The 53695-nt window shown below is 39.8% G+C and carries 42 protein-coding genes, 1 tRNA gene and 1 pseudogene; 20 read left to right on the top strand and 24 right to left on the bottom strand.

What is annotated here, in order from left to right; genetic code table 11:
* Together HWV58_RS24270 and HWV58_RS09090 are read right to left on the bottom strand one after the other, a co-directional pair.
* Positions 1-271 (bottom strand): hypothetical protein (locus HWV58_RS24270; protein WP_394354235.1); only part of this gene is annotated, 271 nt, incomplete at its 3' end.
* 2 nt (positions 272-273) lie between these two features.
* A pseudogene (locus HWV58_RS09090) lies at positions 274-513 on the bottom strand (magnesium chelatase domain-containing protein); the annotation flags it as partial.
* Between the two features lie 123 nt (positions 514-636).
* Between HWV58_RS09090 and HWV58_RS09085 the strand changes: the two are divergent.
* A complete protein-coding gene (locus tag HWV58_RS09085; RefSeq protein ID WP_175633798.1) occupies positions 637-1422 on the top strand; it encodes an energy transducer TonB in 786 nt (261 codons plus the stop codon).
* 190 nt (positions 1423-1612) lie between these two features.
* Here HWV58_RS09085 and ffh read toward each other — a convergent pair whose 3' ends face one another.
* On the bottom strand, positions 1613-2950 hold the full coding sequence (ffh, locus tag HWV58_RS09080; RefSeq protein ID WP_175633797.1) for a signal recognition particle protein: 1338 nt from the start codon (positions 2948-2950) through the stop codon (positions 1613-1615).
* A 191-nt stretch (positions 2951-3141) separates the two neighbouring features.
* Between ffh and HWV58_RS09075 the strand changes: the two genes are divergently transcribed.
* Positions 3142-5562 carry a DUF5916 domain-containing protein gene (locus HWV58_RS09075; RefSeq protein ID WP_175633796.1) on the top strand — a complete coding sequence of 807 codons (2421 nt, stop codon included), beginning with the start codon at positions 3142-3144 and terminating at the stop codon, positions 5560-5562.
* A 37-nt stretch (positions 5563-5599) separates the two neighbouring features.
* Here the strand turns inward: HWV58_RS09075 and HWV58_RS09070 are convergent, their stop codons facing one another.
* Positions 5600-6589, bottom strand: coding sequence for a helix-turn-helix domain-containing protein (locus tag HWV58_RS09070; RefSeq protein WP_175633795.1), 990 nt, complete (start codon positions 6587-6589; stop codon positions 5600-5602).
* Between the two features lie 96 nt (positions 6590-6685).
* Here HWV58_RS09070 and HWV58_RS09065 point away from each other — a divergent pair, with 96 nt between their 5' ends.
* Positions 6686-7420, top strand: a complete 735-nt coding sequence (locus HWV58_RS09065) for a siderophore-interacting protein (RefSeq protein WP_175633794.1) — start codon at positions 6686-6688, stop codon at positions 7418-7420.
* 61 nt (positions 7421-7481) lie between these two features.
* Here HWV58_RS09065 and HWV58_RS09060 read toward each other — a convergent pair whose 3' ends face one another.
* The 8 genes from HWV58_RS09060 to HWV58_RS09025 form a co-directional block, all read right to left on the bottom strand.
* Positions 7482-8483 (bottom strand): DUF3078 domain-containing protein, encoded by a 1002-nt coding sequence (locus HWV58_RS09060; protein ID WP_175633793.1) that lies wholly within the window; start codon positions 8481-8483, stop codon positions 7482-7484.
* A 94-nt stretch (positions 8484-8577) separates the two neighbouring features.
* Complete coding sequence (locus tag HWV58_RS09055) at positions 8578-8901, bottom strand: hypothetical protein (protein ID WP_235972688.1); 324 nt, start codon at positions 8899-8901, stop codon at positions 8578-8580.
* Positions 8898-9650, bottom strand: a complete 753-nt coding sequence (locus HWV58_RS09050) for a hypothetical protein (protein WP_175633792.1) — start codon at positions 9648-9650, stop codon at positions 8898-8900. Before HWV58_RS09050 ends, HWV58_RS09055 begins: the two co-directional genes overlap by 4 nt.
* Before the next feature lie 48 nt (positions 9651-9698).
* Complete coding sequence (locus HWV58_RS09045) at positions 9699-10541, bottom strand: glucosaminidase domain-containing protein (protein WP_175633791.1); 843 nt, start codon at positions 10539-10541, stop codon at positions 9699-9701.
* 137 nt (positions 10542-10678) lie between these two features.
* Positions 10679-11353 (bottom strand): glucosaminidase domain and LysM peptidoglycan-binding domain-containing protein, encoded by a 675-nt coding sequence (locus HWV58_RS09040; protein ID WP_175633790.1) that lies wholly within the window; start codon positions 11351-11353, stop codon positions 10679-10681.
* A 102-nt stretch (positions 11354-11455) separates the two neighbouring features.
* On the bottom strand, positions 11456-12091 hold the full coding sequence (locus HWV58_RS09035; protein WP_175633789.1) for an O-methyltransferase: 636 nt from the start codon (positions 12089-12091) through the stop codon (positions 11456-11458).
* A gap of 7 nt (positions 12092-12098) precedes the next feature.
* Positions 12099-12515: a Holliday junction resolvase RuvX gene (gene ruvX / locus HWV58_RS09030; protein ID WP_175633788.1), complete on the bottom strand. Its 417-nt coding sequence runs from the start codon at positions 12513-12515 to the stop codon at positions 12099-12101.
* 325 nt (positions 12516-12840) lie between these two features.
* A complete protein-coding gene (locus HWV58_RS09025) occupies positions 12841-15258 on the bottom strand; it encodes an outer membrane beta-barrel family protein (RefSeq protein ID WP_175633787.1) in 2418 nt (805 codons plus the stop codon).
* Positions 15259-15516: 258 nt separating this feature from the next.
* On the opposite strand from HWV58_RS09025, the gene HWV58_RS09020 reads away from it, so the two are divergent.
* Genes HWV58_RS09020 through HWV58_RS09010 form a run of 3 tightly spaced genes read left to right on the top strand, consistent with a single transcriptional unit; the run spans position 15517 to position 18674 of the window.
* On the top strand, positions 15517-16665 hold the full coding sequence (locus HWV58_RS09020) for a DNA polymerase III subunit (RefSeq protein WP_175633786.1): 1149 nt from the start codon (positions 15517-15519) through the stop codon (positions 16663-16665).
* Between the two features lies 1 nt (position 16666).
* Positions 16667-18211, top strand: a complete 1545-nt coding sequence (locus tag HWV58_RS09015; RefSeq protein ID WP_175633785.1) for a PSP1 domain-containing protein — start codon at positions 16667-16669, stop codon at positions 18209-18211.
* Positions 18180-18674, top strand: a complete 495-nt coding sequence (locus HWV58_RS09010) for a gliding motility lipoprotein GldH (RefSeq protein WP_175633784.1) — start codon at positions 18180-18182, stop codon at positions 18672-18674. Before HWV58_RS09015 ends, HWV58_RS09010 begins: the two co-directional genes overlap by 32 nt.
* Positions 18675-18752: 78 nt before the next feature.
* Here HWV58_RS09010 and HWV58_RS09005 read toward each other — a convergent pair whose 3' ends face one another.
* Together HWV58_RS09005 and HWV58_RS09000 are read right to left on the bottom strand one after the other, a co-directional pair.
* The gene (locus tag HWV58_RS09005; protein ID WP_175633783.1) at positions 18753-18971 is read right to left on the bottom strand and encodes a PLD nuclease N-terminal domain-containing protein; all 219 of its coding nucleotides are present in this window, start codon (positions 18969-18971) and stop codon (positions 18753-18755) included.
* A 128-nt stretch (positions 18972-19099) separates the two neighbouring features.
* On the bottom strand, positions 19100-20401 hold the full coding sequence (locus tag HWV58_RS09000; protein WP_175633782.1) for a UDP-N-acetylmuramoyl-tripeptide--D-alanyl-D-alanine ligase: 1302 nt from the start codon (positions 20399-20401) through the stop codon (positions 19100-19102).
* An 83-nt stretch (positions 20402-20484) separates the two neighbouring features.
* Between HWV58_RS09000 and HWV58_RS08995 the strand changes: the two genes are divergently transcribed.
* The 12 genes from HWV58_RS08995 (at position 20485) to HWV58_RS08940 (ending at position 41731) form a co-directional block, all read left to right on the top strand.
* The gene (locus HWV58_RS08995; protein ID WP_175633781.1) at positions 20485-22980 is read left to right on the top strand and encodes a M14 metallopeptidase family protein; all 2496 of its coding nucleotides are present in this window, start codon (positions 20485-20487) and stop codon (positions 22978-22980) included.
* Between the two features lie 184 nt (positions 22981-23164).
* Complete coding sequence (locus tag HWV58_RS08990; protein WP_175633780.1) at positions 23165-26377, top strand: SusC/RagA family TonB-linked outer membrane protein; 3213 nt, start codon at positions 23165-23167, stop codon at positions 26375-26377.
* 12 nt (positions 26378-26389) lie between these two features.
* Positions 26390-27883, top strand: a complete 1494-nt coding sequence (locus tag HWV58_RS08985) for a SusD/RagB family nutrient-binding outer membrane lipoprotein (RefSeq protein WP_175633779.1) — start codon at positions 26390-26392, stop codon at positions 27881-27883.
* Positions 27884-27907: 24 nt separating this feature from the next.
* Positions 27908-28396, top strand: coding sequence for a lipid-binding protein (locus HWV58_RS08980; protein ID WP_175633778.1), 489 nt, complete (start codon positions 27908-27910; stop codon positions 28394-28396).
* 512 nt (positions 28397-28908) lie between these two features.
* On the top strand, positions 28909-32010 hold the full coding sequence (locus HWV58_RS08975) for a SusC/RagA family TonB-linked outer membrane protein (protein ID WP_175633777.1): 3102 nt from the start codon (positions 28909-28911) through the stop codon (positions 32008-32010).
* A gap of 13 nt (positions 32011-32023) precedes the next feature.
* Positions 32024-33718, top strand: a complete 1695-nt coding sequence (locus tag HWV58_RS08970) for a SusD/RagB family nutrient-binding outer membrane lipoprotein (RefSeq protein ID WP_175633776.1) — start codon at positions 32024-32026, stop codon at positions 33716-33718.
* 11 nt (positions 33719-33729) lie between these two features.
* A complete protein-coding gene (locus HWV58_RS08965; protein WP_175633775.1) occupies positions 33730-34674 on the top strand; it encodes a BT_3987 domain-containing protein in 945 nt (314 codons plus the stop codon).
* A 119-nt stretch (positions 34675-34793) separates the two neighbouring features.
* Positions 34794-35480, top strand: a complete 687-nt coding sequence (locus tag HWV58_RS08960; RefSeq protein ID WP_175633774.1) for a hypothetical protein — start codon at positions 34794-34796, stop codon at positions 35478-35480.
* Positions 35481-35684: 204 nt separating this feature from the next.
* Positions 35685-36017, top strand: a complete 333-nt coding sequence (locus tag HWV58_RS08955; protein ID WP_175633773.1) for a hypothetical protein — start codon at positions 35685-35687, stop codon at positions 36015-36017.
* Positions 36001-36300: a hypothetical protein gene (locus HWV58_RS08950; protein ID WP_175633772.1), complete on the top strand. Its 300-nt coding sequence runs from the start codon at positions 36001-36003 to the stop codon at positions 36298-36300. Before HWV58_RS08955 ends, HWV58_RS08950 begins: the two co-directional genes overlap by 17 nt.
* 755 nt (positions 36301-37055) lie before the next feature.
* Entirely contained in the window at positions 37056-40223 is a 3168-nt protein-coding gene (locus HWV58_RS08945) for a SusC/RagA family TonB-linked outer membrane protein (protein ID WP_175633771.1), read from the top strand.
* Between the two features lie 17 nt (positions 40224-40240).
* Positions 40241-41731 (top strand): RagB/SusD family nutrient uptake outer membrane protein, encoded by a 1491-nt coding sequence (locus HWV58_RS08940; RefSeq protein WP_175633770.1) that lies wholly within the window; start codon positions 40241-40243, stop codon positions 41729-41731.
* A gap of 79 nt (positions 41732-41810) precedes the next feature.
* Here the strand turns inward: HWV58_RS08940 and HWV58_RS08935 are convergent, their stop codons facing one another.
* On the bottom strand, positions 41811-42218 hold the full coding sequence (locus tag HWV58_RS08935; protein ID WP_175633769.1) for a DoxX family protein: 408 nt from the start codon (positions 42216-42218) through the stop codon (positions 41811-41813).
* A gap of 1 nt (position 42219) precedes the next feature.
* Positions 42220-43119, bottom strand: coding sequence for a S66 peptidase family protein (locus HWV58_RS08930; protein WP_175633768.1), 900 nt, complete (start codon positions 43117-43119; stop codon positions 42220-42222).
* Positions 43120-43159: 40 nt separating this feature from the next.
* On the opposite strand from HWV58_RS08930, the gene metG reads away from it, so the two are divergent.
* A complete protein-coding gene (gene metG / locus HWV58_RS08925; RefSeq protein WP_175633767.1) occupies positions 43160-45268 on the top strand; it encodes a methionine--tRNA ligase in 2109 nt (702 codons plus the stop codon).
* 74 nt (positions 45269-45342) lie between these two features.
* Here the strand turns inward: metG and HWV58_RS08920 are convergent, their stop codons facing one another.
* The gene (locus HWV58_RS08920; RefSeq protein ID WP_175633766.1) at positions 45343-46065 is read right to left on the bottom strand and encodes an SDR family oxidoreductase; all 723 of its coding nucleotides are present in this window, start codon (positions 46063-46065) and stop codon (positions 45343-45345) included.
* 231 nt (positions 46066-46296) lie between these two features.
* On the opposite strand from HWV58_RS08920, the gene HWV58_RS08915 reads away from it, so the two are divergent.
* Positions 46297-46368 (top strand) — tRNA-Arg (locus tag HWV58_RS08915).
* A gap of 158 nt (positions 46369-46526) precedes the next feature.
* Here HWV58_RS08915 and HWV58_RS08910 read toward each other — a convergent pair.
* The 7 genes from HWV58_RS08910 to HWV58_RS08880 form a co-directional block, all read right to left on the bottom strand.
* On the bottom strand, positions 46527-46724 hold the full coding sequence (locus HWV58_RS08910; RefSeq protein WP_175633765.1) for a PTS sugar transporter subunit IIBC: 198 nt from the start codon (positions 46722-46724) through the stop codon (positions 46527-46529).
* Positions 46725-47243: 519 nt separating this feature from the next.
* Positions 47244-48677 (bottom strand): S1 family peptidase, encoded by a 1434-nt coding sequence (locus tag HWV58_RS08905; RefSeq protein WP_175633764.1) that lies wholly within the window; start codon positions 48675-48677, stop codon positions 47244-47246.
* 182 nt (positions 48678-48859) lie between these two features.
* On the bottom strand, positions 48860-49900 hold the full coding sequence (locus HWV58_RS08900; protein WP_175633763.1) for an RES family NAD+ phosphorylase: 1041 nt from the start codon (positions 49898-49900) through the stop codon (positions 48860-48862).
* 42 nt (positions 49901-49942) lie between these two features.
* Positions 49943-50881 carry a sce7725 family protein gene (locus HWV58_RS08895; RefSeq protein WP_175633762.1) on the bottom strand — a complete coding sequence of 313 codons (939 nt, stop codon included), beginning with the start codon at positions 50879-50881 and terminating at the stop codon, positions 49943-49945.
* Between the two features lie 9 nt (positions 50882-50890).
* Positions 50891-51775: a sce7726 family protein gene (locus tag HWV58_RS08890; protein WP_175633761.1), complete on the bottom strand. Its 885-nt coding sequence runs from the start codon at positions 51773-51775 to the stop codon at positions 50891-50893.
* A gap of 435 nt (positions 51776-52210) precedes the next feature.
* Positions 52211-52669, bottom strand: coding sequence for a hypothetical protein (locus tag HWV58_RS08885; RefSeq protein WP_175633760.1), 459 nt, complete (start codon positions 52667-52669; stop codon positions 52211-52213).
* 54 nt (positions 52670-52723) lie between these two features.
* Positions 52724-53569: a sugar phosphate isomerase/epimerase family protein gene (locus tag HWV58_RS08880; RefSeq protein WP_175633759.1), complete on the bottom strand. Its 846-nt coding sequence runs from the start codon at positions 53567-53569 to the stop codon at positions 52724-52726.
* Between the last annotated feature and the right edge of the window lie 126 nt (positions 53570-53695).

The raw sequence follows: 53695 nt of genomic DNA, 5'->3' as shown, positions 1-53695 counted from the left end.
TCATCCCCCTTTCTCCGTAGGACTTCCGCATCAACACATCCATCGACAGGTATTTCCTGACGGTATTCCTATGCATCCCTAGCGATTTTGCAATTGCGTTGTTGGACAACCCTTTAGCCTGTAGTTTTTTCATCTCATCAAATCGTTGTTTGATAACACCGTCTGTAGCGGCCAGCTTCTTCCCTTTAGGAAAGTCTTTTGGAACCACCAGTGGTTCATCAACTGTTTTAGGGGCCACTGCTCTGCTGAGTCTGGTGTACTCGCGCACCATTACTCGTAAGAAGAACCTTCTTTTTTAAGGTCGGCAGGCGCCAGGTTAACTATAATTTTTTGTTTAGGCATTCTAAAGCCCGAAACCGTAATGGCACTGGCCACACGCCGCAAGCTTTCTTTTACAGCATTATCGGGCAGGCCTACCATGTAGTATTTGGTACCGGCACTAATATTCACTTCAATGGTTATGGTAAGTGCATTTACGCCATAAACAGCACTCCCGTATGTTTTTACAAGCATTCAATTTTTTTTAATAAAATAAAGTGGGATGTAAATTTATTCGGGATGAATATTTATTGACTAATATAAGAATTGTTTTAATAAAGTAATTACCATACTTTAGTTAAAAACACTTTTTTTACCATGAAAAAAACATTGATTACTTTTTACTTATTAATCCTGACACTTTGCAGCTTAGCTCAAAAAAAGAACGAATTTGTTGGAGTTACCGGACATATTTTTTTAGATGGTAAAAACACTTTAAAAAATAGTTCAATTAGATTATTAGGTTTGAGGGATAGGAAGAGCGGTATAAATGAAGACGGTACTTATTATTTATTGGTTCCAAAAAACATGGATGTTTTTGTGATAGCAGATGAAAAATATGTTACAAAAATTAATGCCAAAGATAAAAATGTCGATGTTTTCTTTTTTTCTGGAGAGAAAGATTTAACTAAACAGTATCTAAATGAATGGAATAAGACAAAAACTTTTTTTGATAATGTATATAAAAGCCTACCACCAGAAGAAGATTCAAATATTATTGGATCGCCAAGAGTAGATATTGCCATTCCCAATACAGCTACCAAAAATACACCAGTAGATTTTGGGAATAAAGTTTTTGATTTTATTAGTCTAGATTCCCAGCCTGAGTATCCAAAAGGCTATACTGAATGGAATAATTACATTAAAACGAATCTAAAATATCCAAAAGAGTCTGAAGCAAAGAATATTAAGGGAACTGTAATTATGTCATTGATTGTCGAAAAAGACGGTAGCTTTTCTGATATTAAAGTTAAGAAGGGACTCGATATCTATTGTGATAATGAAGCCAAACGATTACTAACAAGTTCTGAGAAATGGAAGCCAGGTGTTTTTCAAGGGAGTAAAGTTAGAACTCAATTAGATATCGCAATCAAATTCAATTAGTCACTTTTTGGAATAAGAGTTCGTTAACTTTATTATATGGAACTGCTTTTTACCTGCGTTACTGGATTAAGCCTGGGGCAAGGCTTTAACTAAACAAGAATGAAAAGCATATAAAAAAATCCCAACCATTTCTGATCGGGATTTTTTTATGTGCTATATATTATTCTCGCTTTAAGCTTTCAGTTAAACCCTATCTTCCAAACGGCATTTTAGGCATACCTTTCATCATGGCTGCTGCTGCGGCCGGGTTCGAAAACTGCTTCATCATTTTGCGCATATCTTCAAACTGCTTAATCAGCTTGCTTACTTCTTCTACTTTGCTGCCCGAGCCTTTTGCAATGCGTAAACGGCGGCTTTGCTGGATGGCATCAGGATTTTCTTTTTCGAATGGAGTCATCGAGTTAATAATGGCTTCGATTGATTTAAACGCATCGTCCTGAATATCTACGTTCTTCATCATTTTACCTACACCTGGAATCATACCCATCAAGTCTTTCATGTTACCCATTTTCTTAATTTGCTGAATCTGGTTATAGAAGTCGTTGAAATCGAATTTATTTTTACGGATTTTTTTCTGGAGTTCTGCCGCCTCTTTCTCGTCGAACTGCATTTGGGCACGTTCAACAAGGGAAACCACATCACCCATACCCAAAATACGCGAAGCCATACGATCAGGATAGAAAACATCAAGTGCTTCCATTTTCTCACCTGTACCAATAAATTTGATCGGTTTGTTTACAACCGATTTAATTGAAAGGGCCGCACCACCGCGGGTATCACCATCTAATTTAGTTAAAACAACACCTGTAAAGTCTAAGCGGTCGTTAAATACTTTTGCTGTATTTACGGCATCCTGACCAGTCATGGCATCCACTACAAATAAAATCTCGTGTGGATTGGTTTTAGCTTTAACCTCCGATATTTCGTTCATCAACGATTCGTCGATCGCTAAACGGCCGGCGGTATCGATAATGATTACATTATTTCCATTTTGTTTACCATGGGCAATACCTTCTAAAGCAATACCCACCGGATCGTTTGAAGCACGGTTGGCATAAACAGAAACGCCCACTGTGGTACCTAAAACCTCTAACTGATCAACAGCGGCAGGACGGTACATGTCGCCGGCAACCAATAAAGGTTTTTTGCCTTTACCTTTTAAATGCAAGGCTAGTTTACCGGCAAATGTGGTTTTACCCGCACCGTTTAAACCTGCTATTAAAATAATGGTTGGGTTGGTTTTGGTATCTAATTCGGTAACCTCGCCGCCCATTAAGGCCGCAAGCTCATCGTTCATGATTTTGGTAAGCAACTGACCCGGCGAAACCGCTGTAAGTACATTTTGCCCCAAAGCTTTTTGCCTTACCTCATCAGTAAATGCTTTTGCTGTTTTATAGTTAACGTCGGCATCTAATAATGCTTTACGAATCTCTTTCATGGTTTCTGCCACGTTGATTTCCGTAATGCTGCCCTGTCCTTTTAATACTTTAAACGCTCTGTCTAGCTTGTCCTGTAAATTATCAAACATCTTTTTTTAAGCTAAAGGCTTAGTGCCGGATGGCAAAAAGCTACTTGTTTTTAATAAAAGGCAAATGTATCAAATTTTGATTGTAAATCTTAGCAACTCAAAGTCAAAACTTTATGGCCGGGCGATTATATTTCTGTTTTGATGCAACATTTTCCCGGAGAGTTAGTCTTATACCCGATTAACTTAAACGAATGAAGCGCTGCATCCTCCCGGTTTTACTATTGATATGTGCTTTTTGCAAGGCCCAGGATATTACCAAACAAAAGCATTTAGCCGCTAAAAGAACGCTTGAAAGCCCTAAAATTGATGGTGTTTTAGACGATGCCTGCTGGAGAGATGTTCCGGTTGCTACCGATTTTTTTCAGATCAGGCCTCACCCTGGGAAGGTAGAAACCGCTGATCGGCGTACCGAAATGAAGGTGCTTTACGATGATGTGGCCATTTACGTTTATGCACGCATGTACGATAGCCCGGATAGTGTTTCGCATGAGTTGGTTTCGAGGGATAATATTGGAAATGCCGATTTCATCTCCATTATTGTCGATCCCTTTTACGATAAAATGAATGGCAATGGCTTTTTTGTTACCGCTGCAGGTGTGCAGTTCGATGCCAAATACTCGCAAGTAGGTAATGAAGACGAAAACTGGAATGCAGTTTGGGAAAGTGCAGTTAAAATCGACGATAAAGGCTGGACCTGCGAAATGAAAATTCCTTACTCTGCCCTGCGCTTTTCAGGCAAGGATGTACAGAACTGGGGATTAAATTTCAGCCGCAGGATACAGCGCAGCAATACCCAAACCTTCTGGAATTTTGTTGACCCAAAGGTAAATGGTTTTATCAATCAGGAAGGGCTTTGGACAGGTATTAAAGACATTAAACCACCCTTGCGGCTTTCTTTTTCGCCATACCTGTCTGCCTACGTAAACCACTACCCTATAAATCAACCGGGGGTTAAAAACACAACTTCGCGTTTCAATGGCGGTATGGATGTGAAATATGGTATTAACAACAGTTTTACTCTGGATATGACTTTGGTGCCCGATTTTGGTCAGGTGCAATCAGATAACCGCATTCTTAATCTTACCCCTTTTGAGGTAAAGTTTAATGAAAACCGGCAGTTTTTTACCGAAGGAACCGAGTTATTTAACAAAGGCGATTTATTTTATTCAAAACGGATTGGCTCTATACCGGCCTATTACAATTACAGCGGGGTTGGAAACGATAAAATTGTGAAAGACCAAACCGAGGCCAAGGTTTTAAATGCTACCAAAATTTCGGGGCGTACGGCAAAGGGTTTGGGCATCGGTATTTTTAATGCCATTACCAACAGCATGCAGACGGAAGTGGAAGACGCACAGGGTAACCTTCGTGAGGTAGAAACACAGCCCTTAACCAATTACAACATCCTGGTTTTCGATCAATCTTTAAAAAACAACAGTTCGGCCACTTTTATCAATACCAATGTTTTGCGGCAAGGCTCTGCTTACGATGCGAATGTGAGCGCGCTCCTTTTCAATTTAAATAACAAAAACAATAAATATTTCGTAAACGGTGGTGCTAAAATGAGCTATTTGAGGGGCGAAGAAAGCAGTACCGGTTACAGCTATACACTGCGGTTTGGGAAACAGAGCGGTAACTTTACCTGGAGCTACAACCAGGTATATGCCGATAATAAATTCGATCCATCGGATATGGGTTTCTTTACCAACAATAACTTTTTGGATCAGCGCATTGGCGTTGGCTACAACATATACAAACCCAGCAAATGGTACAATCAATTTGAAAGCTGGCTAAATTTAAACTATTCGCGTAGGGCGATTCCAGCAGCTTATCAAAAAATTGGTTTTAACGGAGGGTATTGGGTTCAGTTTAAAAACCAGTGGTCGGCAGAGCTGGATGTAAGCTGGGACAGAAAAAGCAACGATTTTTACGAAGCAAGGAACGGGCAGGTTTACCACGCTCCCGAAAATTATGGTGTAAGTTTGTACATCAATCCCAACCGCGCCAAAGCGTATAATTTTGGCGGAAACATACGCTTTTTTGAACAACAGCTTTTTAAAGGTAAAATGTATAACTTTTACTTTTTTCAAAACTTAAGGCTTAACGATAAAGTTGCGTTTGGATTGGATTTAAACTTTAACCCGAATTACAACTATGTAAACTGGGTTACTACACAAGGCAATCAAGCTATTTTTTCAAGGTATGATCGCCGAACGGTAGAAAACTCGTTCGATGCCAAATATACTTTTACCAACCTGATGGGGATTACTGTGGTGTTGCGACACTACTGGAGCGACAGAAGGAATAAGGAATTTTACCTGCTTAAGCCAGATGGTAACTTAACCGATTATCAGGGCGCATCATTAACCGGAATGGACCGCAATTACAATGTTTTTAACATCGATTTAATTTATACCTGGCAGTTTGCACCCGGAAGTACACTTTCGCTTTCGTATAAAGATGCTGCCGAAACTTACGATACTTTTTATACACAGCGTTACAACAAGAACCTGAGCGGGATTTTAAATGCTCCTCAAAATAACAGTTTATCGATTAAGGTTTTGTACTATGTGGATTATTTGGATTTGAAGAAGAAACGTAAAAAAAGCTAAAAACTTATATTCGATGGGGTTAAACCCATCGCAAATATTACCGCGCTTTGCCGGGGCTTAAGCCAAATTTCCGGGTAAAGGCCTTGTTAAAATGCTGTACCGATGAGTAACCTAAATCCTCAGAGATATTTTTAATGTCGACCTGTTTATCGGCCAAAAGCTCTTTTGCTTTCATGAGTCTATAGTCGCTCAGGTAAGCAAAAACAGAGTTGCCAAATGTTTCCTTAAAGCCCTGTTTTAGTTTAAACTCGTTTATACCGGCTATTTTTGCCAGTTCGGTTAAAGAAGGTGGTTTGCAGGCATTTGCCAACAAGTATTCTCTCGCATAATAAATCCGTTCTTTATCGTAAGCCGATTTTAATGCCGGGCGCTCTGTTTTCTTAGCCGCCTCTTCAAAAGCCTGTGCCTGTAGCGCCAAAAGCTCCAAACATTTAGATTGAAGGAACAATAATTTTAATCCACCTGTGAAATGGCAGTTCATAATATCGTTGATACAGCTGTGCATGGCCAAACTGATGGGCAGATTTTCCGATGAAATTTCTACCGAACGGTTATTCATGATGTTTTCGGCAAAATTCCTTAATAACGTACTGCTTTCGCTCGTTAAATCAATAAAGCGCGACCGTTCGAAGTTTACTTCAAAGAATTTATGCGGGCCACCTACCGTAAACTCGGCCATTCCATCAAAATCAGGGCTGTAGATAATATTGTGTTGATTGGCTTTAATATCCAGGCGTTTGTTGGTGAGGTAATTTTCCATAATCCCCCCTCCCATAATCGAAAAATGTAGCTCAACCATATCAGGTTCATCAAAAGATTTGATGCGCAGGCGGCTCTTCTTTACCAGCATATCGCCGTAAACAATATAAATTCCCGAAAAAGCGATCTCCACAATCTCTGCATCGCCAAACGGAAAGCTATATTTATCCCTCCGCTCGGTTACAAGGGCCTGATTAAGTGCATTATTGTCGAGTTTGTTCCCTACAACATAATATCTCTCGTCGCCGTCATAAATATTTAGGGCCATAAAATCCTTTTGATATAAACTTTAATCCTTTTGGTATAAAAAGATCCGTTTGTTAGACAACTACTTTTGTTCAAAGTTACTAAACAAATTAATACGATGCCTAAGTTACCATCATGGCTGGTCAACACAATGGAAAAGGTGATCAGCAACAAAATATACGCTGTAGAGGTTGTAGAAACAAAAATGCTCAGCAGCAACCTGAAATGTATCACCTTTAAGGGCGATTTTTTCGACGCGAAATTTATGCCGGGCAACGAGGTGCTTTTTAGGGTAAATGCCAACGAGTACCGTCACTATACCTTATCGGCTTTCGATCATGAAAACGATACCTGCGAGGTTATTTTTTATTTAAACCAGCAAGGACCCGGATTTAATTTTGCCGCTAATATCCAAAAAGGCGATCATTTAAAGCTTATTGCCGACCGCGCAAGGGTAAAGTACAACGAAGCTTCCAATCAGCATTTCTTCTTTGGAGATGAAACCAGCATGGGGCTGTACGAGTCGCTGGGAAAAAAAGCATTAGATGAGGATGTAGAGTATTTCGGTGTATTGGAATTGCAGGAAGAAAATTTCGATTCGGTTGATCACATTAACCTGTTGATTGATGTGGTACCATCAGATTTGAGCGCGCCGGCACAAAATGCGATAACCTGGATGGATAATATGCATCCTATGTGCTGGGAAATGTGGCAAAATGCTACCTTCTATCTCACCGGGCGCGCAAAATCGGTACAACAGTTTAAAAAATACCTTAAACAACGGGGTGTACGCTTCAGCCAGATGATTACCATGCCTTACTGGGAAATTGGTAAAGTTGGCGGCGGAGCTTAAAAAAATGGGCTAAAAAAAAGACCACAGCGTAAACTGTGGTCTTTTTTTAATTTATATACCGCTACCTCGGAAAGGTAAAGGCAAAGCCCAGCGCCAGGGTTTGACTGGCTTGAATATTTACATCAGTATCTTTATCAAATAATACTACTCCGGTTAAGCTGGTGTTCATAAAACGGTTAATTTTTGCAGTAAGCGCAACATCCAAACGGTGGTCAATTCGCGACCAGCCAATGTTTTCATATGGAACAAACATCAGGTAACGGGCCTTAAGGTTGGTATTGGTAAAAATATCCTTATCAAAAGCACTTACTACCTGGAAAGCGAGTTCGTTGCGGAATTTCTTGCCTTTATCAACCCCGTAAACATTTGGTTTTTTATCGTAAACAGCTGTATCGAGCACAAAGGTCTGCCTTGCGGTACCGGTACCAATACGGGTAGAGAAATATTTTACAGGTTTGTACTCAAAACCGATCGATTCGGTCAAATAACCCGGGGCCATAAACCTCGAAATAAGCACTTGTTGCTCATCGCCGTTACCGTCTCTATAGTACCTGTAGCCGCTATCAAACTGCGATTCGAAACTCACCGATCCGAAGAAATACCAGCTTTTTGATAATTGGAATGATGCTTTATTATCCCAGAAGATACGATCGTTGGTTTTCTTTTGCAGCTGGTCTTTGTTTTTAATCTTGCCATATTGCAAAACCACCTCACTTACGTAGCTATAGCTGTTTTTATTGTATTCTGCTTTCCAGTTAAGCAAACCGCCTACTGCAATAGAGTTTGTACCCCCACCTTTCCAGTTATCACTAAACTGCGCCTGGTTAATGTTAATACCAATATTGGTTCTGGTTTTCCAGTAACTTATTTTGGCATTTACAACAAGCGGTTTAATTTTTACGGGTTCGAAATTTAGCGGCCCTTGTCTGCTCGGCAGCGGACTGCGTTTTAATTTTATGTTCAGGTCTTTGGTATTGATCGGAATCGTATCAATTTCCTGAGCATATAATTTTGTAGAGCAGAGACTTAGAATAAGGGCTATGGCAGCTAAAAAGTTCTTCATTACTTACAAAGAAAAACAAAATTTTTAGAGATAAAAAGCATTTAACAAAATGATTGTCAGCATGACAATTGCATTTGCCAGTAAAACAGCGCTTTCATATCTTTTTCAACCAACCGTACCAACTGCCATTTTTAAGGTATTGCAGATTGTGCTCGTGGTTGTATGCTTCTTTTTCAAAAATGATGTTCCGGTAGGCCAGATGGTGGTTCCGGTATTTCATCAGGTTTACGAAATAGTTGAGCAGGTAGCAGATATAAAAAGGCAGAATAAGTAATTCGAGTTGCTGGCGCAGGTGGATTTTTTCGTGGTTAATGATTGTTGCATCGTTTTTAAGCCCTGCCGATTTAACCAGTATGAATGGAAACAGGGCCATGCCGGCGGCCGGCAGCTTTTTAACGATGAAGATGGGCGCTTTCACAGCTTCTCGATGGTTATTTTAGGCAATGGAGGCAATTGCAATGCTTTTGGATTTATCCGGTAACTTTTGTAGGCATTGCGGATAAACATATTAAAGGCATAATCATCCGCATCGAGTACAAACTGGTATGTTGGCCGGTATTGCTGCATAAAATCGGTAAGCTCATCATCTTTAATACCCAATACCTGACGTACCAAATTGGCATTAAAACGGTAATCGATCAAATCTTCGCGGTAATCTTTTTCGAGGATTTTTTGCAAATGACGAGCATTTCTACCTTGCCTGCTCAAGAGGTTGTAAATGGCATCGATACCTAAGCCTACGCCACCATTACCTAAGTTTAACAGGTCTTTGCTGCTGCCCTTCATGGTTTGGTAGCGGTATTCCTGAACATTTTTTTCGTACAGTTGCTGTGGCGTAAGGCGTTTCTGCTGGATAACCACATCACGTAAACGGATACCCAGCGATTTAAGCTGGAAGTATGCTGCCGTTTGACCTTTAAATACTATTGTATCTACGCCGTAGCCCGATAAAGCGGCAACCAGGGTATCGCCCGGAATGGCAAAAGTACTAAACTCGCCTTTAGTGTTGTTATAGAGCCCGTCGCCTGTGCGGATGTTATAGATGTAAACTTTCGCCAGTCGCTGTTTGGTTTCTTTGTCAATAACAATGCCTTGCACAGGTTTGGTTTGTGCATAAAGTGCGGTACTGAAGCCGAAAGCCAGAATAAGGATAACAAAAAATTTCATCAGATTACAAAACTACAAATATCTGGCAGGCCGGGTTTGTACTTAACATTATTTAACCTTAAGCACCTGACCCAGTTTAATGCCATCGGCACTCATTTCGTTCAGCATTTTCAACTGATCGACGGTTAAGTTAAAACGTTTTGCAATATTATACAAAGTATCGCCTTTTACAACAGTATAAGTTCCGTCGGCTAAAATAGGCTTGGCACCTGCCGGAGGTGTTTCAACTGGTGTAAATTTGGCTTTCTCTTTGGGGATATTTTGGTTAATTTCTGAAAAAACACGGTCTTCGCGGGCAATCTTCTGCTTTTCGCTCTCTGCCTGGTCGTACTGGTAAAGCTGGTATTTTTCGATGGTGTTGATCAGTAAATCAGGATAGCGTGGGTTGGTGGCATAACCAGCCGTTTTTAATCCTTGCGCCCAGCTTTTATAGTCGTTTTTATCCAATTGAAAAAGGAAGCTGTACCGCTTGCGTTTCAGAAATTCTGAATGATCTCTGAAAGATTCGCGGGCATCTTTATACACCCTGAAGCAGTCGTTTTTCTGGTCATCATCGCGAAAATAGTTTTTGCCTTTCCATTCAGATGTACACTTAATGCCGAAGTGGTTGTTGGCATATTTGGCCAGGTCGCTGTTTCCGCTACCAGACTCCAAAATACCTTGCGCAAGCGTAATACTGGCCGGGATGCCGCTCTGGTTCATCTCTTCAACAGCTACCCCTTTAAACTCATCGATATAACTTAAGGTATTGTAGCTCTTGTAATTGTTGTTGTTCGCTTTATTGGCTTCTTTTTCGATTTGCTTATTGTTTTTCGAAAACTTTCTGGTGCCGCATGAGCTAAAAAAAACAAGGATTGCCGCAATAATGATGAGATGATTAGCTGAACGCATGGGGATGTTTATGGGTTAATTGTTTAAATTGGTTAACTAAAAACTGAAAATTGCAAACTGTATATGGTTAATTGTTTAAATCGGTTAATTGGTTAACTGTGGAATTACAAACTGACAATTGAAAATTGCAAACTGACTTAAAACTTAATTTTCTGCCCTGGTTTTAAGTTTACTTTCTTCATGCCGTTTTTCTGCATCAGCGCCTTAACCGTAGTGCCTTTCTTTTTGGCAATTACACTTAGGTTATCGCCTGTTCTAACCGTGTATGTTTTTGACCGGGCTGTACTTCTTTTCCTGCTGCGTACAGGACTGGCATAAACAGGTTCTTCGTAACCTTCCGGGCGTTCGTCATACTGGTACAGCTCATACTTTTTAATCAGGCCGATTACCTGCGAAGCCCAGCTTCTGCTGTGGGCGTAACCACAACGTCTGATCCCGTATGCCCAACCTTTATAATCGTACTGATCATATTTGGCAAAAAGGTTGTTAAAAGGCTCGCGCGTTTCCATAATTTCCACAAAATGGCTGTAAGATTCGTCGGCATTTAAATAATCGCGGTATGAAGAACGGATTTCGGCGTTATTGTTTGGACCTTTCACCCCAAAGTGGTTATTGAGGTGCTGTGCAATTCTGCTATTGCCCGATGCCGATTCGTGTATGGCAACTGCAAGAATTATACTTGCCGGGATTTTATGATCGCGCATTAAATCCTGTGCGTATTCTACATGCTCGGCAATATACTCGTCTGTATCTTGTGCTTTTACAGCAATTCCTGTTAAAAGGAACAGACAAAAAGTAAAGATTTTCTTCATTTCTTTAGTATTTCCGTCATTGCGAGGCACGAAGCAATCCTACTACTATCGATATTCAACCCAGCGCTTTAAGATTGCTTCGTGCCTCGCAATGACGATCTGTTATAACTTCCTGATCACAAACAAACCATCCCTAACGGGTAATATTAATTTTTCAACCCGCTTATCGTCAGCTATTTTATCATTAAAACTAGTAATATTTCTGGTGTCTTTGTCTTGTTTCTCCTGAAGTACTTTTCCACTCCATAGCACATTATCCACAATGATTATTCCACCGGGGCGTACACGGTCAAAAATCAGGTCGTAATAAGTACCGTTATTTTTCTTGTCGGCATCGATAAAAACAATGTCGAAAATTTCGTCTAAATCATTTATTGTAGAATTGGCATCGCCCAGGATGTACTTAATCTGGTGGTTAAATGCCGATTTTGCAAAATTGCCACGCACCATATCTTCCAGCTCCTCGTTAACATCCAAAGTATAAAGTATGCCATCTTTGGTTAGCCCTTCAGCCAGGCACAAAGTGGCGTAACCGGTAAAAGTGCCGATTTCTAAAATCCGTTTAGGCGAAACCATTTTGCTGAGCATACTCAAAACCCTGCCCTGGTAATGGCCGGAAAGCATGCGGGGCATTAACACTTTAAGATTGGTTTCGCGGTCTATGTGCTGTAAGAGCTCGCTCTCAGGCTCGCAGTAGGCAATTAGTAAATCTTGTAAATCGTCGTTTATCAGGCTCATTTGTTGGTTATAAACGGTTGGTTTCCATAAAATATTGTAGAATAATGGTTGCGGCAATGGTATCTACCCTTTCTTTGTCGCGGCGGTCTTGTTTTTTTAGCCCGCTTTGCATAATCGCCTGGTGTGCCATTTTAGAGGTAAAGCGCTCATCAACCCAATGCCTGGGGATATCCGGAAATGATTTTTTTAACAAGGTAGCAAAGCCCTTTACATGTTGCGCCGAATCGGAAGGTGATCCGTCCATTTGTTTCGGATCGCCGATTACAAAGGCCTCAACCTGCTCGGTAAGCATATATTTTTTAATGTACTCAATTACATCTTTTGGGTGGATTGTATCCAGGCCGGTAGCAATAATCTGCAATGGATCGGTTACTGCAATGCCGATACGTTTGGTACCGTAATCAAAAGCTAAAATTCTGGCCATAATCTTGCTTGGCGTTAGGGGTTTGGCGAAGCATACTAGCTTGCCTGTAAAATTTAAAAGTCCAAAGGTAGTGTTTTTTGCGAAATGGGTTTTTGGGCTTTAAGCTAGTTCACCGTTTAGCCTTTTTACTTTGATTTGGTGCCACCCATGGTGGGAAGGTTTCAAAGTTACTTTGATGTGCTGCCACCCATGGTGGCGAACTTTCATATAAATATCGTTTAATCGGTTTTTTTGGGTTAACTGCTTAAATTGGTTAACTGGTTAATTGTGTTGTCGATGAAACTGAGAATTGAAAATTGAGAACTGTCAACTGAAAACCGCTCAACTAAGTCCCTGCCCTGTTAATTTCATCAGCTGCGCCTCCGGCCGATCTTTTAGCCGCCTTTAAAGGTTTGCCAAAGCGGTAAGTAAAGGCCAGGTTAACTACCCGGCTATCTCTGGTGAGGATAAAATATTCGCTTGCTGCAGGAAAATCGGTTAAGCCTTCCATGGCCTGGGTGTAAAAAATATCTCTGGCACTAAGTTTTAAGCTCCCCTTCCCTTTAAATAAGCTTTGCGACAGGCCTGCCGATAGTTGCCCAGTTGGGTATAATAGTTCCTGAAGATCGTTACGCGCCCTGGTAATATAGAAGCCCGAAATTTCGGCGCTTAAACCTTTGTTTATGGTAAACTGATTGTTTATGCTCGATTGCAGCTGGTTAACCGACGAAGCATAATTGACGTTTTGGTAACCCTTTAACTGCTTATAATTAAAAGTGCTTTGCGCATTTAACGACCACCAGCTAAATGGCGAAACCTGTAAAGAAACAGATAAGCCTAAATTGTGCATCCTGCCAACATTACCCTCTGTGTACACCAAAATATCGGTTCCTTCTGACAGGAAAAGCTGCGAGAAATAATTTTTGATTACGCTATATGATAAAGTTGTGGTTAAAAGTTGCTTAAACTGATGCGTTAATTCTAAATTCCAGCTGTACTGGGGTAAAAAGAAGGGATTGCCACGCTGGTAAGTGTACTTATTGATAATAAAAACGAAAGGATTTAATTTCTGATAGGCCGGTCGGTCGATCCTGCGGCCAGCAGTTAGGCTAAAAGTGTTGGCAGAATCTGCTGCATAGCTGATGTAACCCGACGGGAAAAGGTTGCTGTAATTTTTAGAAAATGCAGAATCCCTGCGGATGCTGTTCCCCAACTGGTTGGCATCGTAATGCGTGTTTTCGTAGCGTATGCCCGCCTGTGCATTAAATTTTCCAAACTTACTTTCAAAGGTGCTGTACAGCGCATTGATATCTTCCTTGTATAAAAAATGGTTGCTTTTGTTTAGGTCTTCGGAAAGATTGTTTCCGTCAAAAAGCTGGTAGGCTGCAATGTTATCGGTACTGATGCTGGATGATTTAAAACCCGATTCGAGTTTATGGTTTTTACCGAAACGGATAGTGTAATCGGCTTTGGCCGATAATATTTTCAGGTTTGATGGGATCTGCGCAACCGAGCCCTTAACGTATCCGCCGGCAGCCAGTAATTTATTAGTAAAAACCTGATCGTTAGTTATATCATATTTTAAGGCATCTAAATCAATGGCAAGATCTTGTGTTTTGCTTAAAACCTGCCTTAAATTTACATTAACAGCGCCGTTTTTGAGTTTGAAATTGGTTGTACTGTAAGTGCCGATGGCTGAGTCTATTTTGCCCGAATTGCCTTTCCAGGTGGCGATAGCCTCACTCCGGCCATTGCGTTTGCCTAAATTACCCGTTAAGGTTAAGCCAATGGTCGTTTTATCAGAAACATAATAATCGAGTCCTGTTTTTAACAAATGGCCACTGTTTTTTGACTGGAAAGAAGACGACTGATCTAAAAAGGGGCTAACCGAAACATTTGCCCCGAAATACTGTCGGAAAGCGTAAATATCGGTAAAGTTCTTACTTAAGTTAACACCATAATTGGCAAAGGTATTGATGCGGCCTTTGCGGTAATTAAGCAATAAACTGTTGTTGTTTTTATAGTATTTTCCTTGTCCGAAAGCAGTAATTATGGAGCCGTTAAAGCCTTCCTGTCCGTTCTTTTTGGTTTTAATGTTAATAATCCCAGCGTTTCCACTGGCATCGTATTTTGCTGAGGGGTTGGTAATCAGTTCGATCTGGTTTACCTGCGATGAACTCATGCTTCCCAGTAAATTGCTCAGCTCAGTTCCTGATAAAAAGGTTTGCTTATCGTCAATCAGTACCAGTACACCTGCTTTGCCTTGCAGGCTAATGCCTCCGTTCTTATCTACAATAACGCCCGGCGATTTCTCCAATACCTCTAACACCGTTGTGCCTGTGTTGGTAACAGCGACATCGATATTTACGATCGTTTTTCCCTGAATATGCTGAATAAATTGCTTTTTGCCCTGCACATTTACTTCACCCAAGCTTTTTTCGGCTACTGGCAGGTTGATGGTGATGGTTTTATTGGTAAAGGGCGATAAAAGTGAAACAGTTTTTTGTGTGCTATGCCCAATTGCACTTGCGCTAAAAAGGTAGGCTCCGGCTGCTGGCTCTGTAAAATTAGCAATGCCGTTTTTATCCGTTATGGCTGCCTTAATTAAAGTTTGGTTCGGTGCTGTAAGAAGTTGAACGGTGGCATTTTCTAAGCCCTGCCCTTTTTCGTTAAGCACAATAATTTTAATGGTCTTATCCTGGCCATGGCCGAAAACGGAATAAATGCTCAGGGCGAGCAGCAATATGTATTTAGAGAAAGTCATTTAGTTTAATCGTTAGTTGGATAAATATATTAATCTGTCTTAACAAATAGGATAATCTGCTAACAGATAAGAAATTAATCTAAAATTAAACTGGAAGGTGGCTTGGGAAATATGCAAAAAGCACTTTTCGCTAATGTTGAACCGATATTGTTACAACAGCGGATTTGAATGTCTTTACAATCTAAAAAAGAACGGTAGGAAAAGAAGATGAAGCCTACTAATGTAAGAATCTCATATCTATTTCTTATTTTGCACCAAATGCAGTTTAAAGAAATCATAGGACAGGAAAGAGTAAAGCAACAATTGGTGCAAACGGTTAAAGAAAACCGCATTAGCCATGCGCAGCTTTTTTTGTCGCCTGCGGGTTCTGGTGCTGTGCCACTGGCCATTGCCTATGCGCAATACATCAATTGTTTGGATAGAAGAGAAAATGATAGCTGCGGCGAATGTTCGAGTTGTAGAAAATACGAGCGGTTAATTCACCCCGATCTTCATTTTTCATATCCTTTCTTTGCTTCGGCCAGTGTAAAAACTGCTGTTGATGTATTGGACGAATGGCGGAATATGGTTTTAGGCGATCCTTATTTTGATATGGATATCTGGCGTTCTAAACTGGATGCAGCCAATAAACAAGCCAACATTAACATTGCCGAATGCCACGATATTATTAAAAAACTGAGTTTTAAAGCTTTTGAAGCCGAAACCAAGGTTTTAATTATGTGGCTGCCCGAATATCTGGATAAAGCAGGTAATGCTTTGTTAAAACTGATTGAAGAACCACCGGCGAATACGCTTTTCATTCTGATTGCCCAAAGTCAGGACCAGATTTTAACTACTATTCTATCAAGAACACAGATTGTTAAAATACCGAAACTTACAGCAGAAGAAGTTACGAGATATTTACTAAATACCAGCGGTTTAACCGAACATCAGGCTACCGATTATTCCTTTCTGGCCGATGGGAATTTAATTGAGGCCAAGGCATTGGCTGCCGATACGCAGAACGATAGCTCGGGTACATTTACCGCCTGGCTAAGAATGGGTTTTGGCAATAAAGTGCCTGATCTGATTAACTTTACCGATGAAGCCGCCAAATGGGGCCGCGAGAACCAAAAGAATTTTTTAAAGTACGGCGTAAATTATTTACGCGAGTGCTGTTTAATTTTAAGCGGTGCCGAAGAACTGGTGAAATTACCCCCCCTAACCTTCGAAACGGCAAAAAAACTAAGTATGCACGTGCTTACCTTGCCTATGGCAGAAGCTATAATTGGCGAACTGGAAAAGGCGCATTACCACATTGAAAGAAATGCAAACCCTAAAATTCTGTTTTTAGATGTATCTTTACAACTGGTAAAAATTATCAAGTTTAAAACGCTCCCTGCGGGGACTCAATATATATACAATTAATATGGGATGTGGAAGTTGTTCAACAGGTGGTGGTTGCACCCCTAATGGATGCAAGAGTAATGGCTCATGCGGCACCGGTGGTTGCCAGACAATGGAAGTACACGATTGGCTATCCAACCTGGATATGCCTGCTAATTATAAACCTTTTCAGGTTACCGAAATCAAATTTAAAGGCTCTCGTAAAGAATTTTTCTTAAACAGCGATAATATTTACCTGGAAATTGGCGAACTGGTTGCCGTTGAAGGACCAACCGGAGGTTTCGATGTGGGGCATGTTTCGCTTACTGGCGAACTCGTGCGTATACAGATGAAACGCCGCAAAACTTCAATCGATCAGGTAGTTAAGAAAATTTACCGTAAGGCTACCGAAGCAGATGTAGAGAAGTGGAATGCAGCAAAGGGAATGGAATGGGAAACCATGCACAAAGCCCGTAAGCTGGCATTAGATCTTCGTTTGCAAATGAAAATAAGCGATGTAGATTACCAGGCCGATAAAACCAAAGCAACGTTTTTTTATACTGCCGATGGTCGTGTAGATTTTCGTGAGCTGATTAAAAAAATGGCTGAAAGTTTCCGCATCAGGATCGAAATGCGCCAGATTGGGATGCGCCAGGAAGCCGGCCGTTTAGGCGGGATAGGTTCTTGTGGCCGCGAACTGTGCTGCTCTACCTGGTTAACCAATTTTAAAACGGTTTCTACCGCTGCGGCACGTTACCAAAACCTTTCGCTCAATACTTTAAAGCTGGCCGGCCAGTGCGGTAAGTTAAAATGTTGCTTAAACTACGAACTCGATACCTATTTAGATGCCTTAAAGGACATTCCGGATAGAATTGAGAATTTAGATACTGAGGCAGGTTATGCCCGCCACCAGAAAACCGATATTTTTAAAAAAATAATGTGGTTTAGTTATCAGGGCGATGAAAACTGGATTCCGGTTAAAGCGGCACGCGTAAAAGAAATTATGGCTTTAAACAAAGCCGGAAAAAAAGTACCAAACCTGAAAGAAGATGCGATCCAGATTGCAGCTCCGGTGGTGGTAGAGAAATCTTTCGATTATGAAAATGTGGTTGGTCAGGATAGTTTAACCCGTTTAGACGAGCGTTCGCGCGGTAAAAACAACCAGAACCGCAACAATAATCAGAAAAATAACCGCAACAACCAAAAAAACAACCGCGACAGAGTGCCTGCAGGCGAGAAAAGTGCGCAGCCAAACAATAAGCCTCAACCTCAACAGGGTGGCCAAAAGTCACAACAGGGCGGAAAACCACAGCAAAACCAAAAACAAAACGCTGCGCCTAAAGGTCAGGGGCAGCAGCAGGCTGTGCCTAAACCTGCGCATGTTAACGGCCCGAAGCCTCAAAACAATAAGCCTAAACAACAACAGCAACAAGCTCAGGGGCAAAAACCTGTTGTAAAAGCTGAAGGAAATGCTGTGCAGGGAGAAAAGCTAGAGCAAAGCAAAAATAAAAACAGAAATAATCGTAGGAAAAACAATAACCGTCGAAACAATAACAATGGTTCAGAAAATAAACCTGCTGCCGAATAAAATAAACCTGCTGGTTTTCGGTTTTTGTGTAATGGTATCGTTGTTGGCAGGCTGTACCAGTAGTAGTGTAATCGACAGTAATGTTGAGGTGGCCGATCGGCGCTGGACTTACCGTAACCACATTTCTACACCATTTGAGATTAAGGATTACACCAAAGGTTATAACATTTACTTCAAATTAAGGCATACTGCTGATTATAAGTATGCCAATATTTTTATCCTGGCGCACTTTAAAGACGGGAAGCAAAAGGTAACCAGACGCTACCAATACAAGTTAGCCAAAAATGATGGCGAATGGTTGGGAAGTGGATCTGGTAATCTGTTTAGCTATACCCTGCCTATGCTTACCAACTACCATTTTCCACGCAACGGAAAATTCGATATCGAAATTGAGCAGAACATGCGCGATAACCCACTGCTGGAAGTGAGCGATGTGGGCCTGGCTATTGAGCAAGCGCAATAACGACAAGTAGGGCGTAATTTTTTCTAAGACTTTCTTTGTACAAGGGTGATATTGACCTAAATAAATCTGTAATTTAAATTATTTGTCTTTATCAACAAGATGCGTGTTTTTTGCAAACAAAAAAATATATCTGCTATACACTAAATATGTAAGTGGGCCAATTAGTGGAATAAAAATAATCATCAAACTCCAGATGACTTTTGTTCCCTTAGTAGACTGATCTTTCATGAGATCCAGTAAAGCTCCTATCGGAAGTAGAAAAGCTATAAAAACCAAAAACAGATCAGTTAATTCCATAGATGAAGTTTATAAAAAATATCTGAAAACCATAAATCTATTCTGCTGGTAAATGAGCATATATCCACGTGTAAGTGTATTTATAGCTTCTTATTCGTTCAATAAACCATTTGGCAGAGATTAGCGATCTACAGATACGCAAGCAATTGCTCTAATTTCATTCCCCTCGATCCTTTTAGCAATACCAAATGATCCAGAACAGGATTTTGCTGTAAATAATCGGCCGCTTCTGCTGGTGTTTCGAAAAACAAGGCATTGGCCTCTTCTTTAAATGCGTAGAAGTATTTGCCGATAAAAATCAGCTGGTCTAATCCGCTTTCTTGTGCCTGGTTAACAATTAACTGGTGCTGAGTTGGAGATTCAGGGCCAAGCTCAAACATATCGCCTAAAATAGCTGTCTTTTTTGCGGCAGATAGAACAGCAATATTATTTAATGCAGCAGTCATACTGCTGGGATTGGCATTGTAAAAATCGCAGATTACCGTGTTTTTTTCAGTTTTAGTTAATTGCGAGCGGTTGTTTTTGGGTTGGTAGTTAGCTAAACCAGTATTAATTTCTTCAGGAATCATGTCAAAGAAATCGCCAATACAGATGGCCGCAAGTATGTTTTCGAAATTGTAACTGCCTGTTAAATTGGTTTTAACTGTAGATTCAGCTTCGTGGTTTGTCCATGCTACCTCAATAAAAGGATCACTGCTTTTTAGTGTTCCTTTAATCGTATTTCCGTTATCGGTGCCATAATAAATCAGCTTATTTAAGCCTGCATTAGCACTCATTTCGAGCAGATATGGATTATTCCGGTTGATGAAAGTGTAACCATTGTTTGCTTTCAGGTAAGCATAAAGCTCTGCTTTTCCTTTTTTTACGCCCTCAAAACCACCGAAGCCATCTAAATGAGCCATCCCAACATTGGTTATAATACCATGGGTGGGTTGGGCGATGGTGCAAAGCAGTTCAATTTCTTTCTGGTGGTTAGCGCCCATTTCTATCACGGCAATCTGCACATCGGCGGTAATCGCTAAGATAGATAGCGGCACACCAATGTGGTTATTGAGGTTGCCAAAAGTGGCAAAAGTTTTATAACGTTCGGCCAATACAGCATTTACCAGCTCTTTACTCGTGGTTTTTCCGTTACTGCCTGTTAAGCCGATAACAGGGATGTTGAGTTGCTTACGGTGATAACGGGCCAGATCCTGCAAGGTATTTAAAACATCATCTACCAATAAACACTGTGCATTTTCTGCATACTTTTCCTCATCAATTACAGCGTAGGCTGCTCCCTTTTCTATTGCCTGATGAGCAAATTCGTTCGCATTAAAAAGATCACCTTTCAAGGCAAAAAAGATACAACCGGGAGTAATGTTTCTCGTATCGGTAGAAATAACAGGGTTTTTAAGGTAATGGTCGTATAGCTTTTCGGTTGTGATCATGTGGTCGTAAAAAATGTGATGTAAAATTAAGCTTTAGCAACAACAAAAAACAAAATTAGTACATTAGGTAAAATTATTTTCGCATGAAAAGACTGTTAACGTTCTGCCTCATCTTGCTGAGCTCTGTTTTATGGGTACAGGCGCAGCTGAAAACCCCGGACGATTTTCTGGGTTACGAACTTGGCACGCACTTTACACCGCACCATAAAGTAGCCGATTTTTTCAGGCAGACTGCTGCGGCTTCTCCGAAAAACACTAAACTAATTGAATATGGCAAAACAAATGAAGGAAGGCCACTACTGGTAGGCATTGTTTCAACGCCTGAAAATATAAACCGGTTGGAACAAATCAGAAATAATAATTTAAAACTGACAGCCGGAACCAACAACAATGTTGATTTGACTAACCAGCCAGCCATACTTTGGTTAAGTTATAATGTACACGGCAACGAAGCAAGCTCTACCGAAACATCGATGAAGATGTTATACACGTTGGTATCGGGCACCAATAAGCCTGCTGCCGAATGGTTAAAAAACACTGTGGTGGTGATCGATCCCTGCCTAAATCCTGACGGACGTGATCGCTATGTGAATTATTTTAACAGTGTTGTTGGAAAAACACCTAATGCTGATCCTGCTTCTCGCGAGCACATTGAGCCCTGGCCGGGCGGCAGGCCAAATCATTATTATTTCGATTTAAACCGCGACTGGGCCTGGCAAACGCAAATAGAGAGCCAGCAAAGATTGGCTTTATACAACCTATGGATGCCTCAGGTGCATGTCGATTTTCACGAACAAAGCTACAATGAGCCCTATTATTTTGCGCCAGCGGCCGAGCCTGTTCACCAGGATATTACACCATGGCAAAAAAGCTTTCAGGTGGTAGTTGGGAAAAATAATGCCAAGTATTTCGATGCAGAAGGCTGGCAATATTTCACCAAAGAGCGTTTCGATTTACTTTACCCCTCTTATGGCGATACCTATCCGCTATACAACGGATCGATCGGGATGACCTATGAGCAAGGGGGCATCAGGGCGGGTTTATCGGTAGTAACCAACGATGGCGACACGTTAACCCTGAAAGACCGCATTGCCCACCATTTTACAACAGGAATGTCGACGGTTGAAATCACCGCTTTAAGCCACAATAAACTCTTAGAAGAATATAAGAAATACTTTCAGGAAGGGATTATCAGTGCGCCTGGTATTTACAAAAGCTATATCATTAAGGCAGGCAACCTGTCGCGCTTAAAAAAGCTGGCTGAGCTGTTAACTAAAAATAAAATAGAATTTGCTTTTGGGGGCGATAAACAAGGCCGTGGTTACGATTACGATACACAAAAAGAAGAGAATTTTTCGGTAGGCCGGAACGATTTAATTGTAAATGTGCTGCAATCTCGCGCAGTGCTGGCCAATGTGCTTTTAGAACCACATACCGTTGTAACCGATTCGAATACCTATGATATTACTGCCTGGGCGCTACCTTATGTGTTCGGATTAAAAGCTTATGCAAGTAAGGAAAATATCAAAGGCAAATTTTCTAGCCTCGATGAGCCTAGAATAGCAAGTAACGAGATCGATAAGCCACTGGCCTGGTTATTTAGCTGGGGTACGAGTGAAGACGCTCAGGTGTTAATTGCCTTGCAAAAAGAAAATATCAAAGTGAGGCAGGCCGATCAGCCGTTTTCGGTAAACGGCAAAGATTACCCCGCCGGGACCTTAATAATACTTAGGGCTGAAAATGAAAGGCTGATGAGGGGAGTAAAAGATAAGTTGGCTGCGATTGCACGGAAATTAGACAAGCCCATTCAGGCAGTTTCGAGCGGTTTTGTAGAAAAAGGCAAAGATTTCGGTTCTAATGTTTATCCATTATTAAAACAACCCAAAATAGCTGTTGTATCGGGCATGGAGGTTTCTTCGCTTGCTTTTGGCGAAGTTTGGTTTTATCTGGAACATAATTTAAATCTCTCACCCAGCATTATCAATGCTAAAGACATTAATAATTTAGATATCAATAAGGTAAATATCCTGATTCTGCCCGATGGCAGCTATGGCCCATATATAGGCGATGGTTTAACCGCCTGGTTAAATAAAGGCGGGAAACTGATTTTAATGGAAGATGCAGTTGAGAGTGTTTTGGATAAAAAGGGCTTTGATATTAAAAAGAGAGAAGCTGCGGTTAAGAAAGATGAAAAGCCGGATGCCAACAAACTTCTTTTTAAGGATAAAGACAGGGATGATTTCGAAACCACCATACCTGGTGCCATTTATAAAATTAACCTCGATGCTTCTCACCCATTTTCTTACGGGCTGGGCAAAACTTATTACAGCTTAAAAACAGATAGAAAAATATACGAACCATTTGCCAAGGGCTGGAACGTAGGCCTGGTTAACGAAAAAAGTTTAATGGCCGGTATAGTTGGTAAAAAAGCAAGAGAAGAACTCAAAAGTGGCTTGCTTATCGGCGTTCAGGATTTCGGTCGCGGGCAGGTAGTTTACCTGGCTAACGACCCCCTTTTCAGGAACTTTTGGGAGGGTGGGAAAACACTGCTAGGTAACGTTATTTTCTGTAGTTATTAACATACCCTATAAGTCAAAGTTGACCCCTAATTTTTTAGTTAACGAAAAAGTTACGCTTATAAAATCGGCCTTAGGGCGTGTTTAGGACAAGATTAGTTAAAAAACGTTAAAAATAATTTGCTTGAGGAATTAAGTAACTCTAATTTAGCGTATTATTTTTACACATTAACTAACCTATTCTACTATGAAAAAACTTTTACAGAGTTTGTTCATTCTCATGCTTTTTGCAATAAATGCAATGGCACAGGATCGAACAATCACAGGAACTGTTACGGCGCAAGATGACAAATTGCCCATTCCTGGAGTCAGCATCAAGGTACTGGGAACAACATTAGGAACATCGACGGATCCTAGTGGAAAGTACACATTAAAAGTTCCATCTACAGCAAAATCACTAGAGTTTTCGTCTATTGGTTTTACCACTCAAACTCGTGAGATTGGTACTCAAACCGTAATTAACGTAGTTCTATCTTCAGATTCAAAACAACTTGGAGAAGTTGTGGTAACTGCATTAGGGGTTTCGAGAGAAAAGAAAACCCTGGGTTACTCTTCTACACAGGTTGGAACTGAAGACATCAACAGAGGTGCCCCAACCAATGCAGTTGCAGGCTTACAAGGTAAGGTTGCCGGTGTTGATATATCTACTACATCGGGGTCTCCAGGTGGGTCGAGTAAAGTAATTTTAAGGGGGTTTTCATCTGTTGGAGGAAATAATCAGCCGCTTTATGTAATTGATGGAGTTCCGATTAACAATTCAAGGCCAGGTGGCACATCAGCAGAAGGTACAGTTGGAGACATTTCTGAGAATTACGATTTTGGAAATGGCGCAAACGATATCAATCCAAATGACATTGAAACAATCAGTATCCTCAAAGGTGCGGCGGCAAGTTCATTGTACGGTTCCAGAGCTTCGAATGGTGTAATCTTAATTACAACTAAAAAAGGTAAGGCAGGCGCCTTAAAAATTGATTTGAGCTCGGCAGCATCTTTTACAAATGTTGCTATTGTTCCAAGTATCCAGGATCAATATGGTCAAGGTTGGAGCAAGCAAAACTGGTTGGCTGAAAACGGAAGCTGGGGTCCAAAACTGGACGGTATGACAAGACCATGGGGTCCGATTATTAACGGCGATCAGGAAACAAAACCTTTTGTAGCTGTGAAGGATAATTTTCGCGACGCATTTGATACAGGGCAGGAATTTAACAACACTTTAGCACTAAGCGGTGGTAATGAAACATCCACGTTCCACCTTTCTTATGGCAACATCTACAGTGATGGTATTCTGCCAGGATCGAACGATATGTATAAGCGTAATAACTTATCATTAAATGGTTCAACCAAATATAAGGGGCTTACTGTAACTGCTTCTGCAAATTACGTAGGTAAAAATACAAGGGCTGTTCAAACCGGTCAGGCGGTATCTGGGATTGGATCTTCATTTTACGAAGATTTATTACAGATCCCTGTAGATTATCCGTTTACCAATTTTAAAGATTACAATAATAAATTCTACAATGTAGATAATTATTTTTCTCCTTTCGCGCAAAACCCATATTATTCTGTTTACGAAAATGGCTCACGTTTCAAAAGCGACCGTTTTTATGGAAACGTAGATGTTAAATTCAAAGCTACAGACTGGTTATCATTCCAGTTCCAACAAGGAGCCGATTTAACCAACAATGCAACTAAATTCTGGAATGCCAAAAACAATCCTGCAATTGGTAGCTGGGCTGGCGGCGGAAACGATGAAGGTGCGGTAAGGCAAGAAAGTGTTGGTAACGTAGTTGAGGGTGCTGAAAGATATTTCGAATATGATTCGAAATTCAATGCATTGTTTACTAAAAAATTCGGAACAGATTTCGATATCAATGCTTTAATTGGAGTTAACTATAACGACCGGGGTTACCGCTCATTATATACAGGCGTTGAAAATCTGGCCATCCCAGGTTTTTATCAGATTAACAATAGTGCAAACGATCCAACCAGTACAAGTGCTGAGAGTGAGAGAAGATTGTTTGGCGCCTATGCTTCTGCTACATTAGGCTATAAAAACTATGCTTTCTTAACATTAAATGCAAGAAATGACTGGAGTTCAACGCTTCCATCAAATAATAGAAGCTTCTTTTATCCTGGAGCAAACCTGGCTGTAGTTCTTTCTGATGCATGGGATTTATCTGCTGCTAAAATCAGCTTCCTTAAAGTTAGGGCTGCAGTTGGTCAAACTGGTAGTGATACTGATCCTTACCGTATTTTCAATACCTTATCGAGAACAAGTGCGGCGTTAGGTTTTGGTAACATTATCTTCCCGATTGCTGGCGTTCCTGGTTACTCGGTTTCTAACGTATTAAACAATCCGGATCTAAGACCTGAGATCAGTACTGAAACTGAGTTTGGCGGCGAGATCAGATTCTTTAATAACCGTTTAGGTTTAGATGTCTCTTACTATAATCGTGTAACTAAAGATCAGATTATCCCGGTTGTAACAGCACCATCGTCAGGTGTAACTTCGAGAGTAGTAAACTTTGGTAAGGTTCGTAACCGAGGTGTGGAGATCGCATTAACGGGTACACCTGTTAAAAATGAAAACTTTACCTGGGATATTGGCTATACGTTTACAAGAAACCGTAACCTGGTACTTGAGCTACCTGATGGCTTAGACAAATTAATTTTAAACACGGCTTATGATGCTCAGTTTGTAGCAAGAGTAGGTCAGCCATTAGGTGTTTTGGAAGCACCAGTTGCAAAATACGATCCACAAGGAAGAATCGTTGTTGGTAGTAATGGATTCCCATTGCTTGCTGATAACAATGAAAGCTATGGAACTTCGCAGCGCGATTTTATTATGGGGCTAACTAACTCTTTCAAATTTAAACAGTTTACTTTAGGCTTTACCTTAGATTATCGTAAAGGTGGTGTGTTTTATTCGGGAACAGCAGATTTGCTGAATTTCGTAGGTAACGACATCAAAACTTTGTACAATGATAGAAGAACGTTTATCATTCCTAATTCAGTAGTGCAGGTTAATAATCCTGGCGGTGGTGTAAGCTATGTAGAGAACACGACCCCTATTACTGAAGGAAATGTAAATGCTTTATATTATACTAACAATGGTAAAGCAGTTGCCTATCAGAATAGAATTTTAGATAAAACATTCTTAAAAGTAAGAGATATTACATTATCTTATTCATTGCCAAAATCGATTGCTCAAAAAATCAGAGCAGATAGGGCTACGCTTACTGTTTATGGACGTAACCTGATTACCTGGTTGCCTAGAGAAAACAGAACTATTGATCCAGAGGTTTCTAACTTTGGTAATGATTTAACCAGTGAGTTTGGGGAATTCAGAACAGGACCATCTGTTCGTAATGTTGGTATTTCTTTAAACTTAACCTTTTAATCGCATCTGAGTATGAAAAATATATTAAGAAAAACGCAAGTTTTAGCTTTTTCGACTTTGTTGATTATTGCGAGTTGTAAGAAGCTCGACATTAACCAAAGTCCTAATAATCCCCCTGTTGAATCTGCAACGGTTGAGACCTTGTTTCCCTCTGCGGTAATTTCAACAGTTTCCAGAACCGGAGGAGACTTATCAATCATTGGTGGTTTATGGTCTCAGTTTTGGACTCAAAACAGTAATTCAAGCCAATTCAGAACGGTTGATTCATACGATGTTCAGGCAACATCGAACTTTATTAATGGGCCATACTCTGAATTATTTGCAGGTGCTTTAACGGATTATCAATTGGGCATTAGCAAATCTGTAGCTGCTCAGGATTGGAGGTATAACCTCATGAATACTGTAATGAAAGCCTATACTTATGAAGTATTGGTTGATTTATTTGATAAAGTTCCTTATTCGGAAGCACTTAAAGCGGGAGGAAATCTTCAGCCTAAATTTGATGACGGTTATACCATTTATACCTCATTAATTGCTGAAATTAATGCAGCTTTAGCTAAAGATTATAAAACAGCACCACTTACAGATGCGCAAATTAAAACAGATTTTGTTTTTGGTAAGAAAGGAGCATCAGCAGATGTTATGGCTAGCTGGGAAAAGTTTGCTAATACATTAAAATTAAAAATGTATTTAAGGATGGTGAATGCCAAACCTGCAGAAGCACAGGCTGGTATATTGAAACTTTATCAGGATGGCGCTAAGTTTCTTGATGAAGATGCCAAGGTAGATATATTTACAGATGTACCGAATAAAAGTAACCCTTTTTATGAATATAATTTCAGAAGGTTAAATACCCCTGATAACTTAAAAGCAAGTGTTACATTTACCTCTTGGTTAAAGAAAAACCAAGATCCAAGAGCAGAAGTATATTTTGGTGAAGCCGATCCTATTTCCATTAATCAGGGAGATTATCTGGGCGCTGCTGCACACCCTGAATACAATAATGCAGTTAATGTTGTGGTAAATGCTACGGATGCTGTTCCGCTAATTTCAAAAGAAGAATCTTACTTTATGCAGGCAGAGGCTCGCCTACGTTATTTTGGAGGTGCAGGCGCAAAAGATCTTTATGATGCCGGCGTTTTGGCTGCATTTGCAAAACTTGGCTTAAATGGAGCTACTTTACTTGCAACAACTTATGCTTATCCGGCATCAGCTGATATAAATGTAAACCTTGAAGCAATTATTGTTCAGAAATGGGCCTCACTATTTGGCTCACATGCATTAGAAGCTTTCTTCGAACAAAACAGAACAGGCTACCCTAAGATCAGTGCGGTTTATTCGACAGATGCGGGCTATGCCCCAGGTCAGTTGGTTTACACGCCAAATGGAGTAACTGGTGCAGGCAATTTTCCAAGAAGATTTGTATATCCTGATTTTGAGAAAAGCAGAAACTCTAATACACCAGCGCAGGTTCCTATCTATACTAAAGTTTGGTGGGGTAAATAATTGGTTTAACAATAAATTGATATCATGAAAAAGATTAATATAATATTCATTTTTATTGCGCTTGTTACTGTTGCAATAAGTGCTTGTAAAAAAGATCCTGAACCGGGAGGTACCGCCGTTCAGGATATGGCTGGAGATTGGCACGTTAAAGTAAATGAGGCAGGTGCCTACTCTACTTTGTATACTTTCAATACTTCAGAGAATACACCTAACGTTATGTGGGTGCAGGCAGCAGGTTTAAAATCAGGTGCTGTAGTTTTGGCAATTAAAGGAAAAACCGGGGTAGATTATCCGAATAAGCTTTTTTCTGCCAATAATATTGCTAATATATCAACTGTTGCCGGCAAGCCAGCGACTTTTACTATTGCTAATGGAAAAATTATTCCTAATGGCACTAAAGGACCGGTTTCTAAAACTCCGACTGATTCTATTTACTTCGAACTGAATGTTAGTGGTACAGTTTATAAAGTGAGTGGTTATCATAAAACCGGATTTTTGGAAGATCTTCCATAATGAAGCGTATTATTTAATATTCTTCAACTATATCGTAACAAAAGGCCCTTTTTAGGGCCTTTTGTTGTTTAAGCTATTATCTACTTATGTGCTAAATTTCTAAAAATCATGAAGATGCTTTTCCTCTTGAATGGTGACATGCAACCAAATTTGTAAAGAATAGTTTTAGACTCACTAGCAAATAAAAACAGACAGCCTTCTGAATTTATTTCAGGAGGCTGTTTTGTTTTACGGTAAAAAGTTATTGTAAACAAGGTGTTAAATCGATCAGAAAACGGCGGTAGCATAGGAGAATTATTTAACAAAACTATAAAATATGTCTGCTTAATCATGCGAATTATTAAAACTAACATACTAGTTTTCATCTTTTTAGATGGGTTTCTGAGCTCTTAGAGTGTTTTATGACATTATTGTGTATAAAGTGTTAAAAATTGTTAAAATAAATTTGGTGTTAATCATAACTAACTCTATTTTAGCACTTAAATAATCATTAACTAACCTATTTTCAAATTATGAAAAAACTTCTACAAAGTTTGTTCATTCTTGTGCTGTGCGCATTCTCAGCGTTTGCCCAAGAAAGAACGGTTACTGGTACAGTTACAGCTCAGGAAGACGGACTACCGATCCCTGGTGTATCTGTTAAAGTTAAAGAGGTGCCAAACCTCGGTGCTCAAACAAGCGGTGACGGAAAGTTCACACTAAGAGTACCATCAAATGGAAAAACACTTGTGTTTTCTTATGTTGGATATGTAACTAAAGAAGTTGCAATCTCATCTGCAAGAATTTCAGTAGCCTTAGAATCAGACGCCAGGTCTTTAAATGAGGTTGTTGTAACAGCTGGAGGTTTAACAGCCACAAAAGCTCAGTTGGGTACTGCATCAACTACAGTTCGCGCAGAACAGTTAACACAGGCTAAGCAAACGAACGTTGCTTCTGCTCTTTCTGGTAAGGTAGCAGGTTTGCAGCTGAATGCAGTTAGTACGGGTGTTAACCCGAACTATCGTTTAGTTCTTCGTGGTAACAGATCGTTATTGGGTAATAACCAGGCGCTGGTTGTTGTAGATAACATCATTTCTCCTAACAGTATTTTAGGAAACCTCAACCCTGATGATATTGAAGATATCCAGGTATTAAATGGTGGTGGTGCAGCAGCACTTTATGGTTCTGAAGCATCTAACGGTGCCTTGATTATCACAACCAAAAAAGGTAAAAATGGTGTAACTACTTACAAAATTGGTCAAACTGCAAATGCTGAATGGATTAGTTTTTATCCAGGTTTGCAGAACAGCTTTGGTTCTGGTGCCGATTCTGATTTACAGATCTATACCGCGCATGAAAACCAACAGTATGGTCCTGCTTTTGATGGAACTGTTCGTCCAATTGGTGATCTTTTGGAAGACGGAAGTTTGCAAACAGCAGTATATTCTCCAAATAATTCTAAAAAAGAATTTTGGGATACTGGTTTAACTAACACTACAGATTTTTCAATGACTACTGGCGATGATAAATCTAAATACTATGTCTCTGCACAGTATGTAGATGTGGCTGGTACAACCCCAAAAGACAAATGGAACCGTTTTTCAGTACGTTTTAATGGTAGCCGTGATTTTGGTAAAGGTGTTAGCTTAGATTTCACTACTAACTATATCCAAAATCGTTACGATGTGACCACTGCAACTTCATCAATGTATGATCAGATTTTGCAAACTCCAGCGCAAATTATGTTAACTGATTATTCTGATTGGCAGAATAATAAATTTGCAAACCCTAATGGTTACTATAATGCTTATTATGCTAACCCTTACTTTACATTAGATAATCAACGTCAGGATGTTCGTAATGATTATTTGGCTGGTAACTTGGATTTGAAATATAAACCTTTAGAATGGTTAAGTTTCTTATACCGTGTAAACATTACTACTCAAAATTCATCTAATAAAAACTGGACAGATAAGTTCGTATTGTCAAATTATACTAAAAACCTAGGTTTATCTTCGTTGAAAAACAACGATATCCCAGGAAGTGTTTCTGATGGAGAATCTTTCTCAACTCAATTGTTAACGGAGTTCCAAGCTAAAGTAAACAAGAAATTAACTGAAGATATCAAGTTAGATTTTACTTTGGGAGCTTCACTAAGAAACAATACTGGAAAAAGCATTGGTGTTAATGCTACCGGTTTAACTTTCCAAGGTTTATTTAACATCGCTCACCGTACAGCTGCAAATATTGGTGGTTCTGAAAGCAATTCTACTGCTAGACAACAGGGTGTTTATGGCGATTTAAGATTGGGTTACAAAGACTTCTTATACTTACACGCAACAGCTCGTAACGATTGGTGGTCTACTTTACCAACACAAAACAGATCAATTTTCTACCCTGCTGTAGATGCATCATTTATTGTGAGCAATGCTATACCAGCTTTAAAAGACAGCAAATTTGTTAACTCTTTAAAAGTACGTGCTGGTTACAACGAAGTAGGTAACGTAAACTTAGGTGCTTATAACTTATTAACAACATTTAGCCAATCTGGTGGTTATCCATATAACAACATTCCTGGATACGGAATTGATTCTAGAGTTGTTAACCCTAACTTAAAAGCTGAAAGAACAAAAGGTTTTGAGGGTGGTTTTGATGCAGAGCTTTGGGATAACCGTATCTCTTTAAGTGTAACAGCTTATCACACCAGTACCACAGATCAAATCGTTCCAGTATCAATCAGTTCTGCTTCAGGTTTCTCTAGCTACTTAACCAACACAGGTGAAGTAACTAACTTCGGTTTAGAGAATACTTTAAATTTTGTTGCTTTCCGCAACAGTAACTGGCAAATTGATATCGGTGGTAACTATACTTATTACGATAACAAAGTAAAATCAATCAGTGATGCTGTAACTCGTTTAAACCTTTCAACAGGTGGCAGTGTGCAGGTTGTTGCAGAAGCTGGCCAAACTTATCCAATGTTAAGGGGTATCGATTATAGAAGAGATCCTCAAGGCCGTGTAATTGTTGATCCTCGTACTGGTTACCCATCAGCGACTGAAAGTGGTGTGATTTTAGGAAACTCAAGCCCTAAACATATTTTAGGTGCCAACTTAGCGGTAAGATATAAATCATTAAGATTAGCTGCTGTAGCTGAATACAGAGGCGGCTACATTGCGTATGCAGATGCAGGTAGTTTCGATTTCTCTGGTTCTGGTTTAAGAACTGTAGCTTACAACCGTGAGCGTTTTGTATTCCCTAATTCATCATACTTAAATTCTAGTGGTCAATATGTTGCAAATACATCTGTTACTGTAAGAGACGGCGGTGCTGGCTTCTGGCCATCATCGGCATACAATACAGGTATCGCAACCAACTATGCTTTTAACGGTGCTTACTGGAAAATCCGTGAGGTAAGTTTATCTTATGATATTCCTAAAAAATGGTTAGGTGACAGCAAAATTATTAAAGGAATTGTTGTAGCGGCCCAAGGTCGTAACCTATTCTTGTTTACACCAAAAGAAAATATTTTTACAGATCCTGATTATATGCTGGGTAACAATGCAATTGGTATCAGTACATTAAGCTACACACCTCCAACCCGATTTGTTGGTGGATCTGTTACGGTAACATTCTAATTGATAAATTAATATGAGAAAGATATTTAATATACTTATTGTGGGGGCGGTAATTTTGTCAAGTTCAGCTTGTAAAAAGTTTCTTGATGTAAACGAAAACCCAAACAATCCAACTACCGACAACCAGGTTAGCCCTACGTTGGTATTGCCACAAGCAATTGTAACATCTGCAGCGGCAATGAATAACTATGATAATGTTGGAGCATGGACAGCTGGCTACAAAGCAAACGCTGGTGGTTATGGCGGATGGGGTACTGTGTGGACTTACGATTTCACCACTGGTGATTATGCAAGTGTTTTCACAGGTACTTTCGATGCTATTAACCAATTGAATTACGTAATTGATAATTCAACTGCTAACGGGCCATTAAAATACCATTACGCAATGGCAAAAATTATGCGTAGCTTTTTATACCAAAAACTTGTTGATCAGTATGGTGATGTGCCTTATTCTGAAGTAGGTAAAGGTTTAAACAACTTGGCTCCAAAATATGATAAATTTTCTGATGTTTATCAGGCGGTTTTTGCTGATTTAACTTCTTCTATTGCTATTTTGAACACAGCTGCTGAGACCAGTACAATACCTGTGGCAGTCGGTCAAGACCCATTATTTGGTGGTAGTGCAGCCACATCGCTTACCAAATGGAAGCAATTTGCAAATACCATCAGGTTAAAAATGTTAGTGCGTGCTAGAAACGTAAGTGCATTAACTGCCTGGGTTAATACATCAAAAGCTTCTTTACCAACTGCATCGGCAGATTATTTAACTGATGATGCAATCGTTCAACCTGGTTACTCATCAAGTAACGCCAATCAATTTAACCCAAGATGGAGCGTTTATGCATGGAATAATGCAGGTACTTCGTTAACCAGTGGCTTGTCAAACGTACCAACTCCATGGATACTTTCATTCTATAATGGTGGTAAATTAGCAGATGATGTTCGTGGTCAAATGATTTATGCTTCTTACGGTACTACTGTAACCAATAATATCAGCGGTAACAACATTAGCTTTGTTGGGCCATCAACTAACCAATTGGGTTACGATACAGAGCCAGTAAAACGCGGTGTTGCGGGTTCTTATTGGTATAGTGGTAAGCCACGTGCTGCACGTGCAACAGGAACTACTGCAAATGCTGCAACTGATGTGGCTGGCGTGCTGAAAAGTGCAACTATGGGTACTGTGTTAATTTTAAGTGCAGAATCTTACTTCCTTCAGGCAGAAGCTGCACTTCCTAGTGTAAATATTGTTGCTGGTAATAGCGGAACATTGTTTGATAGTGGTATCTCAGCTTCTTATAATTACTTAGGAAAGAATTCTGCAGGAACTTATATCTGGGCAACTCCAGTTAACACTTTGGTTACTAATTATAAAGCAGCTAACGTAGGTAAAGCTACAGTTAATATTCCTGCTGCTGCAACTGATGAGCAAAAGCTAGAGGCAATTATTACCCAAAAATATATTGCGGTTAATATGATTACCAGCGAAGAAGGCTGGAATGAATACAGAAGAACTGGATATCCTAGAATTTTGAATGGTGCAACTGGTGCACTTGAAACTTTCGCATCAATTAAATCAGCAAAAGGTACAGCAGATAAACTTCCTAGTAGGATTCTTTATCCAGCGATTGAGTTCCAAGTAAACACAGAAAACGTGCCTAAAGGAATCACGACTACTACTCCAATATTTTACGCTAAACCTTTATAAAGCATAAAAAGATGAAAATATTTAAATTACTTATTCCGGCATTAGTGGTGACAACGATGTTGTCGTCATGCCTAAAGAATAAATTCGATCAAATGAACCCGGACAACAGTCCGAGTGTGGTTGAATTTGCAAATCCAAGCGCGCCTGCATCTGAGACACCCGGAGGGTCGGCTTTCACAGTTTTTCCGGTATCTTATGCCGTTGGAGCTGCTGTAGAAGCTACCTATGTTGTTCAATTGAGTGGGGCGAATCCAGCTTCACAGGATATTACCGTGAATATTGGTGTTAATCCTGCGGCAGTAGCCCAACTAAACGCTGAGAAATCTATCGTTGCATCTTATGTGCCTTACGTAGTATTGCCAAGCACGTTATATACCATTTCTACTCCAGTGGTTACTATTCCTGCTGGCCAAAGAAAAGCTACAGTAAAGGTTGTTTATAAAACAACCGACTTTAGCTTTACTACTAAATATGCTTTACCAATTTCTATCACTAGCACTAGTTTTGGCAGTGCGAGCTCAAATTTTGGCACTGTACTTTTAAATGTAACTGCAAAAAATCAGTGGGATGGTGTTTATGCCATGCAAACTGGAAGTGTCATTACCCGTTACACTGCTCCAGGCGTACCTGCAAACGATGCATTGAGTGGTAATATTTCAAGTAACTCTGACTTAACTTTAACAACGATTAACGGTACAACTGTTGAAATTGGTAATTTAAAGTGGGCTGGAAATGCTTCAGGAGTAGCCGGTATTGATAATCTTCAGATTGTAATTGATCCGGCAACAAACCTGGTTACTATGAAATCTTTAGGAACGCCTAATTTACGTAACACGCCTGGAAAGGATAATAAATACGATCCGGCAACTAAAACGTTCACATTGAATTTCGATTGGAATCAAACTACGACTCCAAGAGAGGCTACTGTTATCATTAAATATAAAAACGGTAGATAATCACTTCAAATAATTTTACAACCAGAAAAGGGAGCACTTAGCTCTCTTTTCTGGTTTATAACTGAATTGTTTTTAAAGTAATTGTTAAATTTGGTAAATTGAATTATAACTCTTTATTTATGAAGTATTTATTAGCTTGCCTGCTTAGCATTTCGGTGTTCTCATCAAATGCACAAAATCTCCGCCAACAAAAAATGGATCTTCCTGATGGCTCGAGATTAACCTATCAAACAATCAATAATCAGCTCAATGGAATTTATACTATTGAAAAGAATGGCTTGACTGTTTTGAGAGGTAATTATGTAAATGAGAAACGTGTTGGAAACTGGTATCTTTTTAATAAGGATAAGAGTCTTTTTGCAAGATATAATTACGATGCGAAGAAGCTTCTTTCAGTAGATGCTAAAATGTTGGCGCTGGCGACCATAAATGTTAAATCGGGAAATGATGAGATTAATAATAAAGCTTCCGTAAGCTTCCCTCTGATCTCTTTAGAACAATATTTCCCAATGGTAACCCGACTTGCAGAATCCACGGTTCCTTTAGATGATATCTACAAATTAGATCAAAATACAGTTTATATTACTGCAAAGGTTGATGATACGGGAAAGGCTGAGTATTTCGTAAACTATGAAGTTAAAGGGAAGAAACAGGAATATAGGTTAAAGGTGGATAAAGAACCTTTCTATGTGGATTGGGTAGTATCTTCATACGAGGGGAAAAAATATCCATCTGAATTTATTATTAAATCTAAACTTAATGCGCCTTCTCAGGACGGTAATCATAAGAGATTTAACTGGCTATAATTTGCAATAGTTACAAATATTAAGGGGGCTTGTTATCAATTGATAGTAAGCCCCCTTTTCTTCAGGGCTAAGGTTCCTTTTTGTATAATTATATTTTAATTACTATATCCTTTGTGATACGATATTATCTTATATAATATATTAGCATTATTTAACTTAAACCCTATTAATGAAAACACGGTCATCAAAACTAGCGGCAATGGTATGTCTAGTTGTAATCGGTTTTGCATCCTGCAAAAAGGAATCAAAAAAAAAGAAGAAACCCAAGCTGATTTTAAGCCAATTATCAATGTAATTAAGAACAGCGCATTAAACTACACGCCAGGCGATGCTCCGCCAAGTACAGGAGGAGATAATTGTACTCCAGTTTATCTAAATGGAAATGGAGAATACGCTACGGCTTATGGCGGAGGGATTACCTTTGGAACCACTTTTACACACCCTTTTAGTATGACAGCCCAGGAAAATGGCCTTCTATGGGGGCCTGCTGTTAGTCATTTTGCGAGTAGTAATAACCTTTTTGGGTTATACGCTTAGTGGGCCATATTTTACCGTTCAATTTGGTACTTTCGTTAATGGTGTTCCTGTAAATACTGGACAGGCAATGTCAGATTATTATGCAGATTTTGCGAAATATATCAATGGTGACCCATCTGTTGCAAGTCTTCCATCTTTTGGTACCTATGTTTCACAGTATGGAGTTTCTTCTGATGGTATTTTAACAATTACCGGAAAATTTATTCTGGATAGTGCTTCTCCCACATACGTAGCAATTACCGCTATAGGTAATGTTAATCAACCGCCGATTATGATCGATTAATATTAAGAAAGAAACAACATTAAGATTTGCAAGAGCCCGTATTATAAATTATAATCAGGCTCTTTTTTTATGTGAATCTTTACTTCTGCTTTTCCACATTTGTTTCCACTAAAACTGAAGACAATTCAAAAAACGAAATAGAAATTGATGCGTAAAACATTAATGATTTTGATAATCTTGTCTTATAAGCGCTTATTTATGAGGTAATTTTCTAATCTCATTTTAATGTAATTGTATTTTATTCGTGCGAATTCATTTTTTTTAAAATCCCAGGTTCCTTAACCATTTTATTCGTTTCTGGCTCAATACGGTATATTTTGCCCTGATTTCTATCCTCATATCTACATTTTCATGCCATTTATGACAGCGCTTTTCTATCTGTAAAATTTGCATTACACATTAGTTAGTTTTATATTGACAAATTATTGACCTAAAACTAAACTAATTCATGAAAAAACTCCAACCGGGGTTGTTCATATTGGTGTTCATTGCTACCGGAGCAATTATGCCATATTGTACAATCATTAGCCCAATTGCGGCCAGAGAAGACCCACGTCTATTTCATTAACAATTAATAATTCGACTATTAGGGGTGTAACATACATTTTGAGTAATATTTATATCATGTTTTATGGCTGATTAATTATGTGTCAGTAATAATAGTTGATAGTCGTTGTAAAATCATTCTCCCTAAAAAAACAGATAACAAACACTAAAACTTTATTTAACAATCATTAACTAAACTAAATTTTCTTATGAAAAAACTTCTACAAAGTTTGTTCATATTGCTTTTTATTGCAAGCACTGCAATAGCGCAAGACCGAACAATCACAGGGGCCGTTACGGGTCAGGAAGATGGGCTACCCCTTCCAGGCGTAAGTGTTAAAATTAAGGGTGCTGCAGGCGGTACTATAACTGGTGCTGATGGTAAGTACACCATTCGCGTTTCAGGCAGGGCTACGGCGCTTGAATTTTCATTTATCGGGTATTTAAGCCAATCTAGAGCCGTTGGTGCGGCAAGCACAATTAACGTGGCTTTGGTAAGTGATTCTAAAACATTATCCGACGTGGTGGTTACCGGTTATGGTGTAACTAAAAAACGCGATTTCACTGGCTCAGCCGCAAGCGTGAAGGGCGAAGATTTAAAAGACAAGCCCGTTCAAAGTTTTGTGCAGGGTTTAACCGGACAAGCTGCAGGGGTAAGTATTATTCAACCCAATGGTTTGTTAAACAATCCGCCGGTTATTCGTGTAAGGGGTGTGAGTTCAATCTCATTAAGCTCGTTTCCATTGGTTGTGGTAGATGGTATTCCCTTTCCAACAAGTGATGCATCTGCAAACTCTGCTACCAACAATCCACTGGGCGATATCAACCCGGCTGATATTGAAACCATCGACATCTTAAAAGATGCAGCTTCGACTGCCCTTTATGGTTCGAGAGCTGCAGCAGGTGTATTGGTAATTACCACTAAAAAGGGAAAAAGCGGTGATGCTAAAATTACCTATGATGGATGGTACGGTGTGAACAATGCAGTACGTTTACCCGAGTTGTTAAATGCACAACAATACATGGATAGCAAAAATACGGCCATTGCAAATGCACTGGTTTTAAATCCAAATGCAGTACCAGCATCACAAAGAGATGCGAATAATAAAAGCTTCTTTCCAAGTTATAATGCTGATGGATCGTTGGTTGATACCAAATGGTACGATGAAGTTTACAGAACAGCACAATCACAAAACCATAACGTAACCTTAAGCGGTGGTACTGCTAAAACAACTTATTATTTATCAGGCGGACTTTCCGATCAGGATGGTTTCCTTAAAAATAATACTTTCAAAAGGTATTCTGCCCGTATAAACGCTACGCATAAAGCTACCGATTGGTTAAGCTTAAGCATGAACGTGAATTATAACAATAGCATTAACAAGGCACCTAATAGTGGCTCGGCTCCGGGTGCAGCATTTAACTCATCAGGTTTGGGGCGTATAGCCATCGCCATAGCGCCAAACGTGCCGGTTTATAATGCAGCAGGTGGTTATAATATTTCGGCCAATAACGTAGGTAATGCTGCAAACCTGATAACCAGTACCTGGGCACACCCAACTGTACTGATTGATAAAGATGTTAACAGCTCGGAAAATAACAGGTTCTTAACCAATTTAGGAGCCGACTTTAAAATTATAGATGGCTTAAACTTCAGGTCTAATTTCTCGTGGGAAAGAGCAAATACCGAAAATATTCAGTTCTGGAACCCGCTTCAGGGTGATGGATATTCGTTTAATGGTTATGCCTATAACAATACTGCCCGCAGAAATAACTGGAACTGGATTAACACTTTACAGTATCAGAAAACATTTAACGGCGTACACAATTTAAACCTGACTATCGGTAGCGATGTTCAGAATACGAGGACAGAAAACTGGGGCGCTATCCGTCAGGGATTGGGCGATCCTACTTTCTTTGATCAGTTTCAGGGTACATTTACTACAAACGTACCGGGTGGTAACAGTATTAACGAAATTGCGTTTCAGGCCTATTTGGCAAGTGCAAGCTACAATTACAAAGGAAGATATTACATCAGTGGTAACTTCAGAAGAGATGGAAACTCTGCTTTATCATCAGATAATAAATGGGGTAACTTTGGTGGCGGATCTGTAGGATGGACCATCTCAGAAGAAGATTTCTTTAAAAATTCGGCACTGGGTAAAACAGTAAATTCGTTAAGAATCAGAGCAAGTTACGGTCGCGTAGGTAATGCAAATGTGCCTGCGTATAGCGAATATACTACTTACAGCCCCGGACTTTACGGCGTAACGCCTTTTGCATGGATTTTTGGTCAGGCAGGTAACAAAGAGTTGAAATGGGAAACCAGTAATCAGCTTGATTTTGGTTTAAACGTTGCCTTGTTCAATAACAGATTAACCTTTGAGGCCGATTATTTCAAAAAAGACATTAATAATTTATTGTTAAATGTTCCTCAGGCTTTATCTAAAGGTATTCCGAACGACCCGGCCGGAACTATTCTTGCCAATGTTGGCTCGATGTACAATAAAGGTTTTGAGTTTGCATTAGGTGGTACACCCATTAAAACAGAAAAGTTTTCGTGGACAGCCAATTTAAACTTTACCACAATTAAAAACGAAGTAACTGCTTTAGATCCTAATGTATCGCAAATTATTGGTACAACAGGAGGTTTAGAGTCTGCAAGTGTTACAAGGGTTGGCGAATCAATTGGTAGTATTTATGCGGTGAGAACAAATGGTGTAAACCCAGCAAACGGACGCAGAATTTACATTAATGCAGCCGGACGTGAAGTTCAGTACCTGCATTTTGGGGGCGCTAACGCCTGGACTTACCTCGATGGAACCGCTGCCCCATCTCCTGCTGGCGATGCACAGGTAATTGGCGGAACCCTGCCTAAATGGTATGGTGGTTTTAATAACACGTTAAACTATGGCAATTTCGATTTAAACTTCATGTTTACTTTTTCGGGTGGAAACTATATCTACAACGGTTCGCGTGCCGGCTTGTTAGATCAACGCGTTTGGAACAACTCAACAGAAGTTTTAAATGCCTGGACAACTCCTGGTCAGCAAACCAATATTCCAAGGGTAGTATATGGCGATAACGTTTCGAACGGATCTTCATTTGCTATTGATGCCAACGTAGAGAAAGGTGATTTCTTACGTTTACAGGCAGCAACTTTGGGTTACCGCATTCCAAAAAGTGTTTTTGGCAAATCAGGTATAAACAGTGTGCGTGTTTACGCATCGGTAAACAATGCCTTCCTGATTACAAACTATACAGGTGTGGATCCGGAAATATCAACCAATGGTAACAGCAACCTGGCCAGCGGTGTAGAGCGTAACTCTATCCCTCAGGGCAGATCATTTACATTTGGTATTAGTTTAGGTTTATAATATTAATCAGCATATCCATGAAATTATTTCATATCAAAACATATAAATTGAAGTTGGCTACAGCAGCTATACTTGCAATTCCCCTAGTTGGAAGTATTTCTTCCTGCAAGAAAGAATTTTTAGAAAAGACTCCGGAACTTACCCTTCCCGATCAGGAAGCATTTGCAAACCCTACCCGAATTTTAGGACAGGTAAACGGTTTGTATGTATCATCCAAATCAGGTTCATTGTTTGGTGGCCGTTATCTGATCTATAATGACATCAGGGCAGAAGAATTTGTAAACAGAACCGGTAATGGTGTTACGGGTTACGATGTTTATCAGGGTACCAATAACTCAACCAATACCTATGTGGCGAGTTTCTTTTCGCAGGCTTATTTAACCATTAACAGGGCAAACCTGTTTCTGGATGGACTGGCTAAAAACAGTACGGTTTTAACACCTGCTATTAACGCAAACTATGCTGGCGAGGCTAAATTTGTCCGGGCCTTAAACTATTTTGCGCTGATACAAATTTTTGCAAAGCCTTACATCGCTGATAATGGTGCATCGAGAGGATTGCCGCTTCGTTTAACACCCGAAACATCTTTGGCTAATAATGCACTTAAAAGCAGTACAGTTGCTGCCATTTACGCACAAATTATTAAAGATCTTGACGAAGCTGAGGCGGGTTTACCTGATACCTACAGCACCCCTTTATTGCGTACTACACGTGCCCATAAAAACAGTGCTATTGCCCTAAAAACCCGTGTGTATTTAGCTATGGGTAACTATGCCAAAGTGTTGGAGGAAGGCAATAAACTGGTTCCGCAAATTGCACCATTTACCAATTCGGCAAGAACAGCCCATGCCTTGCAACCAAGTGTTGTAAGTGTTTTTCAGGCACCGTTTACTACTTCCGAATCGATATTCTCGTTCCCGATGGCCGATACCAATGCTCCAGGTACACAAAATCAACTTGGTTATTACTACAGCTGGGCTGGAAACGGAAACCTGGAGTTTTCTTTAAACAAAACGGGTGCAGGTATTTATGCAGATCCGGTATGGCCAACCTCTGATGCCAGAAAATCACTTTTAACGCAAGATGCAACCATTTCAGGTGTATTGCATTCTTACCCGATTAAATATGGTGCGGTATCGCCATTTATTGATTTTGTGCCGATTATCCGCTATGCCGAAGTATTGTTAAATGTTGCCGAAGCGGAAGCATTAGCACCAGGAGGTAACCTGATCCGTTCGAAAGCCTTATTGCAGGCCGTTCGTACGCGTTCTGATGCCGGTTTTGTATATGGCGTATTAATTACACCGGCCGCTTTGGAAGCAGCAATTTTAAAAGAAAGAAGAATAGAGCTTTTGGCAGAAGGTTTCAGGTATAATGATTTAGCCCGGAAAGCTGCACCACTTCCATCATTTGGAGCAGGTACTTCTATTCCCATTACCGATCAGCGTTATACTTTCCCTATTCCAATAGGCGAGTTAAACACTAACCCTTTGGTAAACACATTTTAAGCTAATATCCTTATAAAAAAAGGGTTCGGAGATTGACCTCCGAACCCTTTTTTATGATCCATGTTGGGCTATACCCCAACTATTTCTTATCTACGCTATACTTTCCAGGGCCAATAAAAATCAGACTGAAAAATACAATGCCCAATTCGATGGCATGGCTCGCGCCCGCCAGTCCGTCGCCTTTACCAAAGTGAACCAGAGCGGCTATAATCATCGTAAATACCAATAAAATACAGGCAGGACGATAAAACAGGCCTACGATTAATAGAAAACCACCAAAAGTTTCGGTAGCAGCAGCCATAAATCCCCAGAATATAGGTAAGAAATTAATACCGATAACCTTCATGCTGCCACCTAAGCCTGTCCAGCCATCGGGACCGCCGGCCAGTTTCGGAAAGCCATGTATAATAAACATCACCCCAATGCCAAGGCGTAAAAGTAAAATTCCTGTGTTTCTGTACTTCCCTAAATTGTCTAAAATAGCCATCTTATAAATATGTAAATTGAACGTTGTTTGTTTCTACTTCTAATGCTAACTCTGCCCCTAAAACCATGCTGAGGTTATTGTTAATGTGTCCCGTTGGGAAATTAAAGCAAACCGGATAATCGTATTCCTTTACAATATCCCAGATTACCTCATCGGCAGTTTGCCCGAACGAGATCTTTTCTTCAGCAATTTCGTTAAAGGCCCCGACAATCAAACCTTTCAGGTTCTGCAGTTTACCTGCCCTTTTCAGCATGCGCAACATCCGGTCGATACTGTATTCGTGTTCGCCTATATCTTCCAGAAAAAGGATTTTGCCATCGTAATCCATTTCTGAAACCGAACCCTGCATCATGGCCAGTAAAGTTAAATTACCACCAATTAATACACCATCGGCTACACCAGCCCTATTTTTAAAGGTGCTTTGGTAGGTATAATGCTGTTTCACGCCAAATAAAGAATTTTGCAAAGCAAGCAGTGCCGCTTCTGTCGATTCGTCAAAAGTATAAGGCATTTGTGCGTGGATACATTGCGTATTGCTTTGGGCAATCAGGTGAGAAAGCAGTACCGTAATGTCGCTAAAACCAACTACCCATTTCGGGTGCTGATTAAAAATGCTAAAATCAAGTTCATCAATAATCCGGATGGTACCGTAACCACCACGGCCTGCAATAATGGCTTTGATGGATGGATCGTCTAAAAAACGCTGAACATCTTTAGCCCTTAATTTGTCGGTACCGGCAAACTGGTGGTGACTGGCATATACGCTATCGCCCAAAATAACTTCCAGTCCCCAGCTTTCTAAAAGCGCTATGGCATGGTCAATTGGTTTGGGTAATTTCTTTGCCGGACAAACCAGGGCAATCTTATCTCCTTTTTTTAAATACGGGGGCTGCTTAATCATCTTCAAAACACTTATCTTTGCCAAATTAATAAAAATTGTTTTGGATAATAGTAAAATAAAAAGATATACCGTAACCGCGGCACTTCCATACACCAATGGACCGGTTCATATTGGGCACCTTGCCGGTGTTTACATTCCTGCCGATATTTATGCCCGTTACCTGCGGTCGAATAAGCGCGATGTAAAGTTCATTTGTGGATCTGACGAAAACGGCGTACCCATTACTTTAAAGGCCAAAAGAGAAGGTATTACGCCTCAGGAAGTAGTTGATAAGTACCATAAAATTATTGGTGATTCTTTTAAGGAGTTTGGTGTTTCTTTCGATATTTACCACCGTACTTCATCACTTACGCACCATCAAACTGCGGCCGATTTCTTCGAAACCCTTTATAAAAAAGGCGTGTTTACTGAAGAAATTACCGAGCAATATTACGATGCTACAGCAAAGCAGTTTCTGGCCGACCGTTACATTACCGGTACCTGCCCTAAATGCGGTAACGAGAATGCTTATGGCGATCAGTGCGAAAATTGTGGTTCTACGCTTAATGCTACCGATTTAATTAATCCTAAATCGACCCTTTCGGGCGATAAACCCATTTTAAAGGAAACCAAAAACTGGTTTCTGCCACTAGATCAGTACGAGGAACGTTTAAGAACGTATATAGAAAGCCATAAAGAATGGCGGCCAAATGTTTACGGACAATGCCAAAGCTGGTTAAATGCTGGCTTACAGCCGAGAGCCATGACCCGCGATTTAGAATGGGGCGTACGCGTTCCACTACGCGATGCTGAAGGCAAAGTGCTTTATGTATGGTTCGATGCCCCGATAGGTTATATTTCGGCCACTAAAGAGCTTTGTAACTATGCCAAACTGGATGTTTGGAACCCTAAAGCAGAAGAGTACTATATCAGCAGCTACGAAAGCGATAAATGCGGCTGGGAAGAATACTGGAAAAGTGATGAAACCAAACTGGTACACTTTATCGGTAAAGATAATATCGTTTTCCACTGTATTATTTTCCCTGCAATGTTAATGGCCCATGGTGAATATACACTGGCAGATAATGTACCTGCTAACGAGTTTTTAAACCTCGAAGGCCAAAAAATATCGACCTCCAAAAACTGGGCGGTATGGTTAAACGAATATTTAAGAGAGTTTGAAGGGCAGCAGGATGTTTTGCGTTATGTATTAACCGCTACTGCACCCGAAACCAAGGATAACGATTTTACCTGGAAAGATTTTCAGGCCAGAAACAACAACGAACTGGTAGCCATACTGGGTAACTTTGTAAACCGTGTAGTAGTACTCACCCATAAGTATTTTGGAGGCTCGGTGCCTACCTGTATGGAAATTACAGCGGTAGATCAGGCGGTTATTGATGAACTGGCGGGCTATCCGGCTAAAATATCGGCTTCTATCGAAAATTACCGTTTCAGGGAAGCCTTAACCGAAGTAATGAACGTAGCCCGTTTGGGTAATAAATACCTGGCCGAAACCGAGCCCTGGAAACTAATTAAAACCGACGAAGACCGTGTAAGAACGATCCTGAATATTGCTTTGCAGATTGCAGCCAATATCCAGATTTTAATCGAACCATTCTTGCCTTTCACAGCTGAAAAGCTAATGAACATGCTTAAAAACGGTGGTCACGATTGGGAGGATGCCGGATCGGTTAATCTGCTTAAGCGTGGTCATGAAATTGGCGAGGCGATTCTATTGTTCGATAAAATAGAAGATGCGGCTATCGATTTCCAGATCGAGAAATTAAACCAGAGCAAAGCCAGCAATGCTGCGGCTACGGCTGTTGCAGTGCCAGCTAAAGAGAATATCCAGTTTGATGATTTCTCGGCTATGGATATCCGTGTAGCCACTATTATAGCTGCCGAAAAGGTAGAAAAAACCAAAAAACTGTTAAAGCTGACCGTTAATACCGGTATTGATGAACGTACGGTAGTTTCGGGCATAGCTGAATATTATAAACCTGAAGATATTATTGGTAAGCAGGTGAGCATGATTGTTAACCTGGCACCACGTGAAATTAAAGGGATTTTATCGCAGGGTATGATCTTAATGGCCGAAAATGCCGAAGGTAAACTGACTTTCGTAGTTCCAGCTGAGAAGTTTCAGGAAGGTAGCGTAATCAGATAATCCTACTTTTAAATACCAAAGCCATTTGATCCAAAGTCGATCAAATGGCTTTTTGTTTGAATATCAAACCTGAATTATGGATTCATGCGGTTAAAATACTCGCTTATAGTATCGTTATTTGCATTTGCCCTATCCCCACTTGTGCCAAAAGTTAATTCGGTTTTTCCTGCTTTCATCTGTTCAAATACCGACTCAACAAAATCCCTCACTGCAGGATGTGCATCATGGATGCCTTTACCACCTAAATCAGTATTTAAAGCAGGCGGAATCATTTCAATCACTTCTATTTTCGAGTCTTTTAAGCTGTGGCGCAAGGAAAGGGTAAAAGAACGCATAAAAGCTTTGGTTCCGCAATAAACAGGTACTGAAGAAAGTGGAACGAATGCTAGGCCAGAAGTAACATTGATAATGGTATCGAGCGCATCTAATTGGGTAAACAGTTTGGTTAAATGAATAGGTGCCAAAACATTGGTAGTAATTTCATCATTTGCTTTTTCATAAAAATCGTCATCTCCAATGTTCATCCAGTTCTGGATGCCTGCATTGTTTATCAATACATTTAAATCTCCGTGGTTTTCTGCGATCCAGTTGTACAACTCAATCCTGCCTGCTTCATGCGATAGATCGCATGTTTTGGTAATTACCGAAGGTAATTTTGCTGCTGCATCCTGCAAAGCCGATTCGCGCCGGCCACAGATAATTACCGTATTGTTTTCTTGTATATATCTTTCGGCCAATCCCAGGCCAATGCCTGTTGCGCCACCTGTAATCAGAATTTTATTATTTGCTAATTTCATGTTATTTATAAATTGATAAGGCAAAGATGAGGCTATTCAAAAGATTTATTATGGTGAGTAGTACAGTTTTTTAATTAACTGATCTAAAAGATGTTTCTGTTAAAATGAGTTTGTTTTGCCTAACTAGAAGAATAGCCGTTGTTTCTTTATAAACAATTTTATTTCATTAAATGCTTCTTGTAATGGGCTTCGCTGCATCAAAACTTTTATTATATTTGCCGCTGTTTAAATGGCCCCGTAGTTCAACGGATAGAATAGAAGTTTCCTAAACTTTAGATAGCAGTTCGATTCTGCTCGGGGCTACATAAGGAAACAACACATACAGGTTGTTTCCTTTTTTTATGCCAATAAAAATCTGTGGCCCAAACTGTTACAACTTGGCCAAATCCTGTTCGACAATCACTAAAAAACTTCTTAGACTTTTATCCAAAATGGTCTAAAAAGTAGCTATAAGAATATACTTAAGTCGATTTTAACAGGTTCGACTTCTTCTTAGGGTTTTGAGCGTTTTGCACATCTTCTATTTTGTTATAATTCTTTGCCACCAAATAAAGAAACTCCAAGATAACGTCTGTTTCCCTATCGTCAACAGCGACACCATTCTTAGCCAAAATAGAAATTGCCCGTTTAACAGAAATCTTTCTTTCTATAAAGTTCATATCTAAATTAATCGTTTTTATTCAACACCAGTATTTTTGAGAATCCAGAGAGTAATTCCAAAGAAATTTCTCTTGTAAAGAAGTCCACCTTGGACGGAGGGATAAGGCTTGATGAGATGCATTTTATCTAGGATGTCCAACATAGCATAATTTTCAAAAATTTCTGCAACAGATCCATGATCTAATTATCTCTGTAGATCAATACTATTCAGCTTATCGAGGGTACACCAAGTTATTTCTTTAGAGTTGCTAGAGATTTCGCTTGGGGTGACCATGTCGTTTCGGAATTGGGAGTCAGTATATTTCGGTGAAAATTAACCAGCTGGAAATATTGATTATCAATATTTTCAAAACTTCATCTTGTTTTTATTTGCTGGTCAATTCGCTACTGAACTGGTTGATCAATCCTTCTGAAATCTCCAGCCATAAGCAGATTGAAGAGTTAAAATACAACAACTTTCACAATCCAATTAAAAATAACATTTTCACAGCGCACTAAAATCTAAAAGACAAAAACCACTAGATTTTCAAAGTAAGGGCCTGGAATCTTACTTCCTTACATTTTCTGGATTCAATACTATAACTAAAATTAACTCGAAAAAAAGGTCTTGTGTAATGATCATAATATACGTAATCTTCATCAATTACTTGATCGTGCATACCTTCGAGTGAACAGATATGATTTTTGTGGGCCTCAAATTGCTGGCGTGGAATTTTGAGTCTCATAAATACAATACGTAGATTATAGAGAGCGTCAACACCAATGTTTCCATCATCCAATACCTTAACAGATTGAATGTTCAAATCTTCAATCCCCTCCAGCAGGGTGGCGTCGCAACAACTGAATAATTTGATAATTTCTGTATATTCAGTTTGAATCAATGCTCTATCAAAAATATCTTTATCAACTGTTGATAAATATTTGAGGCCCTCACCTGTTAGGTATTCTTCAAAATTTTCGTAAGCGAAATCTTCCATATCGTAGTTTTCAATCGGCACGTCGATACCAGCAGTGATAAAAATCGAAAGCATTGATTCTGAGTCTTGTTCCGGAAATTTTACTTTGTATGCACCTGCACTATCTAATCTACCAGAGCCTGAAAGCTTGATACCATTATCAATCGGAACTTGCATCCCCGCAACGTTCGCAGGCCAAAGATTCTCTGGCCACGGGGCCATAACAGTAGACATAAGAGTAGTCCAAATCATTGATACATATGTAGGGCCTTTTGGTCCATCTAAACTCGAAGATATAATGCCTATTACTCTCCCCCTATTGTTAAAAACGGGTCCACCACTCATTCCACCAAGGGTCTCCATAGCCACTTCTACACAAGGCCCATTTATAAATGTTCCTCTTCCTTCAAGATATTGCTCTGTTACAATACCTGAGGTATAAAAAAATGATAGTGTCGGAACACCATCATTTTCTATCTCTCTATAACCAGCAGCCCAAAGCCTTTCACCGATTTTTGGAATCGAAACTTCCAAAGGAACAAAAACATAATCACTATTATCATTAAATATTGAAAAGGGCGAAATCGACAGTATACCCACATCAATATAACGTGGAGTAGCTCGTTGAAAAGGCATTATTTCGGCCGTTACTCTTTGCTCTGCCTGAAAATCTTGCGGGCGCCAAATCCTCATGCTATTTTTACATGGAAATGAATAGACAAGCGCATTTTTATTTCGCATTACATCCATAACATGAGTTGCCGTTAAACAAATACCTGGCGCGACCATAACACCGCTGCCGATAATTCTCTGCTTCTCATCGTCCATATATCCTATTGAGACAATAATTCCCTGAAATGCCCAAAGTTCCAATTCTCCAAAATTATCTTCGGCAGGTAATTCAATTGCAACCCATCTCGTTTCTCGATCGAGAGTGTTAGTTGCGGGATATTGAATTTTAGTTTGAACAGTTATTTTTGTATCAGGATTTTTCATTATCTAGAATTTACGGATTTGATTGTTTTCCCACCTGCAGCTGGTGAAACGAAGATTTTAAACTTGGTGTAATAACATTATGGATCATAGACATTTATAAAACCCCTTTTGGAATTTACAATGGAGCAAGTTGGCTTAAGCTTGGTTTGTTTATTACTTTTTATAAAGTATGCCATTAGTAATTATTTTGGTTCCCATTCATAGGTGAGATTTGTAACATGATGGAAGGCAGAATTGATACACTCCAGTTTTCCCTCTTTAAAAATGGCAATATTATAGCCTTCGGCATTCATCGCACTTTTATACTCCACTCCATCAAAACCAAGTGATTTGATGAATTCACATAGATATTGGGTTGGCAGGTAATCAAGATGAACATCCATCTTTCTAACGGGCTTGGACAGTTCATGTTCCAATTTGATCAGATACTGCCTTATCAGAATAAATTCGTCAAGCGCAAAGCCGCGGTCGATGATTTCAAATGGGCCATGGTGTGCAATATTTTTTAACGAAACAACATTGATTGTCTCAGTGGTCACAAATCTTCCGACGGTTATACCTTCATGAAGGGCAACCCTGGTTTCGTAAAGCGTTGTCTCCTTACTGTCGGAAATATAAAGATACGGAATCCCAATTGGGTTTGCTCGGCCTGGTGAAGTCAGGCTCTTAGGCGGCTTTCCCAATTCAGCAACTGGTAAATGGCTATCTGAAATCCTTGCACGGTAAAATTCCGTACCAGGAGGGTAATAGATCACCAACCGTCCAAATACACTTTCAAGTCGTTCAGTTTCGATTTTCTCACCTATAAAAAAGCGGTTCCTTGTTTTGATCTCATCGGAAAACATTTCCCATTGAAGTTCCAGATCCTCTGCAGCACCCATTGCAGAATCCAGCAACGTCCGGATTTCCATCGGTATCTCAAAAAATTCATCATGAAAATGGTCCCAGCCACGTCCAATCTGGTTTATCAGCTGTAGAACGTTGTTTTTCGTGAGCAACCCAGAATTGAAAAGTCGTGGCCAGTATTCCAGCAAGTGCTCATGGATCTGAACGGGCCGATCGTTTCCGAGTGATTTTTTGGCATCTCCATTTTCAACATACATTTCGAATAGCTGCTCGAATTCGGTACTAAGATCAGTGCAATTGACGACTGCTACATTTTTCGAATCGCAAAAATTACAGTTGCCATGCTTGGTCGACAGGGACTCAATCCGTTTTTTCAATCCTTGATCGGAAAAACAGTTTGTACAGCACAACATTCTGTATTAAATTAAGCCTTGGATCAATTCGATATGGTGCATGATCGAAAGCTTTTTGACCACACCAAGTCCCGGAAATGCTCCACGGGAATGATAGTCACGAAACTGCTCGCACGCTATTGTATTCAGCTGCTCTAAATCGATAAAAGCGATAAGCTTGTCTAGTGCCTCCCCAAACTTACCGGGCGTATCGCTATAATCTTCATTCGAATCCGAAGTGAAATGCTTGATCCAGATCTCCCCGGAAGCCTGATCCTTATAGGTAAGGTGAATGGCTACCGCATAAGGTAGCATTCCGCCCTCTACATAATCCGATCCTATGGTTAGGTAGTCAGAAAAGGCCGAAAAGCCCTCGTCGGTATAATAAAGATAATCATTGGAAAAAAATTCACTCTGTACATGCAAGTAGTCGGCATTCTTCTTTTGCTTGTTAAACGGATCACTTAATAGGGCCAGCCCTTCACGTTTGAACCCACGTTTCAATGACATCTGATGGTTCACGTGGATGATATTGAACTGGATCTCGCTGGCATTTACGAGCGCTTTTAGCTCAGTGACACTGCTGATGTGGTTGAGGTGTACAAGGGAATAGCCCGATTTGAGATATCCTCTTGCTGTTGCAGTATTCTGGAAATAGTTGAAATCACGTTCACTGGAAATCAGATAGGTCGGGATAACATGGACGAATCCTTTTTCATAAAGCCTATCGATAAAATTGAGGACGGATTCGCCGTTCCCCTTTAACTCACCGTGTTCGGGGTTTACGATCAATTGCATCACGATGTTTATACGGCCTAGGGCAGTCAACGCGGTTTCGATACTTTTCAGGTCTTTTTTTAGTGGTTCAACAACCGGAGAGATCTTATTATTGTCTAGTGGTAGGGTACATAGCTCTCGCAATGCAAGCAGTTCAAACTGTTTTCCCCTAAGGTATGGTAGATACATGACGTTAATTTATAGCTGATAAGTTAGTTTTTCAACTAAGCTAAGATAGTCATTCTGATCTAGATTATAATAATAGCAAGGTAGTCGTAGCGAAGCAGGGACAATTTTATTCTGTACCAAGTCATTGGTAGAAGGGCTGATACGCCGCTTGATAATGCTGAGGAACTCAGTTTGAACATCTAAAACGGGAAAAGCAGACAACAGTTTCGCGCATTCCTTGAACAGCTGAACTGGTGTTGCCAATGGGAGTGCTCCCGCAACATTAAACACCAACCTTAAATATTCGTCTTTGCGCAATGACTTCATCATCGCTAAGCTATCGAGTTTCTCGCAGTGGCACTTAGCTGGTTTGACCAGCGCTATTTCATTGTTTTGGGAAAATGCCATCATACCAACATGACTGTCCACGCAGTTAACGTATTTGCCAACTTCAGAATGGTGAACAACGATATATACCTCTGAGAAGGCCTTGTAATAGTCGTCGATCTGTGTACACAGTCTCTCCGGGCTATCAAGCTCTGTCTTGATCTCAAAAACCTTATTCGTTCCGTTGACCAGCACGGCATCGGCCTTCGAATTTCCGATCTTGAACTCGTTCAACAGTATCGTATCCGATAGCGAGTGGTTTTCCAGCACATAACTGTTCAACAATGCCACCTTGTACAGGTATTCATGGCGATAATTTGCGAGGAGGTGGTTGTAGGAGATGTCGATCAATTCGGAGAATATAGTTTTTCTCTCTACTTCTACTCCATTTTTTTGTAAGAGGCATTTCAGCTGTCTAGCCTGCTGCTTGAAGTTTTTAGCAAAAAGCAGGCGTTGCAAACCCGCATTGGACATCATTTTGGCCAATGCACTTAGGTTCAATTGAGTGTTCACACGACTTGCTGCCATAATCCAAAGGTACTAACAATATAAGAAAAATTAAGTTCATTACTGTCAAAAAGAAAGTAAATTTAAATGGACCAGCAATAAACCGATCATAAATGTCCAGCTATCGCTCTAGATTTTGGAGCCTGCATTCCACTTTCAGGTCGTCAACGATCTTATCGTTATAATCATTGAAGCCCGGCTATTTTAATTAAAATAATTTATGTAGCAATATGTCTTGTCCTACTATAGCTTGTCATCAACCAGATAACTGAAAAACACTTATAATAATTTCTTTCCCCTATACTGCCCCTCAATTTTGTTCTTCACAACTTTTTCAAAATTGACTATCGCTTCACAATGTTCATAAAAGTTCGATCTTTCGCCGCTTGGCTCTACTCAAAAAAACGCTCATCGTAAGATGAGCGTTTTTTTTTAAGGCTATGTTTTTTACTACGACTAGTGCTTTTCATCTTCAATTGATTTTTTAAGCTTTAGCAATTCTTCTTTTGTATACTGACTTGACAGACTTATTTTGTTTCCGGAAAATTTGCCAAAGATGCTTGAGACTTGAATAAGTTTGTTATTTATTATAAGTCCCACTTGCCTATCATTATTAAAACCCGAGGGTAATGATGCCAGTTTTGAACTTGCATCATTATCTAAAGTGAAGTTTAATATTGGATGATTCTTATTGCCATATCTTTCCGTAGTTATCTCCATATCTAGTATGCTTTTTACTAATATCTCCTTTTCAATCTTATAGACTTTATCAGATTTATTCAATTTAATTGAAGTAGCTATTTTATTATCCGTTATCAGATACCATCCAGATTGTAACTTGTTTTTAGGAACGTCATTTAGTGCATTACCAAAAGAAATAATTAGAATTAAAATAGTATTTACAAGCGCTTTCATAAGCTGAGTATAGTCAGTTAAGAAGATTTATAGCGGTACACTTTACAAACAGCCCTAGCGGGTAGCATCGCTAACCCCTTTAAAATAACCCACCGATTCAGCTATGCCTGCTAATGGGTCTTTCATGTCTTTTTCGTATTCTAAGCTACAGCAGCCCTTGTAATTAACTTTTCTCAGCATTTTTACGAAGGCAGGGATATTAATTACACCACGGCCGAGTTCGCAGGTAGTACCTTCATTTGTGGCTGAGGTTACATTCTTTAAATGCATATCAAAAATCCGTTTCGAGAATTTTTGAAGGTCTGCAACCGAATCCCGTCCGTCTCTTTTGTTATGCCCCATATCAAAGCAGATTCCCACACGTGGATCGAGGTTTTTAATCAGGTTATAGATACTTTCTGCGTTGGGATATAATTTATCCTGAGGGCCGTGGTTATGAATGGCATAGCGAATATTGTATTCTTTTGTCTTTTGGGCAACATATTCCAGATCAGCATGAGCCGGAATTCCGATCAGCAAATCGACACCTACCCGCTTTGCATAATCAAAAGCATTATCGATCTCTTCCTTGTTTTTGGTGTATATGGGGCCTACGGCATACCCTACTACATTATTGGCTTTAAGTTTAGCATGGAAGGCTGCAATTTCTGCTGCTGTACTTTTAAAGGGTAAATGAAAATCTTTTATACAGAGGTAGCGTACATCAACCTTTTTCATCATTTTAAGCGATTCATCCAGGTTAAAATTCAGAAAGCTATAGCCTGCAATGGCTAATTTAAAAGTGTCTTCAACAGCGACATTTGCTTCAACAGGCGCTGCGAAAACAGCCGGGATATTAACCAGCGTTGCTGCAGTTATACCTAATATTCCTTTTTGTAAAAAAAATCTTCTTGTTGTCATCTTAAAATTTTATCAGTTCATTAAAGTTATGATAAATTGGTATAGTTAAGCTTCACCGAAAGAAATGTTACAAAGGGTGGTTCGATAGTTCATTCGTCATTGGTTCATTAGGGATGGTTGATAGTT

The sequence above is a fragment of the Pedobacter ghigonis genome (assembly GCF_903166585.1).
GTDB lineage: Bacteria > Bacteroidota > Bacteroidia > Sphingobacteriales > Sphingobacteriaceae > Pedobacter > Pedobacter ghigonis.
This window is presented reverse-complemented; position numbering and strand designations above follow the sequence as displayed.

Excerpts from the sequence above, each read along its gene's own strand:
- HWV58_RS08970 (WP_175633776.1), top strand. The coding sequence starts at position 32,024 with ATGAGAAAGATATTTAATATACTTATTGTGGGGGCGGTAATTTTGTCA.
- HWV58_RS08955 (WP_175633773.1), top strand. The coding sequence starts at position 35,685 with ATGTCTAGTTGTAATCGGTTTTGCATCCTGCAAAAAGGAATCAAAAAA.
- HWV58_RS08940 (WP_175633770.1), top strand. The coding sequence starts at position 40,241 with ATGAAATTATTTCATATCAAAACATATAAATTGAAGTTGGCTACAGCA.
- HWV58_RS08985 (WP_175633779.1), top strand. The coding sequence starts at position 26,390 with ATGAAAAATATATTAAGAAAAACGCAAGTTTTAGCTTTTTCGACTTTG.
- HWV58_RS08905 (WP_175633764.1), bottom strand. The coding sequence starts at position 48,677 with ATGAAAAATCCTGATACAAAAATAACTGTTCAAACTAAAATTCAATAT.
- HWV58_RS08910 (WP_175633765.1), bottom strand. The coding sequence starts at position 46,724 with ATGAACTTTATAGAAAGAAAGATTTCTGTTAAACGGGCAATTTCTATT.
- HWV58_RS08895 (WP_175633762.1), bottom strand. The coding sequence starts at position 50,881 with ATGTATCTACCATACCTTAGGGGAAAACAGTTTGAACTGCTTGCATTG.
- HWV58_RS09085 (WP_175633798.1), top strand. The coding sequence starts at position 637 with ATGAAAAAAACATTGATTACTTTTTACTTATTAATCCTGACACTTTGC.
- HWV58_RS08930 (WP_175633768.1), bottom strand. The coding sequence starts at position 43,119 with ATGATTAAGCAGCCCCCGTATTTAAAAAAAGGAGATAAGATTGCCCTG.
- HWV58_RS08995 (WP_175633781.1), top strand. The coding sequence starts at position 20,485 with ATGAAAAGACTGTTAACGTTCTGCCTCATCTTGCTGAGCTCTGTTTTA.
- HWV58_RS09065 (WP_175633794.1), top strand. The coding sequence starts at position 6,686 with ATGCCTAAGTTACCATCATGGCTGGTCAACACAATGGAAAAGGTGATC.
- HWV58_RS09000 (WP_175633782.1), bottom strand. The coding sequence starts at position 20,401 with ATGATCACAACCGAAAAGCTATACGACCATTACCTTAAAAACCCTGTT.
- HWV58_RS08945 (WP_175633771.1), top strand. The coding sequence starts at position 37,056 with ATGAAAAAACTTCTACAAAGTTTGTTCATATTGCTTTTTATTGCAAGC.
- HWV58_RS09025 (WP_175633787.1), bottom strand. The coding sequence starts at position 15,258 with ATGACTTTCTCTAAATACATATTGCTGCTCGCCCTGAGCATTTATTCC.
- HWV58_RS08885 (WP_175633760.1), bottom strand. The coding sequence starts at position 52,669 with ATGAAAGCGCTTGTAAATACTATTTTAATTCTAATTATTTCTTTTGGT.
- HWV58_RS08965 (WP_175633775.1), top strand. The coding sequence starts at position 33,730 with ATGAAAATATTTAAATTACTTATTCCGGCATTAGTGGTGACAACGATG.
- HWV58_RS08935 (WP_175633769.1), bottom strand. The coding sequence starts at position 42,218 with ATGGCTATTTTAGACAATTTAGGGAAGTACAGAAACACAGGAATTTTA.
- HWV58_RS09070 (WP_175633795.1), bottom strand. The coding sequence starts at position 6,589 with ATGGCCCTAAATATTTATGACGGCGACGAGAGATATTATGTTGTAGGG.
- ruvX (WP_175633788.1), bottom strand. The coding sequence starts at position 12,515 with ATGGCCAGAATTTTAGCTTTTGATTACGGTACCAAACGTATCGGCATT.
- HWV58_RS09050 (WP_175633792.1), bottom strand. The coding sequence starts at position 9,650 with ATGAAATTTTTTGTTATCCTTATTCTGGCTTTCGGCTTCAGTACCGCA.
- HWV58_RS08990 (WP_175633780.1), top strand. The coding sequence starts at position 23,165 with ATGAAAAAACTTTTACAGAGTTTGTTCATTCTCATGCTTTTTGCAATA.
- HWV58_RS09045 (WP_175633791.1), bottom strand. The coding sequence starts at position 10,541 with ATGCGTTCAGCTAATCATCTCATCATTATTGCGGCAATCCTTGTTTTT.
- HWV58_RS08960 (WP_175633774.1), top strand. The coding sequence starts at position 34,794 with ATGAAGTATTTATTAGCTTGCCTGCTTAGCATTTCGGTGTTCTCATCA.
- ffh (WP_175633797.1), bottom strand. The coding sequence starts at position 2,950 with ATGTTTGATAATTTACAGGACAAGCTAGACAGAGCGTTTAAAGTATTA.
- HWV58_RS08980 (WP_175633778.1), top strand. The coding sequence starts at position 27,908 with ATGAAAAAGATTAATATAATATTCATTTTTATTGCGCTTGTTACTGTT.
- HWV58_RS08975 (WP_175633777.1), top strand. The coding sequence starts at position 28,909 with ATGAAAAAACTTCTACAAAGTTTGTTCATTCTTGTGCTGTGCGCATTC.
- HWV58_RS09075 (WP_175633796.1), top strand. The coding sequence starts at position 3,142 with ATGAAGCGCTGCATCCTCCCGGTTTTACTATTGATATGTGCTTTTTGC.
- HWV58_RS09015 (WP_175633785.1), top strand. The coding sequence starts at position 16,667 with ATGGGATGTGGAAGTTGTTCAACAGGTGGTGGTTGCACCCCTAATGGA.
- HWV58_RS08920 (WP_175633766.1), bottom strand. The coding sequence starts at position 46,065 with ATGAAATTAGCAAATAATAAAATTCTGATTACAGGTGGCGCAACAGGC.
- HWV58_RS09010 (WP_175633784.1), top strand. The coding sequence starts at position 18,180 with ATGGTTCAGAAAATAAACCTGCTGCCGAATAAAATAAACCTGCTGGTT.
- HWV58_RS09060 (WP_175633793.1), bottom strand. The coding sequence starts at position 8,483 with ATGAAGAACTTTTTAGCTGCCATAGCCCTTATTCTAAGTCTCTGCTCT.
- HWV58_RS09040 (WP_175633790.1), bottom strand. The coding sequence starts at position 11,353 with ATGAAGAAAATCTTTACTTTTTGTCTGTTCCTTTTAACAGGAATTGCT.
- HWV58_RS08890 (WP_175633761.1), bottom strand. The coding sequence starts at position 51,775 with ATGGCAGCAAGTCGTGTGAACACTCAATTGAACCTAAGTGCATTGGCC.
- HWV58_RS09005 (WP_175633783.1), bottom strand. The coding sequence starts at position 18,971 with ATGGAATTAACTGATCTGTTTTTGGTTTTTATAGCTTTTCTACTTCCG.
- HWV58_RS08880 (WP_175633759.1), bottom strand. The coding sequence starts at position 53,569 with ATGACAACAAGAAGATTTTTTTTACAAAAAGGAATATTAGGTATAACT.
- HWV58_RS09020 (WP_175633786.1), top strand. The coding sequence starts at position 15,517 with ATGCAGTTTAAAGAAATCATAGGACAGGAAAGAGTAAAGCAACAATTG.
- HWV58_RS09035 (WP_175633789.1), bottom strand. The coding sequence starts at position 12,091 with ATGAGCCTGATAAACGACGATTTACAAGATTTACTAATTGCCTACTGC.